Source organism: Micromonospora sp. DT178, from assembly GCF_049841695.1.
Taxonomy (GTDB): Bacteria; Actinomycetota; Actinomycetes; order Mycobacteriales; family Micromonosporaceae; genus Micromonospora.
In genome coordinates, this window is the sequence record NZ_JBNCKV010000003.1 from 175,329 (window position 1) to 232,999 (window position 57,671).

The window sequence follows — 57,671 nt, forward strand, 5'->3', positions numbered from 1 at the left end:
ACCGCGAGGACCGCCTCCTCGACGGTGGTGAACCGCTTGCCGCACTCCGGGCAGGATCGCCGCCGGCGGATCAACTGGCCGTCGTCGGCCTCCCGCGAGTCGACCACCCGGGAGTCGGCGTGTCGGCAGTACGGACACCGCATCGCACCCGACCTCCTTCATCGATCGCGGGCCCGCCGACCGCTTCCCGGGCACGCGTCAGCGCGACGGAGCCATCTGCCGATGGTCTTCGCCGTGTCGACGGTGCCGGAGTGCGGTCGGTAGTCGAACCCAACCTGTAGGCGACTTACGCCCGTGTGACTACTACATCTAGGGGTCGACCGTAGGCCGCTGCGGATCGGAGGTCAAGTTGGCCGGCGTGTCCGGCGCGTCACCCGACTCCCGGGGCGACCGGCACCGCCGCCCGCCGGAGGACCAACCGTCCGACGCCCCCGCGGGTTACCGGTCCGGTCGGGGCGAAACGGCCGACGAACGGACGGAAGTCGAACACCCGTTCGACCCGGCGTACCATTTATCAGAACACGAGTACGAGCGGAGCGGTTTTTCACGCCGACACGCCGAGCAAGGTCGTACAGATGTTTGAAAATGACCGATCTCACCTATACGGTCTTGAACAACCGGGCGCGGAATCCTCCGTCCACCGGTCAGCTCGCACCACCGCACGCACCACGAGCCGCCAAGGCACCCAGCGCCGACCAGGGAGGACGGACGTGACCGAGGATCGGGCCAGCCGGCCGAAGAGCCCGCAGCAGATCACCGAGGCGGGACCGCCGGCCACCCGACGCCGGGGCGCCGCGCGCAGCCGGACCGGGCAGCCCGCCGTGCGCCCGGTCACCCCGGTGGTCAGCGCCTTCCCCGACCCCGCGACGGTGGATCTCACCGCCCGGCAGCGCCGGATCCTGGAGTTCATCCGCACCTGGGTCGAGCGGCACGGCTACCCGCCGAGCGTGCGCGAGATCGGCGAGGCCGTCGGCCTGGTCTCGCCGTCGAGCGTCGCCTACCAGCTCAAGGAGCTGGAGAAGAAGGGCTTCCTGCGCCGCGACCCCAACCGGCCGCGCGCCGTGGACGTCCGGGCCCCCGCCGACGTCGACGAGGAACTGGCCCGCTCGCAGCGCCCCGCCCCGGCCTACGTGCCGATGCTGGGCCGGATCGCGGCCGGTGGCCCGATCCTGGCCGAGCAGGCCGTGGAGGACATCTTCCCCCTCCCCCGCGAGTTGGTGGGTGAGGGCGAGGTCTTCATGCTCCAGGTCAAGGGCGACTCGATGCTGGACGCGGCGATCTGCGACGGCGACTGGGTCGTGGTCCGGCAGCAGCCGACCGCCGAGGCCGGCGACATCGTCGCCGCCATGCTCGACGGCGAGGCGACCGTGAAGACCTACCGCCGCCGCGACGGGCACGTCTGGCTCATGCCGCAGAACCCGGCCTTCGACCCGATCCCCGGCGACGACGCCACCATCATGGGCCGGGTCGTCGCGGTGCTGCGCCGCATCTGATCCGCCGCCGCCCGGGTGGCCGCCCTCGGCGGCCACCCGGGCGCCGTTGCCGCTCAACCGCAGGGCCTGAGCGTCCGTCGCCGTGTCCGGCGGGCCGAGCCCTCAGTAACGGTCGCCCCGGTAGCCCCGGCCGCCACCGGGCACGTGACCGTAGCCGCGACCGTCGTCGGGGCCGTCGTCACGCCGGCGGGCCCGCCGCTGGCCACGGGGGTCCGGTTCGTCGCCCCGCCGCGGCGGCTCCGCCCGGCCACCGCCGTAGACGCCGCCGCCCGGCTGCCCCCCGCCACCGTAGACACCGGCACCGGGGCGACCGCCACCCTGACGTCCGCCGCCACCGCCCTGCCGGCCACCGCCACCGGGCGGCGGCCCGCCCAGGCCGGGCGGTCCGTCCACGGGCGGACGACCGCCGCCGTAGACCCCGCCGCCAGCAGCCGGACGGGCGCCACCGTAGACGCCACCGCCGGCCGGGCGGGCGCCACCGGGGCCCCCGCCGCCGGCCGGCGCGGGACCGCCGCGCCCACCGGCCGGGCCGCCGTAGACACCGGCCGCCGGCGCACCGCCGTAGACGCCGCCCCGACCCCGGTCGCCCGGCGGACGGAAGCCGTCGTCCGCCGGCCCGCGCCGGTCGTCGGCAAGGGCGTCGTCGCGCTCCGGTCCGTCGTCGCCGCGGGGAGGCGCCGGCTTGCGCCGGGACCGGAGGATGCCGAAGACACCCGCCGCCACCATCAGCGCCCCGATCACCCCCACGGCGACGATCAGGTACGTGATGTCGCTCAGGCTCAGGCCGTCGACCCAGGACTGGCCGGCCTTCTTCGGGGCGTCGCCCCCGCCGGCCACCGGCTTCGCGCCCTCCGCGGAGGGCGTGTAACCGAGGATGTCGATCGGGGCGTCCTCGTCGAGCTGGCCGCCGTCGGAGACGGTCAGGAAGGACTTGCCGTCGGGGCTGTAGGTGATCGCCTCACCGAACGGGTCGGCGAGCGCCGTCACCCGGGGCGTGCCGCCGGTCAGGGCCGCCACGACGTTGCCGTCGGTCACGTCGTACTCGAAGGCGTCGGCGTAGGTGCGCACCACCACCCGGGAGCCGTCGGGGGACCGGGCCGCGCCGGTGATCGCCACGCGGCCGGGGGCGCCGAGCCGGTTGTCCGTGTCGGTCTCCGGCAGGCTGATCTCGCCGACCTTCTTCATCGGTACGGCCGGGGTGTCCCCGCTCTTCATCTTCTCGGCGGGGGTGAAGATCTGGGCCTTGCCGGACATCACCTTGGTGATGATCAACGGGTTGCCGTCGTCGCCGATCAGCAGCGCCTCGGCGTCGTGCGGCTTGCCCTCCGGGTAGGAGAGGCGGTGCAGCACCGGCCGCTTCGACCCGTTGACCGGCATGCTCCACAGCGCCACCCGCTCGCGACGCTCCCGGCTGGTGACGTTGTCACCGGTGTCGGCGATCCAGACCGTCGTGCCGTCCGGGGAGAGCGCCAGGTCCTCGGTGTCGAACGGCCCCTCGCCCGAGTAGCGGACCGGCTCCTTCGAGATCCCGCACTTGGTGTCGAGGAAGAAGACCCGCTTGCGGCTCTCCACCTCGGTGCCGTCGTTGATCACGATGTAGCCGCTCTTGGTGGCCACCAGGCCCGACAGCTCACGCAGCCGCTCGTCGGTGACCGTGCACCGCTTCTTGCCGGGGGCGGCCGCGAGCGGGGACGCGGCCGAGGCGGGCGCCGCCGCCAGGGCGACTCCGGTACACGCCACGGTCGCCCCCAGCAAGCCGAGGGCGACCGTGACCGAAGAAACAGCGCGGCGCATTGAATCAGTGTCGCATGCCGGGCGTTTCCGACGCGTGACGCCGGGAGGCCGTCACCGTGCGCCCGCGACCGCCTGGCCCTCGTCCGCCCGGAACGGCACCAACTCGGCGGCGAGCGCCTCGCCGACCCGGACGTGCACCAGGGTGCCCTCCGGCAGGTGGGAGGTGCTCAGCACCTCGCCCTGACGGTGCACCCGGGCCACCAGGTCGCCCCGGTCGTACGGCAGCACCGCGCGGACCTCCACGGCCGGGCGGGGCAGCCGCGACTCGACGGCCTCGCGCAGCCCGTCGATGCCGCGACCCGTGTGCGCGGAGACGAAGACCGCCTCCGGCCAGAGCCGCTTGAGCCGCAGCAGCGTCTCCTCGTCGGCGGCGTCGGTCTTGTTGACCACCAGCAGCTCGGGCAGCCGGTCGGCGCCCACCTCGGCGAGCACCTCGTGGACCGCCCGGACCTGCTCCTCCGGATCCGGGTGGGTGCCGTCGACGACGTGCACCACCAGGTCGGCCTCGGCGACCTCCTCCAGGGTCGAGCGGAACGCCTCGACGATCTGGTGAGGCAGGTGCCGGACGAACCCGACCGTGTCGGAGAGCGTGTAGAGCCGCCCGTCGGCCGTGGTGGCCTTGCGGGTGGTCGGGTCAAGGGTGGCGAAGAGCGCGTTCTCCACCAGCACGCCCGCCCCGGTCAGCCGGTTGAGCAGGCTCGACTTGCCGGCGTTGGTGTAGCCGGCGATGGCCACGGCCGGCACGGCGTTGCGGGAACGCCGGGCACGCTTGGTCTGGCGTACCGTCCTCATGCCCTTGATCTCCCGGCGCAGCCGGGCGATGCGGTGGCGGATCCGGCGCCGGTCGGTCTCCAGCTTCGTCTCACCGGGGCCGCGCAGACCCACGCCGCCGCCGGCACCACCGCCGCGACCGCTACCACCGGTCTGCCGCGAGAGGGTCTCACCCCAACCGCGCAGGCGCGGCAGCAGGTATTCGAGCTGGGCCAGCTCGACCTGCGCCTTGCCCTCCCTGCTCTTGGCGTGCTGAGCGAAGATGTCGAGGATCAGCGCGGTGCGGTCGACCACCTTGACCTTGGTGCGCTGCTCAAGGTTGCGCAGCTGGGACGGCGACAGCTCACCGTCGCAGATCACCGTGTCGGCGCCGGTGGAGAGCACGACCGAGCCGAGGTCGTCGACCTTGCCCCGGCCGACGTAGGTGGCGGGGTCGGGGCGGGTGCGCCGCTGGATCAGCCCCTCGAGCACCTGCGAGCCGGCGGTCTCCGCCAGCGCGGCCAGCTCGGTGAGGGAGTTCTCGGCGTCGCTCTGCGAGCCCTCGGTCCAGACGCCGACGAGGACCACGCGCTCCAGGCGCAGTTGGCGGTACTCGACCTCGGTGATGTCCGCGAGCTCGGTGGAGAGGCCGGGGACCCGCCGCAGCGCCTGCCGCTCCGACAGCTCGAACTCACCGGTGGTGGCGTCGAGCTCGTCGTCCTCGTAGGGAAGAAGGGTCTCCTGGTTGCGCAAGCCGTTCTCCTGTCCGTTCTGTCACGTACCGAGCAATCCTGACATGTGCCAACGCGGAACGCACCCGCTATATGCCCGCTCGAACGGGCCACAAAAGTGGGGGCGGATGCCGGAGGGGCCGGCCGGGGCGAGTAGAAATGCGGGGCGAGCCGTTCAGCGTCGACGGAGGGATCCCGTGGCCATCACCCGACTTCCAAGTGCCGGATTCTCGATCACGATTCGGATCGCCGTGCCGGCGGACGCGTCCTCGATCGGCCGGCTGACCACCTCCGTGGGTGAGGCCGGGGCGATCGTCACCGCGCTCGACGTGGTGGACTCCGACCCGACCCACGTGCTCGTCGACCTGACCTGCGACACCGCCGACGCCAGCCACGCCGACCAGGTGGTCGACGCGTTGACGGCGCTGGACGGCGTGGACGTGCGCAAGGTCTCCGACCGGACCTTCCTCCTGCACCTCGGCGGCAAGATCGAGGTCAGCTCGAAGGTGGCGCTGCGCAACCGCGACGAGCTGTCCCGGGCGTACACCCCGGGGGTGGCGCGGGTCTGCATGGCGATCGCGGAGAACCCGGCCGACGCCCGCCGGCTGACCATCAAGCGCAACACCGTGGCCGTGGTCAGCGACGGCTCCGCCGTGCTGGGCCTGGGCAACCTCGGGCCGGCGGCGTCGCTGCCGGTGATGGAGGGCAAGGCCGCGCTGTTCAAGCGCTTCGGCGGGGTGGACGCCTGGCCGGTGGTGCTCGACACCCAGGACACCGACGAGATCGTGCAGATCGTCAAGGCGATCGCCCCGGCGTACGGCGGAATCAACCTGGAGGACATCGCCGCGCCGCGCTGCTTCGAGATCGAGGCGCGGCTGCGCGAGGCGCTGGACATCCCGGTCTTCCACGACGACCAGCACGGCACCGCGATCTGCGTGCTGGCCGCGCTGACCAACGCGCTGCGCGTCGTGGGCAAGCAGCTCGCGGACGTCCGGGTCGTGGTCTCCGGCGCGGGCGCGGCCGGCACCGCGATCATGAAGCTGCTGCTGCGCCAGGGCGTCGGCGACATCATCGCGTACGACCGGCAGGGCGCTCTGCACCGCGGCCAGAGCGGGCTCAACCCGGCCTGGCAGTGGCTGGCCGAGAACACCAACAAGGAGAACTACTCCGGCGACCTGGCCGGGGCGGTACGCGGCGCGGACGTCTTCATCGGGGTGAGCGCGCCGAACCTGCTCACCGGCGACGACATCGCCACGATGGCCAAGGACTCGATCGTCTTCGCGCTGGCCAACCCGGACCCGGAGGTCGACCCGCGGGAGGCGCGCAAGCACGCCGCCGTGGTCGCCACCGGCCGCTCCGACCAGCCGAACCAGATCAACAACGTGCTCGCCTTCCCGGGCGTCTTCCGGGGCATGCTGGACGCGCACGCCGAGGAGTTCACCGAGGAGATGGCGATCGCGGCGGCCCGGGCCATCGCGGACGTGGTCGGCGAGGACAAGATCAACCCGACGGTGATCGTGCCCAGCGTCTTCGACTCACGGGTCTCCCCGGCGGTCGCCGCGGCGGTCCGCGCCGCCGCCCAGAACCCGGCCCCGGCCCCCGCCGCCGACCCGGGCCCCGCCGACCTCCCCGAGATCGCCGCCGAAGCCAGCGCCACCCCCTGATCCCACCTCACCCCCGCCCCTCCCCGCCGCCCTGGGGAGGGGCGGGGGTGGGAGGTGCGGTCAGGGGGTCGTGAGGGTGGTGGGGTCGAGGGTGCCGGTGGCTACCAGGGTGGCCGGGCCGGCCAGCCAGCAGGAGTCCTCGGTCACCGTGACCGACAGGCGTCCGCCGGGGACGTCCACCGCCAGCACGCCGGTGTCCCGGCCCGCGTCGCGCAGGGCCACCGCGGCCACCGCGCAGGCGCCCGTGCCGCAGGAGAGCGTCTCGGCGGAGCCGCGCTCGTACACCCGCATCAGCACGTGGCCGTCGGTGCCGTCGACGGGCTCGCCCGGCGCCGTGAACTCCACGTTCACCCCGGCCGGGAAGACCACCGGGTCGACGTCGGGGGCCCGGGTGAGGTCGAGCGCGGTCAGCTCCAGCCCGGCCGGCAGCGCGCAGACCAGGTGCGGGTTGCCCACGTCCACGGCCGTGCCGGGCAGGGTCAGCCCGCCGAGGGTGGCGGTCGCCGTGTCGTACAGCCGGGGGCGACGCATCTCGACGGCGATGGCGTCGGCCGTGACCAGCGCGCGCACGACGCCGGCCCGGGTCGCCACCGGCAGCGTCCCTTCCTCCGGCTCGGCCAGCCCGGAGGCGACCAGGTAGCGGACGAAGACTCGGGCGCCGTTGCCGCACATCTCCGCGAACGACCCGTCGGCGTTCCAGTAGTCCATGAACCACTCGGCCTCGCCGGACGTCCCGGCGCCCTCCGGATGGGCGGCCGCCCGGACCACCCGCAGCACGCCGTCGCCGCCGAGGCCGCGTCGCCGGTCGCAGAGGGCCGCGACCAGCCCCGGTGTCAGGTCGAGCCGGTTGTCCGGATCGGGCAGGATGACGAAGTCGTTGCCGGTGCCGTGGCCCTTGGTGAACTGCACGTCCCCATCATCGCGCAGGGGCGGGAACCAGGCGCAGGGCGGCCGGGATCAGGTCCGGCGCCGACGCGTCCAGCCAGTGGATCCGCGGGTCGCGGCGGAACCAGGAGCGCTGCCGCCGGACGAAGCGCCGGGTGGCCCGGACGGTCTCGTCGTGCGCCTCGGCCTCGGTCAGCTCCCCGGCGAGGAAGCGCAGCACCTGCTGGTAGCCGAGCGCGCGACTGGCCGTACGGCCCTCGGGCAGGCCGCGCGCGACCAGGTCCCGGGTCTCGGCGACCAGGCCGTCGGCCCACATCCGGTCCACCCGCAGGGCGATCCGCTCGTCCAGCAGGGCGGTGTCCAGGTCCACCCCGAGCTGCACGGACGGGTAGTACGGGGTGGGGTCGGGCAGCGCGGCGGTGAACGGCGCCCCGGTCAGCTCGATGACCTCCAGGGCGCGCACGATCCGCCGGCCGTTGCCGGGCAGGATCCCCGCCGCGGCGGCCGGGTCGGCCTCGCGCAGCCGGGCGTACAGGGGCGCGGGGCCGACCTCGGCCAGTTCCCGTTCCAGCCGCTCGCGCACCGCCGGGTCGGTGCCGGGGAACTCGAAGCGTTCCAGCACCGCCCGCACGTAGAGGCCGGAGCCGCCGACCAGCAGCGGCACCCGGCCCCGGGCCAGGACGTCGTCGACGGCGGCGCGGGCCAGCCGCTGGTATTCCGCGACGCTCGCCGGCTCGGTGACGTCCCAGATGTCCAGCAGGTGGTGCGGCACCCCCTCGCGCTCGGCCGGGGTGAGCTTGGCGGTGCCCACGTCCATGCCCCGGTAGAGCTGCATCGAGTCGGCGTTGACCACCTCGCCGTCGAGGGCGTGCGCGAGGGCGATGCTCAGCGCCGACTTGCCGGCCGCCGTCGGCCCGACCACGGCGACGACCGTCCCGGCCGGTGGGCGGGTGGTCACGCCGGCGTCCAGGACGACACGAGGTAGGCGACGCCGTAGGGCGCCGAGTGGTGGCGCAGCTCGCCGCGCCAGTCGCCGCCCGTCGCGCGCACCGCGCCGGCCAGCACCTGCCAGGGCGCGCGGCCGGCGGCCTTCAGCTCCGCCGACAGGGCCGGGTCCAGGTCGAGCAGGGCCCCGGCGTCCGCGTCGGCCAGGGCGCGGGCGACCCCGTCGTCGTACGCCTCGGCGCGCGGGTCGTCGTAGCCGGGCGACTTCGGGCCGCGGCAGGCCGACCCGTCCCCCGTCACCAGCAGGGCGGTACGCGGCTCCGTCGCCGCGCCGAGCGCCGCCCCCAGCTCGGCGCACTCGGCCGGGGAGGCGTCGGACGCGACGGAGCGGGCCAGCCGGGGCAGCTCGGTGCGGGAGCGACCGAGCAGCCACGCGCCGACGGTCAGGCTCAGCGGCAGCCGCTCGCCACCGGCGCAGTTCACCTTCCACAACCGCACGTGCCGGTCGAGGCCGTACTGGCGCAGCGAGCCGTGATCGGCCGCGTTGAAGCGGGTGGTCTCCGGCCCGCCGCCGACCAGGACGATCACCTCGGGGCCGGCGGCGAGCAGCCCGGCGACGGCGGCGTCGCAGGCGGCGCGGAGCTCGTCCAGCTCGGGCGCGGCGGCGCCGGCCAGCTCGGGGACGATCAGCGGCGGGTGGGGGCAGACGGCAGCGGCGACCAGGGGCACCCGGCAACGGTATCGGCACGACGGCGCCGCGCGCCCCGCACCCGGGGCTCTCGGCGCGGCCACCGCCCCGTCGGGTCCCTCCCCGGCGGATCGCCACGCGGTCGGGTCGCCTCGGTGGCCGGGGCGCCGCGCCGACGACGACGCCCGCCCGTGCCGACACTCGTACGCCCGGATTCCGACACTCCTCCCAGGGAGCCTGTCCGCGGGCGCTAGGACACCGTATGGTCACGGTCGGCGATAGGCGCTCGACGGGAACGGGGTCGTACCTGTGACAATGCCGGGGGAAACTATGCTGCGCCGTGGCGGCGATCGCGGGACTGCTCCCCGACGCCGGGAGAACGAGGATGGGCACATGAGCGACTGGACTGCCTTCGGACGGGTGGACGCGGACGGCACCGTGTACGTCAAGACCGCCGACGGCGAGCGGGTGGTCGGATCCTGGCAGGCGGGAGCGCCCGAGGAGGGGCTGGCCCACTTCGCCCGCCGCTTCGACGACCTGGTGACCGAGGTCAACCTGACGGAGGCCCGGCTCAACTCGGGCGCCGCCGACGCCGGCCATTCACTGACCACCATCCGGCGGATCCGCGCCTCGCTGGCCGAGGCGCACGTCGTCGGCGACATCGACGCGCTGGCCGCCCGGCTGGACCGGCTCGCCACGGTGGCCGAGGAGAAGGCCGGCGAGGCCAAGGCCGCCCGGGACGCCGCCCGCAGCGAGGCGCTCGCCCGCAAGCAGGCCCTCGTGGAGGAGGCGGAGAAGCTGGCCGCCGAGTCGACCGGCTGGAAGACCGCCGGGGACCGGCTCAAGGAGATCCTCGACGAGTGGAAGACCATCCGCGGGGTCGACAAGAAGGCCGACGGCGAGCTGTGGAAGCGGTTCGCCGCCGCGCGCGACGGCTTCACCCGTCGCCGGGGCGCCCACTTCGCCTCCCTCGACGCGCAGCGCAAGCAGGCGCAGACGGCCAAGGAGGAGCTGGTCGCCGAGGCCGAGAAGCTCAAGGACTCGACCGACTGGGCGGCTACCGCCAACCAGCTCAAGGAACTGATGAACCAGTGGAAGGCCGCTCCCCGGGCCTCCAAGGAGGCCGAGCAGAAGCTCTGGGAACGGTTCCGGGGCGCGCAGGACGAGTTCTTCACCCGGCGCAGCGAGGTCTTCTCCGCCCGCGACAACGAGCAGCGGGGCAACCTGGAACGCAAGCAGGCGCTGCTCGCCGAGGCCGAGGCGCTGGACGTCGACGGCGACCCGAAGGGCGCGCAGGCCAAGCTGCGGGAGATCCAGGCCCAGTGGCACGAGGCCGGCCGGGTGCCCCGCGAGGCGGCGGCCGGGCTGGAGCGCCGGCTGCGCGCCATCGACGAGAAGGTCCGCGAGGTCATGGACTCCGCGTGGCGGCGCACCACCAAGGAGGACAACCCCCTGCTCGCCCAGATGCGCGCGCAGGTCGCCGAGGCCGAGGAGCGGCTGGCCCGGGCCCAGGCGGCCGGCGACGCCCGGCGGGTCAAGGAGGCCGAGCAGGCGCTCGCCTCCAAGCGGCAGTTCCTCCAGCTCGCCGAGCAGGCCGGCTGAGCTGGACCGACCCATCACGACGGCCACCGAGCCACCTCGGGCCGAGCCACCACGGAAGCCCCCGATCCGCCACGGACCGGGGGCTTCCGCCTGTCCGCCCGCAGGCGCCCGCCCGGGGCCGCAATGGTTGACGCATCGAGGCGCGCTGATCAGAATGAGCGGCGGAGCCAGGTCCGGCACCGGCGCGAGGGCGCCGGCGGCGCACACCGCGTCGTCGGGGGACGCCGGTGGTACCGCGAGCGGCCGCATCCCACGTGGCACGTCTCGTCGCGCCCTGTCCGCGTACTCCCTGAGGGAGCGTGACGGCCGTCGCCCGGTTCCCGCCCGCGCCGCCCGAGGCGGCGGCGGGCAGTTCGAAGTGGAGCTCGCATGCACCGACGCAGCGCCCTCGGCGGCGCGATCACCGCGCTCGCCACCGCCGCGGCCGGCGTCCTCGTCGCCGCCGCCGTCAGCACCACCCCGGCCGTCGCCGCCCCCGCCGGCACCGGCACCGGCTACCTGCACACCGACGGCAACAAGATCGTCGACAGCACCGGCGCGACGGTACGCATCACCGGCATCAACTGGTTCGGCATGGAGACCGACAACAAGACCTTCCACGGGCTGTGGTCCACCAACCCGTGGCGGGGGCAGGTCGACAAGATGGCCAGCCTCGGCTACAACACGCTGCGCGTGCCGTACTCGAACGACGCGCTAAAGCCGGGCGCCACGGCCAGTGGCATCAACGACTTCGTCAACCCGGACCTGGTCGGGCTCTCCCCGTTGCAGATCCTCGACAAGGTCATCGACTACGCCGGCGGCAAGGGGATGCGGGTCATCCTGGACCGGCACCGGCCGACCTCGGCCGGCCAGTCCGCGCTCTGGTACACCCCGACGGTCTCCGAGGCGACCTGGATCAACGACTGGAAGATGCTCGCCCAGCGGTACGCGGGCAACACCACCGTGATCGGGGCGGACCTGCACAACGAGCCGCACGCCGAGGGGACGAACCCGGCGGCCACCGGCGCGTGCTGGGGCTGCGGCGATCCGGCGCGGGACTGGCGGCTGGCCGCCGAGCGGGCCGGCAACGCGATCCTGTCGGTGCAGCCGAACTGGCTGATCTTCGTGGAGGGGGTGAGCTGCCCCAGCGGCGGCCTCTCCAACGTCTGGGACAACGATCCGAGCAACGACGAGGACTGCGGCTGGTGGGGCGGCAACCTGACGAAGGCCAAGGACTTCCCGGTCCGGCTCGACGTGCCGCACCGGCTGGTCTACTCGCCGCACGAGTACGCCACCTCGGTCTTCGAGCAGAACTGGTTCAAGTCCCCCGACTTCCCGACGAACCTGCCGGGCATCTGGGACAAGTACTGGGGCTACCTGCACAAGCAGAACATCGCCCCGATCATGATGGGCGAGTTCGGCAGCACCCTGGCCGACCCCCGGGACCGGGTGTGGCTGGAGAAGCTGATGGCCTACACCGGCACCGGGGTCGACGGGATGTCCTTCACCTACTGGTCGTGGAACCCGAACTCCGGTGACACCGGGGGCATCGCGCTCGACGACTGGACGAACATCAACACCACCAAGCAGGCCATCCTCCAGCCGTACCTGATCCCGCCGGTGGGCGGCGGGGGCGGCCCGACCGGCACGCCGACGGCCACGCCGACCTCGTCACCGACCTCGACGCCGCCGCCCAGCGGCGGCTGCACCGCCGCGTACCGGCAGGTCAACGCGTGGCAGGGCGGTTTCCAGGGGGAGCTGACGGTGACGAACACCGGCACCGCGACGGTCAACCCGTGGCAGGCCACCTGGACCTGGCCGGCCGGGGTGAGCCTGGCCAGCGGCTGGAACGCCACGGTGACCCAGTCCGGCACCACGGTGACGGCGGCGGCCCCGACCTGGGCCGGTGCGCTGGCACCCGGCGCCGCGGTGACCGTCGGCTTCACCGCCAACGGCGCGTCCGCCGCGCCGGGCGCGGTGAAGCTCAACGGCGTCGCCTGCTGATCCCACCTCCGCGTCGGCGGCCGTTCCCCTCGGGGACGGCCGCCGCTGCGCGTACGGACGGAGCCAGGCCTTTACATCGATGAGCGTCTGTGTTTACATCAGGAAAGCGCTTACCTGATTGCACGTGAGCGCCAGCACGGGAGCCGCAACTTCGCGTAGCCAGTCCGCATCCGCGGGGCCGCCGACCGCCGTCCCCGCCGACCAGACGCCACCGGGCACGGCGTCGCAGGGTCGGCCCACGGTCCGCGAGCCCGCCACCACCGAAGGGAAGCACCATGCGTACGTCCCGACGTCGCACCATCCTGCTCACCGCCGCCGCCAGCGCCGCGCTGCTCGCCGCGGGGGCGCTGACCGCCGGCACCGCACCCGCCTCGGCCGCCCCCACCGGGCTGGTCGGCTGGGCCACCCAGAACGGCGGCACCACCGGCGGCAGCGGCAACCCCGTCACCGTGACCACCGCCTCCGCCCTGACCAGCGCGGTCGGCTCCAGCAGCGCGGCGGTGATCCGGGTCTCCGGCACCATCTCCTGCTCCGGCATGCTGCGGGTGCGGTCCCACAAGACCATCCTCGGCAACCCCGGCGCGACCATCTCCGGCTGCGGCTTCAACATCAGCGGCGACCGCAACGTCATCATCCGGAACCTGACCTTCCGGAACTGGAACGACGACGCGATCAACGTGCAGGAGTCGGCCACCAACGTCTGGATCGACCACAACAGCTTCACCAACGGCTACGACGGCGCGGTCGACATCAAGCGCGGCTCGGACTTCATCACGGTGTCGTGGAACCGGGTCTACGACCACGACAAGTCGATGCTGCTCGGGCACAGCGACAGCAACGGCAGCCAGGACACCGGCCACCTGCGGGTGACCTACCACCACAACTGGTTCGACGAGAGCACCCAGCGCCACCCCCGGGTCCGCTTCGGCAACCCCGTCCACGTGTTCAACAACTACTACGACAGCAACGGCGGCTACGGCGTGGCGTCCACGGAGAACGCCGGGGTGCTCGTCGAGGGCAACTACTTCGAGAACGTCGACGACCCGTACCACCTCGGTGAGGGCGACTCCGGCCCGGGCACGCTGGTCGCCCGGAACAACCACTTCGTCAACTCCGGCAGCGGCCAGGCCGGCGGCAGCGTCAGGAGCATCCCGTACTCGTACAGCCTGGACGCCGCGAGCAGCGTGAAGTCCATCGTGACCGCCGGCGCGGGCGCCGGTCGGATCCAGGTCTGACCGGCCGAGCGCACCGGCCGGGGCCCGCGCGTGCGGGCCCCGGCCGGTCGCGGGTCAGTGCGCGGCGCAGCCGGTCGTCGGCGCGGGCGCCACGGCCGGCGCGCCGATCGTGGGCAGCCCGAGCAGCACCCCCGGCGTACGCGGGGCGCGCCCCGCCTCGGCCGCGTCGCCGGCCCGGGTGCGCCGGTGCGACAGCGGCTCACCGTCGGCGTTCAGGTGGTGCGGGGCGGCGTAGGTGATGGTGGTGTGCACGATGTCGCCGGGGCGGATCCGCCCGGCCTGGGAGCCCGCCTCGCCGTGCTGGCCGTTCGCGCCGGTGGCGAAGTGGACCAGGCGGCCGTCGCGGGCGCGGCCGGACATCCGGCCCGTGCGCTCGTCCTTGCGCCCCTCGCCGACGGCGACCAGCACCTCGACGGTCTCCCCCACCAACTTCTTGTTCTCCGCCCAGGTGATCTCCTCCACGCAGGCGATCAGCCGCTCGTAGCGCTCCTGCACGACCTGCTTGGGCAGCTGGCCGTCCATCGTGGCGGCCGGCGTGCCGGGGCGCTTTGAGTACTGGAAGGTGAACGCGGAGGAGAACCGGGCCTCGCGGACCACATCGAGGGTGCGCTCGAAGTCGGCGTCGGTCTCGCCGGGGAAGCCGACGATGATGTCGGTGGTGATCGCCGCGTCCGGCATCGCCGCCCGGACCTTTTCGATGATGCCCAGGTAGCGGTCGGCCCGGTACGAGCGGCGCATGGCCCGCAGCACGTCGTCGGAGCCGGACTGGAGCGGCATGTGCAGGGAGTGGCAGACGTTGGGCGTCTCGGCCATCGCGGCGATCACGTCGTCGGTGAAGTCCTTCGGGTGCGGGCTGGTGAACCGCACCCGCTCCAGCCCCTCGATGTCGCCGCAGGCGCGCAGCAGCTTGCCGAAGGCGAGCCGGTCGCCGAACTCGACGCCGTAGGAGTTGACGTTCTGCCCGAGCAGGGTCACCTCCAGCACGCCCTCGTCGACCAGGGCGCGGACCTCGGAGAGGATGTCGCCGGGGCGGCGGTCCTTCTCCTTGCCCCGCAGAGAGGGCACGATGCAGAACGTGCAGGTGTTGTTGCAGCCGACGGAGATCGACACCCAGCCGGCGTACGTGGACTCGCGCCGGGTGGGCAGCGTCGAGGGGAAGACGTCGAGGGACTCGAGGATCTCCACCTCGGCCGCCGCGTTGTGCCGGGCCCGGTCCAGCAGCACCGGCAGCGACCCGATGTTGTGCGTGCCGAACACCACGTCGACCCAGGGCGCCTTGCGGACGATCTCGCCCCGGTCCTTCTGGGCGAGGCAGCCGCCCACGGCGATCTGCATCCCCGGGTGCCTGGCCTTGACGGGGCGCAGGTGACCGAGGTTGCCGTAGAGCCGGTTGTCGGCGTTCTCCCGGACGGCGCAGGTGTTGAACACCACCACGTCCGGGTTCTCGTCGGCTTCGGCGGCGCGCACGTAGCCCGCCTGCTCCAGCAGGCCGGAGATGCGCTCGGAGTCGTGCACGTTCATCTGGCAGCCGTAGGTGCGCACCTGATAGGTGCGCGGGCTGCTCGCCGCTGCGGTAGTCATGACCCGGACAGCGTATCCGGGCCCACCGACCGGACTAAACGAGGAGGAGCCGTGTGCCGGAGCATCAAGACCCTGCGTGAGCCGTACGTCGCCGAGGTGACCCCCGCCGACGTCGACGCCGCGGCGTTGCAGTACGTCCGCAAGATCTCGGGTTTCCGCAAGCCCGCCGCCCACAACGCCGCGGCCTTCGACGCGGCGGTCGCCGCCGTCGCCGCGGCCACCGCGACCCTGCTCGCCGAGCTGGAGGTGCGCGGCGGCCGCTCCGCCAGCCCGGCGGGCTGACCCCGCCGCCGGGCGACGAGGCCTCGTCGCCCGCCGGAGACCCCGGGGCCGGACGCCCCGGCAGGGCCGGCGGGCCGGGTCAGGCGGCGGCGAGCGCCGGAAGCACCGAGTCCGGCGCCCAGCGCGAGCGGTGGCACTGCGACCAGCCGCGACAGCGGGGATCGGCGTCGGTGCACAGCCGCTGGTCGGCGAGCACCTCGCCGTCGTCGGTCTCCCGGACGTCGAAGTGCACCGGCCGGATCGTGCCGTCGGGCGCGACGAGCAGGTGCCGCCCAGCGTCGAGCGTGTCGTCGCGCAGCAGGCAGTTGCGGTCCAGCAGCCGCGCCAGCGCGGCGATGCTGCCGTGTTCGGGCAGCCCTTCGGGCACCCCGTAGCAGTCCACGATCGTGGCGAACTCCCCCGGCGCCTGCCAGACGTCGCAGATCACCGCGTACGTCGGCAGGCGGGTGGGGTCCGCCGCCGCCAGGGGCATCACCACCCGGCCGAGCGCCTCGGCCAGTGCCGGGTAGACCTCCACCGGCCGCACCTGCTCGATTCTCCAGTTCCACAGCTCGGTCATGCCGCCTCCTCGCTGTGCTCGTCCCACCGGCCTCCGGATCGGGCCTTACTGACGATGGTGGGGTGCATATGACCTCAGCCGGGGGCAAGTTACCGGTCTGTGACCATTCCGGGCAAAATTTCCTCGAGCGCCGTTGCTCCGAGTAGCGGAAAGGTGACAGTTTATCGGGTACGGTGGCCCGCTCCGGACGCCACACGCCGGCCGGAGGAGATCCTTCCGGCCCGGCCCTGGCCGCGCCCGGCCCGACGACCGCCCCGCGCCGACGGCACGGGGCAGGCGTCATCCGGTCGCCGAAGCGGCGGCCAGGGCCGGGGCGGGCCGTCCTCAGCGCACGACCACGCGGTGCTCCCCGGGCGGCAGCAGCTCGCCGACCACGGTGGCGCCCGGCAGCTCGCCCGCGACCAGCAGGCCGCCCGAGGTCTGCGCGTCGGCCAGCAGCAGCCGCTCCTCCTCGCGCACACCGCCGAAGTCGGTCCACGGGGTGACCCACTCCAGGTTGCGCCGGCTGCCGCCGCTGACGTGCCCGTCGCGCACCGCCTCCCGGGCGCCGGCCAGGTAGGGCACCCGGGCCGCGTCGATCGCCACCGTCAGGCGGCTCGCCCGGGCCAGCTTGGACGCGTGCCCGAGCAGGCCGAAGCCGGTCACGTCGGTGCCGCAGCGGACGCCGGCCGCCACCGCGGCCCGCGCCGCGTCCCGGTTGAGGGTGGTCATCGCGGCGACCGCCTCGGGGAAGCTCTCGCCGGTGGCCTTGTGCCGGGTGTTGAGCACCCCGACGCCGAGGGGCTTGGTCAGCGACAGCGGCAGTCCCGCCCGGCCCGCGTCCAGGGTGATCAGCTCCTCCGGCCGGACCACCCCGGTGACTGCCAGCCCGTACTTGGGGCCCTCGTCGTCGACGCTGTGCCCGCCGGCGAGGTGGCAGCCGGCGTCGCGGGCCACGTCCTGCCCGCCGCGCAGCACCTCCCGGGCCAGCTCCAGCGGGAGCACGTCGCGCGGCCAGCAGAGCAGGTTGAGCGCGACGAGGGGGGTGCCGCCCATGGCGTACACGTCGGAGAGGGCGTTGGTCGCGGCGATGCGCCCCCAGTCGTACGCGTCGTCGACCACCGGGGTGAAGAAGTCGGCCGTGGTGACCAGGCCGGTGCGCTCGTCGAGCCGGACCACCGCGGCGTCGTCGCCGTGGTCGAGCCCGACGAGCAGCTCGGCGGTGCCGGTGGCCGGGCCGAGCCCGGCGACCATCGTCTCCAACTCCCCCGGGGGGATCTTGCACGCGCAGCCGCCTCCCCGGGCGTACCGGGTGAGCCGTACCGGTTCCGTCATCCCCACATGATCTCCCCGGCCGCCCCGTCCCCGCTACGCGGGCGGGCCGGAGCGCGGTCAAAATCGGACTCTTGACCCCGTTACGAACTGGTGTTATCGCTCCGTGACCAACTGAGTTGCGTACCGCCACATCCCCCCGCCTACAGTTGCCCAACCGGGGGTCACCCGACCCCGCGCGACGACAGGGACGGTGAACGACGTGACGACGGGCGAACCGCTCATCGTGCTGGACTCGGTCAACAAGTGGTTCGGGCCGCTGCACGTGCTGGACGACGTCTCACTGTCGGTCGGGCGCGGCGAGGTGGTCGTGGTGATCGGCCCGTCGGGCTCCGGCAAGTCGACGCTGTGCCGCACCATCAACCGCCTCGAACCGATCAGCTCCGGCACGATCACCTTCGACGGGCAGCCGCTGCCGGCCGAGGGCAAGGCGCTGGCGAAGCTGCGCAGCGAGGTCGGCATGGTGTTCCAGTCGTTCAACCTCTTCGCGCACAAGACGATCCTCGAGAACGTCACCCTCGGGCCGGTCAAGGTCCGCAAGGAGAAGCCGGCGGCGGCGCGCGAGCGCGGACTGGCCCTGCTCGACCGGGTGGGCATCGCCAACCAGGCCGACAAGTTCCCGGCCCAGCTCTCCGGCGGTCAGCAGCAGCGGGTGGCGATCGCCCGGGCGCTGGCCATGCAGCCCAAGGCGATGCTCTTCGACGAGCCGACCAGCGCGCTGGACCCGGAGATGGTCGGCGAGGTGCTGGACGTGATGACGTCGCTGGCCCGCGAGGGCATGACCATGGTCGTGGTGACCCACGAGATGGGCTTCGCCCGGCACGCGGCGAACCGCGTCATCTTCATGGCCGACGGGCAGCTGGTCGAGGACGCCCCGCCGGCCGAGTTCTTCGCCAACCCGCGCAGCGAGCGGGCCAGGGACTTCCTCTCCAAGATCCTCACGCACTAGGCGTCCGTACCTGGAGCGCGCCGTCCCCCGGCGGGTTCCGTCGAAGAAGGAGATCAACATGCGTATCACGCGCGTAGCGGCGCTCGCGGCGGCCGCCACCCTGGCGCTCGGCATGACCGCCTGCGGTGGCGACGACGCCGACGAGGGCACCGGCGCCGGCAGCAAGTCCTTCGCCGCCGGCAGCACGATGGAGCGCCTCAACAAGGCCCAGGCCATCAAGATCGGCACGAAGTTCGACCAGCCCGGCTTCGGCCAGAAGGGCCTGTCCGGCAAGCCGGAGGGCTTCGACGTCGAGGTCGCGAAGATCATCGTCAAGGAGCTGGGCATCCCCGAGGACAAGATCGAGTGGGTCGAGGCCCCCTCGAAGGTCCGCGAGGACGTGATCGTGAACGGCACCGTCGACCTGGTCGCCGCCACCTACACGATCAACCCCAAGCGCAAGGAGCGCATCGCGTTCGCCGGTCCTTACTACGAGGCCGGCCAGAACATCATGGTGAAGAAGGACGAAGCCGCCATCACCGGGCCGGACTCGTTCAAGGACGGCACCAAGAAGGTCTGCTCGGTCACCGGCTCCACGCCGGCCGAGGAGATCAAGAAGTACGTCAAGGACGTCGGCACCCAGCTGGTGCTCTTCGACACCTACGACAAGTGCCGCGACGCCCTCAAGGGCGGCCAGGTCGACGCCGTCACCACGGACAACGTGATCCTGCTCGGCTACATCGCCAAGGACGAGGCGTCGTTCAAGCTGGCCGGCGAGAACTTCACCAAGGAGCCGTACGGCCTCGGGGTGAAGAAGGAGGACACCGACTTCCGCAACTTCGTCAACGACACGCTGGAGAAGGCGTTCGCCGACGGCAGCTGGAAGAAGGCCTGGGACGACACCGCCGGCAAGTTCGGTGCCGAGCTGGGTTCCGCGCCGACCGTCGACCGCTACTGAGCTGATCCGTTGATCTGGAGGGTGGGGAGGAAGACCGGCCCGTGAGTGTGCTCATCGACAAGTTCGACGTCTTCGCGGGTGGTTTCTGGCTCACCCTCCAGATCTGCGTACTCGCCGCGGTCGGCGCCCTGATCCTGGGCGCCGTCCTGGCGGTGCTGCGGATCTCCCCGGTACCGCCGCTGCGGGCGGTCGGCACCGGCTACGTCAACGTCTTCCGCAACATGCCGCTGACCGTGGTGATGTTCTTCGCCGCGTTCGGCCTGCCGGCGCTCGGCTCCAACGCGGACTTCCTGCGCGTCCCCGGCCTCGACGCGGTGTTCAGCCGGCTCGACACCGATCTGCCGTACTTCCGCTTCGCGCTGATCGCGCTGGTGCTCTACACCGCGGCGTTCGTCTGCGAGGCACTGCGCTCCGGCGTGAACGCCGTGCCCGCCGGCCAGGCGGAGGCCGCCCGGTCGCTGGGCCTCACCTTCGGCCAGAACCTGCGGTACGTGGTGCTGCCGCAGTCCTGGAAGGCCTCGGTGGTGCCGCTCGGGTCGGTGATCATCGCGATGATCAAGAACTCGGCGCTGGTCGGCTTCTTCGGCGTGGTCGGCGACCTCTCGCAGACCGCCGACCAGCTCACCTCGGCCGAGGGCTACGCCTTCGTCCCCGTCGCCATCGGCATCTCGATCGGATATCTGATCATGACCGTCCCCCTCGGCGCGCTCCTCGACCGGATCGAGAAGCGGCAGGCGGTGGCCCGATGAGCCAGCAGAGCGTCCTCTACGACGTCCCCGGCCCACGGCAGCGCCGGCTCACGCTGATCGGCAGCGTGGTGGCGACGGTGCTGCTTCTCGCCGCCGCGTACTTCCTGGTCTACCGTCCGCTGGACGCCAAGGGCCAGTTCTCGATGGAGCTCTGGGGGCCGCTGATCGACCCCTCCAACGAGAACTTCTCGCTGGTGTGGAAGCGGATCGGCACCGGCTTCCAGAACACGCTGACCGCCGCCGCCCTGGCGATCGTCTCCTCGCTGGTGGTCGGCACCCTGCTCGCGGTGCTGCGGATCCAGCTCAAGAGCCTGACCCGGCGCCGCTTCACCGGGCTCGCCACGCCGCTGGCGTACCTGCTGCGCGGGCTGAACATGCTGCTGTCGGCGGTCACCCGGGTCTGCGTCGAGGTGTTCCGGGGCCTGCCCGTGGTCATCACGATCTTCTTCGTGGCCCGCGGCTTCCCCGAGTTCGGCGTCTCGTTCGACACGCTGTGGTACCTGGTCATCGGCCTGACCATCTACAACTCCGTGGTGATCGCCGAGATCCTCCGCTCCGGCATGGAGGGCCTGCCCGGCGGGCAGGCCGAGGCGGCTGCCGCGATCGGGCTCTCCCCGGCGCAGACCACCCGGATGATCCTGCTGCCGCAGGCGTTCCGGATCATGCTGCCGGCGCTGATCAGCCAGCTCGTCGTGGTACTCAAGGACACCTCGCTCGGCTTCATCATCAGCTACGAGGAGACCCTGAACATCGGCAAGCAGATCATCGGCGCGCTGGACAACCCGATCCAGGTCTACGTCGTGATCGCGGTGATGTTCATCCTGGTGAACTACTCGCTGTCGAAGCTGGCCCAGTACGTCCAGCGCCGGCTCTCGCGCGGTCGCAAGACCGCCGGCACCCCGGCCCAGAACCCGCCCCCCGCCGCGCTCGCCTCGCAGTCGGAGAGCAACGGCCAGGGCATCTGAGATCTGGCGTACGACGAAGGGCCGGCCCGATGATCGGGCCGGCCCTTCGTGTCGACGCCGTCAGCGGGCGATCTCGGTGACCCGGGACTCGCGGACCACGGTCACCCGGATCTGACCCGGGTAGGTCAGCTCCTCCTCGATCTGCTTGGCCACGTCCCGGGCCAGCACGGCCGCGCCGATGTCGTCCACGTCGTCCGGCTTGACCATCACCCGGATCTCCCGGCCGGCCTGCATGGCGAAGACCTTCTCCACGCCGAGCTTGCCGGCCGCGATCTCCTCGATCCGCTCCAGCCGCTTGACGTACGCCTCCAGGCTCTCCCGCCGGGCGCCCGGCCGACCGCCCGAGCAGGCGTCGGACGCCTGGGTGAGGACGGCCTCGATGGTCTGCGGCGGCACCTCGTTGTGGTGCGCCTCGATGGCGTGGACGACGTCCTCGCTCTCGCCGTACTTGCGGGCCAGGTCGGCGCCGATGATGGCGTGGCTGCCCTCCACCTCGTGGGTGAGCGCCTTGCCGATGTCGTGCAGGAACGCCGAGCGCTTGATGATCGGCACGTCCAGCCGCAACTCGGCGGCCATGATGCCGGCGATGTGCGCGGTCTCCACCAGGTGCTTGAGCACGTTCTGCCCGTACGACGTCCGGTAGCGCAGCCGGCCGAGCAGGGTGACCAACTCCGGGTGGATCTCGGTGATGCCGACCTCGACCAGGGCGTCCTCGGCAGCCCGCTGGCAGAGCTCCTCCACCTCGTGCCGGGCCAGGTCGTAGACCTCCTCGATGCGGTGCGGGTGGATCCGCCCGTCCAGGACCAGCTTCTCCAGCGTCAGCCGGCCGACCTCCCGGCGCACCGGGTCGAAGCAGGAGAGCAGCACCGCCTCGGGGGTGTCGTCGATGATCAGGTTCACGCCGGTGACCGACTCGAAGGCGCGGATGTTGCGGCCCTCCCGGCCGATGATCCGCCCCTTCATCTCGTCGCCGGGCAGGTGCAGGACGCTGACCACGCTCTCCGCCGTCTGCTCGCTGGCGACCCGCTGGATGGCGTCCACGACGATGTGCCGGGCGCGCTGCTCGGCGGTGCCGCGGGCGTCGGACTCGATGTCGCGTACCAGCAGGGCGGCCTCCCGCTTGGCCTGGACCTCGATCGCCTCGATGAGCTCCGCCCGGGCCGCGTCGGCGGTGAGGCCGGCGACCCGCTCCAGCTCGCGGCGCCGGTGCTCCTCCGCCTCGGCCAACTCGGCCTCCCGCTGGGCGAGGGCGGCCTCGCGGGCCGACAGGGCCGCGCTGGCGGCGGTGAGCTGCCGCTCCCGCTCGGCGAGCCGCTCCACCTCCTCGGTGTGCAGCCGCTCGCGCTCGTCCATCCGGGCCGCCCGCCGCTCCACCTCGGCGGCCTGCTCGCGGGTGGTGGCGGCGAGCACCGCGACCTCCCGCTCGCCGCTGCGCCGGGCGGTGGCCCGCAACTGCTCCGCGTCGGCCTCGGCCTGCTTGTGCGCCCGTTCCAGGACGGTGTCGGCCTCCGCCCGGGCGTCGTCGAGCACCCGGCGGGCCTCCGCCCGGGCCGCCTTCGCCTCGGCCTTCGCCGCGGCCGCCTCGGTGCGGGCCGCTGCGGCGGCGGACTTCGCCACGTCGATCGTGCTGTTGGCCTCGTCGGCGGCGGTGCGCAGGGCCGCGAGGGACTGCTCCTGCCGGTCCTTCTCGGCGATGAAGGCGGGATCCTCGGGCGCCGGCGCCGCACCGAACCGGCGCAGCGCCCGTACGCCGAGCAGCACCGCCCCGAGCACGACCACGGTCAGGACCAGCACCACGGCGAGGATCACGACGTCGAACCCGCTCATGCCGGCGCCCCGTCCCGCCCGGTGGCCACGGTGCCCGGCCCGACCGGCCCGCTCATGTCGGGACCCCGGTGGAACTGCGCCGCCTCGCCATGGCCGCCTCCCCTGAACGTCGGGACCGCAGCGACCGTGCCGATGGGCACGCACCCTGCGGCTGTGGACGCCCGACCGGAGCGACTGGCCGTGGGGTAGCTTCCGTCGGCGGTGCCCACGCGGGGGCATCGCCGACGGCCGGGTGCAGTTGTCACGCCAGCGTCGGACCGGCCAGTCCGAAGCTGTCGTCAATGACCGATCGGATCGGCCAAAGTGATGCTGTTCCGTTACGCGATCTATGTTGTGCGCTTAGCCTGCGCTTGGTCGGGCAATGTGAGCCTGTATGGCGAGGCTAGGTCTCCCGGGGGGCTCCGGTCAAGAACTCATGATCAAACCCCCCGAACGGAGAGAAGTTGCCGCGTCACGCAAAGCTGATGCACGCCCGGACACGGGCGGACAAAACGGCAGCGGATCGGCCCTCCCGGCACGTCGGCCCTGCTCAGCGGGGCCTGAGCACGCGCCCGCCGAGGCGCCACCCGACGGCCGCGCGCGCGTATCCGCCGCTGCGCCACCGGCCGGCTGTGACGCAACCGTCTGCGCCGCAACCGTCTGCGCCGCAGCGCTCGCCGGAACCCACGGGTAGCCGCACGAAGGTCAGCAGCGTCTCCTGCCCCACCCACAACGCCCCGGTCAGCGGGCGCCCGCCGCCAGCGCCGCCGCCACCAGTGCGGCGTTGTCGGGCGCGGGCGAGCCGTCGGGCAGCGACAGCGTGTCCTCCAGCCCGACGCGGCTGTGCAGGCCCCGGCGTACCGCCTCGGTCAGCACCGGCCAGGTCGCCGGCCCCTCGGCGTGCAGCAGGACCGGCGGGCTTCCGGCCGCAGGGGACGGCAGCGCCGCCAGCATCGCGGCGGCGTCCGCAAGCGCCACCGCAGGATCCTCGGCCATGCACTCGATCAGGATCCGCCCGGCGGGCATCCGCCACCGCGCGTACGCCCCGACCGCGTCGACCGTCCAGAGCCCCGCCTCGACCATGACGCCCCGCTCGTGCAGGGCCGCCGCCACCGCCTCCGCGCCCGGCTCGTGAGCGTTGACCGAGGCGAAGTCGGGCAGCACGGTCCAGGCCCGGACCGCGGCCACCCGGGCGGCCGGCTGCGGCTCGATCCAGGCCCCGGTGCTCACCCCGACCGGCAGCCCCGGCCGGGCGGCCCGGATCGCGTCCAGCGCGGCGGCGACCACCGACGGGTGCAGGGACTCCCGGCCGGCGGCGTCCCGCGGATGCACGTGCACCGCGCCGACGCCGAGCGCCGCGCAGCGGGCCGCGTCGGCCGCCAGCTCGACAGGGGTGACCGGCAGCGCCGGATGCTCGTCACGCCCTCGGGCCCCGTTGAGGCACGCCTTCAGCATCGAAGTCTCCCTCCGCCCACCGCCGGGCCCGCGGCTTCGTCACCCCACGCCTCCAACACGGAGTCCCACCGAGAGGTTCGCCGCCCTGTCGCGACACGCCCTCTCCGGCCAACCCGACCGACCCGACCGGGCCGCCTCCGGTCCGGCGGCCGGGCTCAGGGGCCCGTCGCGACGTGCCCCCAGTCCGACTGCCGGGCGCGGGGCCCGTCGCGACACGTCTTGAGCAGCGGGCCCTTCCCGGCCCGGTGCTCCCGTTCACCTGAGGGGGCGGCTGTCCCGGTCCAGCTCGCCCTCGGCGTCGGCGAGCGCGTCGGCGTCGATCTGCTCGGCGAACTCGGCCGCCTCGGCGCTCTGCGCGGCGAGCGCGTCCTTCACCGCCCGGATCGCCACGCCCGGCGGATAGCCCTTGCGGGCCAGCATGGCCACCAGCCGCCGGAAGACCGCGTCCGGCTCGCCCCGGGCGGTGCGCAGCTTCCGCTCCACCAGGGCGCGGGCGGTCTCGGCCTCGGTCTCCTCGTCGAGCTCGCCGAGCGCCTCGCTCGCGACCTCGCCGTCCACCCCGCGCTGGCGCAGCTCGTTGGCGAGGGCCCGGCGGGCCAGGCCCCGGCCGGAGTGCCGGCTGGCCACCCAGGCCCGGGCGAACGCGGCGTCGTCGATGATGCCGACCTCGTCGTAGCGGTCGAGCACCTCCGCCGAGACCTCGTCGGAGACGCCCCGCTTCGCCAGCGCCCCGGCCAGCTCGGCCCGGGTGCGGGGCCGGACGGCCAGCTGGCGCAGGCAGATCTCCCGCGCCAGCTCGGCCTCGTCGCGCGGCGGGGCCGGGGGCGCCTCGGGATCGGTGTCGTCGGTACGGCCGCGCCGGGCCCGACGGGGCCGGGGCGCGCTGTCGTCGCCCGCGCGGGCGGGGCTGGCATCCCAGCCCCGCCCGGTGCGGGCGCGTCGTCCTGCCACGGGTCAGGGACCGGTCAGAAGTCGACCGGCGGCAGCTCCGGGCCACCGGCGGCGTCACCCGCGCCGACCCCGACGCCGAGCTTCTCCAGGATCTTCTTCTCGATCTCGGCGGCGACGTCCGGGTTCTCCCGGAGGAACTCGCGGGCCTTCTCCTTGCCCTGGCCCAGCTGGTCGCCGTCGTAGGTGTACCAGGCGCCGGACTTGCGGATGATCGCCTGCTCGACGCCGACGTCGATCAGCGAGCCCTCGCGGGAGATGCCCTTGCCGTACATGATGTCGAACTCGGCCTGCTTGAACGGCGCGGCGACCTTGTTCTTCACGACCTTGACCCGGGTGCGGTTGCCGACCACGTCGGTGCCGTCCTTGAGGCTCTCGATGCGGCGCACGTCGAGCCGGACCGAGGCGTAGAACTTCAGCGCCCGACCACCCGTGGTGGTCTCGGGGCTGCCGAACATCACGCCGATCTTCTCGCGGAGCTGGTTGATGAAGATCGCCGTGGTGCCGGTGTTGTTGAGCACACCGGTGATCTTCCGCAGCGCCTGGCTCATCAGCCGGGCCTGGAGACCCACGTGGCTGTCGCCCATCTCGCCCTCGATCTCGGCGCGCGGCACCAGCGCGGCCACCGAGTCGATGACGATGATGTCGATCGCGCCGGAGCGGACCAGCATGTCCGTGATCTCCAGCGCCTGCTCGCCGGTGTCCGGCTGGGAGACCAGCAGGGCGTCGGTGTCGACACCGAGGGCCTTGGCGTACTCCGGGTCGAGCGCGTGCTCGGCGTCGACGAAGGCGGCGATGCCGCCGGCCCGCTGGGCGTTGGCCACCGCGTGCAGGGCCACCGTGGTCTTACCGCTGGACTCCGGACCGTAGATCTCGACGACCCGGCCCCGGGGCAGACCGCCCACGCCGAGCGCCACGTCGAGCGCGATCGAACCCGTCGGAATCACCGAGGTCTGGACGACCGGCCGCTCTCCCAGCCGCATCACCGAACCCTTGCCGAACTGCTTGTCGATCTGAGCGAGAGCAAGGTCGAGTGCCTTCTCCCGATCGGGCCCTGCGGCCATGTTTGCCACCCCTGCCTTCGCCGGCGTCTTTCCTGAGCTTCGCGTCACGCGGACACGCTAGGCGCTGGGTCCGACAGAAAACCAGCCGACCGGCCGTGAGCTGTGGACGAGCACCCCGCTGTGGACAATAGCCGAACAGGTGTACGAGTCGGCAAGCGACACGCGGAAGCCGCGAAACGGCTGCTCAGCGTAGCCGGGCGGGCACCCGGTCGGGATAGGCGGCGCAGACCGCCCGCCACACCACGTGGGCCTGCTCACCCGACGCCAGGGCCTGCTCGATGGTCCGCCCACCGAGCTGCGAGAGGACCTGGTCGCGGGCGATGCTGCCCGCGTAGCCGGGCCCGAAGGCCTCCTCCAGCCGGGACCAGAAGTCGGTCAGCCGCACGTGATCAGTCCTCCTCGTCCGGTGCCCCCACCGGCACCGGCCGCAACGCTAGCGTCACCAGGGGCACCACCGCGACCGCCGCGAGTCCGGTGAGCACCGGGTAACCGGCCGCCTCCACGACAAACCCGCTGACCGCCCCGGCGGCGGCGCCGGCCAGGCCCATGGTCAGGTCGGAGAGCCCCTGCACGCTCGGCCGGATCCCCACCGGCACCGACTCCGACAGCAGCGTCGAGCCCGCGACCATGGTCCCCGACCAGCCCAGGCCGAGCAGGAACAACCCGACCGAGAGCCAGGCCGTGTGGTGCCCGGCCGTGCCGGCGACCGCGCACGCCGCGAGCAGCAGCCCGACGCCGCCGAGGATCACCGCCCGGCGACCGACCCGGTCGGTGAGCCAGCCCGCCACCGGGGCCAGCGCGTACATGCCGGCGATGTGCAGGCTCAGCACGAGACCGACCACGCGCAGCACGTCGGCGTCGTCGTGCCACTCGTGCAGGCGCACCGGGGTCATCACCATCACCGCGACCATGACCAGGTGGCCGACCGCCACCGCGACGATGCCGAGCCGGGCGGCCGGCCGCGCGCGTACCACCGCCCAGGCGGCCCGCATGCCCGCACCGCGCCGGGCGGTCGGCGCCGGCACGACGACGGGGGTCGCCGGGGTGCCGGTCGCCGCCAGCCGGCGCGCCGTGAGCAGCGGGTCCGGCCGCAGCAGCGCCAGGATCGCCCCGGCGGCCAGCACGAGCGCGACGGCGCTGAACGCGAACGGACCGGCCAGCGTCGGCAGCCCCCAGCCGCTGGTGGTGCGGTCGGCGAGCGAGGCGAAGTTCGGCGCGGCGACCGCGCCGAGGGTGGTGGCCCAGACGATCAACGAGAGCTGGCGGCCCCGGCGCGCCGGGGCGGCCAGGTCCACCGCCGTGTAGCGGGCCTGGAGGTTGGCCGCGCTGCCGCCGCCGAACAGGAGCATGCCGAGGAAGAGCAGCGGGACCCAGCGGGTCACCGCGGCGAGCACCACCAGAGCACCGCCGGCCGCACCGGTCAGGTACGCCACGACCAGGCCGGGCCGTCGGCCACGGACGGTCATGATCCGGGTGATCGGCACGGCGAGCAACGCCCCGCCCACGACGGCGGCGCTGCTGACCAGGCCCGCCACGGCGGTGCCGGCGATGTCGGAGGCGAGCAGCGCCCCGACGGCGACGCCGATGGTCACCCCGATCCCGCCGATGATCTGGGTGACGAAGAGCAGCCGCAGCGTACGCCGCTGGATGGCCGCGACGTCGGGCGCGGCGAGCGGCGCGGCGAGGTCGGTGGCCATGGCGGCTCCTTCGGGGTAAGGGGCGAGATGCCATCTCATCCTTGCGCACCAGCCCCGCCGCCCGGCAGCCGGTTGACGCTACAACCCGAGGCCCCGGCCGATGATCTCCTTCATGATCTCGGTGGTGCCGCCGTAGATCGTCTGCACACGCCCGTCCAGCCACGCCTTCGCCACCGGGTACTCCAGCATGTAGCCGTAGCCGCCGTGCAGCTGCACGCAGCGGTCGGCGACCCTGTTCTGCAGCTCGGTGGTCCACCACTTCGCCTTCGCCGCGTCGGTGACCGAGAGCCGGCCGGCGTTGTGCTCCGCGACGCAGTGGTTGACGAAGGTGCGGGCGATGGTCACCTCGGTGTCCAGCTCGGCCAGCAGGAAGCGGTTGTGCTGGAACGCGCCGATCGGCCGGCCGAACGCCTGCCGGGAGCGGGCGTAGTCGAGGGTGACGGCGAGCAGCCGCTCGGCGGCGGCCACCGCGGCGACCGCGATGCTGAGCCGCTCCCGGGGCAGGTTGGCCATCAGGTGGTAGAAGCCGTGGTTCTCGGTGCCGATCAGGTTCTCCGCCGGCACCCGGCAGTCGTCGAAGAACAGCTCGGCGGTGTCGTTGGCCTTGAGCCCGACCTTGGCCAGCCGCCGGCCCCGGGAGAAGCCGGGGGTGCCGCTCTCCACCGCGATCAGGCTCACCCCGTGCGCGCCCTGGTCCGGCGCGGTACGCACGACCACGACCACCAGGTCGGACATCTCCCCGTTGGTGATGAAGGTCTTCTGGCCGTTGAGCACCCAGCTGTCGCCGTCGCGGACCGCGCTCGTGCGGATCCCGGCCAGGTCGGAGCCGGCCCCCGGCTCGCTCATCGCGATCGCGGTGACCAGGTCGCCGGAGCAGAACCCGGGCAGCCAGCGCTTGCGCTGCTCGTCGGTGGTCAGCTCGGTCAGGTACGGCGCCACCACGTCGTTGTGCAGGCCGAAGCCGAGCCCCGTGCAGCCGGCGGCAACGATCTCCTCGTCCAGCACGGCGTTGAACCGGAAGTCCCGCTGACCGCCGCCGCCGTGCTCCGCGTCGACGTCCATGCCCAGCAGGCCGGCCGCCCCGGCCCGGCGCCACACCTCACGGTCGACGATGCCGTCGGCCTCCCAGCGCTCGTGGTGGGGCACCGCCTCGCGGGTCAGGAACTCGCGGCACAGCTCGCGGAACTCCTCGTGGTCGCGCTCGTAGAGATGCTGCTCCATGGCGGCAAGTGTGGCACCGCTCACCCGCCCTGCCCAGGGCCGGGCGGCCTGCCGCTGGGCCGGGGCGCGGGCTTCGGCGGGCGACGACGCGACCGGGGTGGGCCAGGCCGCTTCCTGTGGAGCTGATGTCACGAACGCATCAGGTGTCACCGGACGCCCTGATGTCGCAGACGACTCAGCTCGAAAGGGCCGGCGCGGCAACCCGGCCCGGGCCGGCGGCCTCCGCATCGCCCGAGGTCCACGCCGCCCGAAGCCTGCTGCGTGGTCAGGGCTCCGCTACCGGCCGGCGAGGGCGCGGGCGGCGACGGTGAGGTCGGCGACCAGCCCCTCGTACGCCTTGTCCTGGTCGTCCGCGCGCAGCACGGCGGACGGGTGGATGGTGGCCAGCAGCCGCGCCGGCGGGGCGTCGGCGACGGCGCCCTCGGCGTCCACGGGCACCCGCCGGAAGTCCTCCGGGTGCTGGGCCGAATCCGGCCAGGGCAGCAGCTCGCCGCGCTGACGGGTGACCCGGAACGTCGGGCCGAGCAGGGCCTTGGCGGCGGTGGCGCCGAGCACCACCACGATCTCCGGGCGCAGCCGGGCGAACTCGGCCACCAGCCAGGGCCGGCAGGCGGTGATGTGCACCCGGTCCGGGGTCTGGTGGATGCGCCGCTTGCCGCGCTGCTCGAAGCGGAAGTGCTTCACCGCGTTGGTGAGGTAGATATGGCCCGGGTCGAGTCGCGCGTCGTCGACCGCCCTGCGCAGCAGCCGGCCGGCCGGGCCGACGAACGGCAGGCCCTTCTGGTCCTCCATGTCGCCGGGCTGCTCGCCGACGAAGACCACCCGCGCGCCGGCGTCGCCGCGGCCGAAGACCGTCTGCGACGCGTCCCGGTAGAGCTCGCAGCCCCGGCAGCCGGCGGCGGCGGCGCGCAGGTCGTCGAGGGTGTCGGCCCGCGGCGGGATGAACTTCTGCGCGCCCGGCGCGGTCTCGGTCTGCTCGGCCATGGCGACTGTTCTACCCGGTGCGGGAGGAAACAGGCGCGGGGACCCGCCGCTCACGCCGTGAAGCCGGCGACCGGGGCGGGCCGGACCGCCCGGGCCACCGCCTCGGCCAGGTCCGGGATCTCCGCCTCGTCGAGCGAGCTGACGGTGATCCGCAGCGCTGGCGGGCCGGCGATCCGGTGCAGCGCGCCGGGCGCGACCGCCCAGCCGGCGTCGCGCAGCGCGGTCAGCACGCTGGTCTCGTCGTCGACCGGCAGCCAGACGTTGATGCCGCTGCGGCCGTGGGCGACCAGGCCGTGGTCGGCGAGCGCGTCGATCAGCGCCGTGCGCCGCCGCTCGTAGCTGCCGGCGGCCCGCTCCACCAGCCCGGCCACGGCGGGGTCGCGCCAGAGCGCCAGGACCAGCCGTTGCAGCACCGTGGAGACCCAGCCGGCGCCGACCCGGGCCCGACCGGCCACCCGGGCCACCGTGGTCTCGTCGCCGACCAGCACGGCCAGCCGCAGGTCGGGGCCGAACGGCTTGCTCACCGAGCGGACGAAGGCCCACGTCGGGGTCGCCCCGACGAGCGGGTGCAGCGGTACGCGGGCCAACTCGGCGGCGTGGTCGTCTTCGATCAGCAGCAGGTCGGACCGCCCGGCGAGCAGGGCGCGCAGCTCGCCGGCCCGTTCGGCGGAGACCGCCGCGCCGGTGGGGTTCTGGGCCCGGCTCGTCACGATCAGCGCCCGGGCGCCGGCGGCGAGCGCGGCGGCGACCCCGCCGACGAGCGGACCGTCGTCGTCGACCGGCACGCCGATCGGCCGCAGCCCGAGCGCGGCGACCAGGTCGAGCAGGTTGGCCCAGCCCGGGTCCTCGACCGCGACCGCGTCCCCGGGGCGCAGGTGCGCGCCGAGCAGTCGCTCGATGCCGTCCAGCGCGCCGCCGGTGACGGTCAGCTCCGCCGCCGGCACGCCGTCGGCGGCCAGCCGCTCGCGAGCCGCCTCGGCCAGCTCGGGCAGCACCCCGGCCGCCGGATAGCCGACCGGCTCGCCCGCGGCGGCGGCCAGGCCGGCGAGGTGCGCCCCGAGGGGCGGCAGCAGCCGCACGTCCGGCTCGCCCCGGGAGAGGTCGCGCAGGCCGGGGGCGGTCGGCGGGCGCAGCGCGGAGCGGCGGGAGGCCACCGGCGGTCGGGGCCGGACCCGGGTGCCGTGCCGGCCGGCGGTGACCACCAGGCCCCGCTGGCGCAGCTCCTGGTAGGCGCGGGCGGCGGTGGCCGGGCTCACCGCGAGCAGGGCGGCGAGCTCCCGCACCGGGGGCAGCGCGTCGCCCGGGGCGAGGGCGGCGGAGCGGATGCCCGATTCGATGCTGGCCGAAATCTCGGCGGCCGTCGTACCGACGACCTGATAGCGTGCTGACACAAATCAGGGATTGTACTAGAACAAAGGTCGAGCCATGTACGCACCCACCGACCGGACCACCGCCAGCCGCTCCCGGGAGCGGATGAGCTACGACGAGGCCGCCGCGCACGCCGTCCTCGACGAGGCGTACGACTGCGCGCTCGGGTTCACCGTCGACGGCGAGCCCCGGGTGCTGCCCACCCTGCACGTGCGCGTCGGCGACATCCTCTACCTGCACGGCTCCACCGGCAGCCGGCCGTTGCTCGCCGCCCGGGGCGACGGGCTGCCGGTCTGCGTCGCGGTCACCCTGCTCGACGGCCTCGTCTATGGCCGCTCGCAGTTCCACCACAGCGCCAACTACCGCTCGGTGGTCGCGCACGGCACCGCCCGCCTGGTCACCGACGAGCGGGAGAAGCTGCGGATGCTGACCGCCCTGGTGGAGAAGGCCGGCGCCGGGCGCAGCGCCGACAGCCGCCCCCCGTCGCGCCGGGAGCTGGCCGAGACGGCCGTGCTGGCCCTGCCGCTGCGGGAGGTGTCGGTGCGCGCCCGCACCGGCGGCGTACGCGACGAGGAGACCGACCTCGCCCTGCCGCACTGGGCCGGCGTGGTGCCGCTGCGGCTGACCGCCGGGCTGCCCGAACCCGACGCCGGGGTGACCGTGCCGGTGCCGGCGTACCTGCGGCCGGAGACGTCGCCGTGGCTCGACCCGGCGGTGCTGCGCGGGGAGCACGTGCTGCTGGAACCGCTCGACCTCGCGCACGCCGACGAGCTGCACGCCGCGACCGCCGACCCGGAGGTCTGGCGGCACCTCGGCAGCCCGCAGCCGGTCGACCCCGCCGGCACCGCCGAGGAGATCGCCGTCGCGCTGGCCGCGCACCGGCGGGGCGAGCGGGTGCCGTGGGCGCAGCGCTGCGCCGTCACCGGCGCGGTGGTCGGCACCACCTCCTTCTACGAGGTGGACCCGGAGCGCCGGGCGGTGGCGATCGGGTACACCTACCTGGGCCGGCCCTGGTGGCGTACCGCGATCAACACCGAGGCGAAGCTGCTGCTGCTGACCCGCGCCTTCGAGGAACTGGGCGCGGAGCGGGTGGTCTGGCACACCGACATCCGCAACGAGCGCTCGCAGCGGGCGATCGAGCGCCTCGGCGCGTCCCGCGAGGGGGTGCTGCGGCGGCACCGGATCCGTCCGGACGGCTCCTGGCGGGACACCGTGCAGTATTCGATGATCGTCGACGAGTGGCCGAAAGCACAGGTCACGCTCCGGGAAAGGCTTCGCCGGGCGGCACCCGTGGCCCCATGATGGCGGGCGTGCTGGGCATCACCGACATCTGGACGTACGTGCTGGGCACCGTGGCGATCGTTCTGCTGCCCGGTCCCAACTCCCTCTTCGTGCTCTCCACCGCCGCGCAGCGGGGCGTGGCGGCCGGCTACCGGGCGGCCGGCGGGGTCTTCGTCGGCGACGGGATGCTGATGTTCCTCTCCGCCGCCGGCGTGGCGTCGCTGGTCCAGGCGTACCCGCCGCTCTTCCTCGTGATCAAGTACGCCGGCGCCGCGTACCTCGGCTATGTGGGGTTGACGATGCTGCGCGGCGCGTGGCGACGCTGGCGGACCCGCAACGACCCGGCCGCCCCGCGGCTCATCGACGCCGCGGAGCCGGCGGCGATGCGCAGCCCGTTCCGCAAGGCGCTGGTGATCAGCCTGCTCAACCCGAAGGCGATCCTCTTCTTCGTCTCGTTCTTCATCCAGTTCGTGGACCCGGGCTACGCCTGGCCGGCGCTGTCGTTCCTGCTGCTCGGGCTCATCGCCCAGGTCACCAGCGTGCTCTACCTGACCGCGCTGATCTTCACGGGCACGTTCCTGGCGGCGCAGTTCCGTCGGCGCCACCGCCTGGCCGCCGGCGCCACCACGGGCGTCGCCGCGCTCTTCCTCGGCTTCAGCCTCAAGCTGGCCACCGCCACCGCCTGACCCCGGTCGGTCACGTGCCGTCGCCGCCGCCGGAGCCGCCGCCGATGCCGCCCCCGCCGGCGGTGCCGCCCAGCCCGAAGCCGGGGTGGATCGGCTCGTCCGGCGGGCGGCTGACGTGCGCCGACCCCGAGAGGGTCGCGGACCAGTCGGCGTGCGCGGCGGCCGCGGCGTGCCGGTTGATCGCCGTACGCAGCCAGGCGTCCACGGTCGCGATCCAGTCCCGCTTGTCGGCGCCGACGTGCCAGACCCGGAACCGGCTGATGCTCTGGTGGGTGATCCCGGCCAGGGCCAGCCGCCGGTCCAGCCAGAGGATCACCTCCAGGCCGGCCGGCTCGGCGATGAAGATCAGCTCCAGCTCGGTGATCGGCCCGGCGTAGAGCGGCGCCACCCAGTAGCCGAGCCGCTGGTGCAGCGGCAGGGTCTGCGCCACCCCCGGCAGCCGCGCGTCGACCAGGCCGGCCTGGCGCATGCTGAAGCCGAGCGTGTCGAGGGCCGCCAGGATGTGCGCCTGGGTGGGCAGCGGATGCACGAAGACCGGCACCATCGCGCCCTGGTCGAGGCGGGGCTCGACCGCCACCTCCGTACGCAGCCCCATCCGCAGGCTGAGCAGGGGCGCCCCGCCGAACACGGTCACCGGGGTCTCCCACGGCAGCGGGAACTCGAACGGGATCGACCGGCCCCGCCCGGCCCGCAGCACGAAACCGCCGGTCACCGTCGCCTGGTGGAACTGCACCAGACGACGGGGCGCCTCCGGGTCGTCCGGCTCGGCCGTGGTGACCAGGCCGAGCCGGACGTGCAGGACGGGTACGTCGGTGGAGCCGGCGACGACGGTGACCCGCCCCGGCAGCCGCAGCCCGGGACGGGTGCTCGCGTTGGACAGGGCCGTGCGCACCGACAGGCCGGTCCAGCCGGACTCGGGCGACACCCCCGTCAACCGCACGGCACTCCCCCGTCCGCCACCGGACCAGCCCGGCCACCCCCACGGTCGCGGACCTCGCGCGGGCCCCCTCCATGGTCGCGGACCCTCGCGCGTGGCCCTCTATATGGTCGCGGACCTCGCGCGTGGCCGCCCCGACTTCGGCGAACAGCGGCCACCTATCCGATTTCATCTCATGCGTCGACCGCGCGGCACCGGGTCGGTCTCGTCGTCGAACTCGCCGATGACCTCCTCCAGCAGGTCCTCCAGCGCGACGAACCCGATCGGCCGGGTCGGCCCGCCGCCGTTGCGCACCAGCGCGAGCTGGGACTGCCGGGCCCGCATCTCCGCCACCGCCTCGGTCACCGAGGCCGAGGCCGGCAGGGTGAAGGCGTTGGTCATCAGGTCGCCGGCGGTGACCGTACGGCCCGTGGTGGTGGCCCGCACCGCCTCCCGGACGTGGACCAGGCCGCAGACGTCACCGCTGGCGTCCAGCACGGCCAGCCGCGACCGGCCGCTGTCCCGGCTGACCTGCTCGATGCGGTCGGCCCCGTCGTCGCGGCGCACCGTCACCATCTGGTGGAACGGCTCCATCACCTGGGCCACCGTGGTGCCCTGCAACTCCAGCATGCTGGTCAGCATCTGGTGCTGCTCCGCGCCGAGCAGCCCGTGCTCGCGGGACTGCTCCAGCAGCATGCGCAGCTCGTCCGGGCCGTGCACCTGGGCGAGCTGGTCCTGCGGGTTGACCTTGACCAGCCGCAGCATCGCGTTGGCCAGCGCGTTCATCACCGACAGCACCGGCCGGGCGACCCGAGCGAAGGCGCGGAACGGCAGCGCCAGCAGCACCGCCGAGCGCTCCGCGTCGGTGATCGCCCAGGACTTCGGCGCCATCTCCCCGACCACCAGGTGCAGGAAGGTGACGACGCTCAGTGCGAAGATCAGCGCGACGACGTGGCTGGCGGCGTCCGGCAGCCCGACCGCGTGCAGCAGCGGGCTCAGCAGGTGCTCGATCGCCGGTTCGGCGAGCGCGCCGAGACCCAGGGTGCACAGCGTGATGCCGAGCTGCGCGCCGGCGAGCATCAGCGACAGCTCGCGTACGCCGTCCAGCGCGGCCCGGGCGGCCCGGCCGCCACCGGCGGCGGCGTGCTCCAGCCGGTAGCGCTTGCTGGCCACCAGGGCGAACTCGGCGGCCACGAAGAACCCGTTCAACGCCAGCAGGATCACCGACGTGAAGAGCGCGATGCCGGGGCTCATGCGGACACCTCCCCCGGCTCGGCCATCCGCAGCCGGACGGAGTCGGCCACGTGCCGGTCGACGGCCAGCACCTCGACCAGGGCGCGCGGCTCGTCCGCGCCGTCCTCGCCGTCGGCCGGCAGGCTGATCTCCAGCCGATCACCGACCTCGGGGACCCGCCCCAGCTCCCGCATGACCAGGCCGGAGAGCGTGTCGTACTCCGGGGCCTCGGGCAGCGCGATGCCGGTGCTGTCGGCGACCTCGTCGATGCGCCAGCGGGCCGGCACCACCCAGGAGCCGTCCTCCTGCCGGGCCGGGGCCCGCTCCGGCGGGTCGTCCTCGTCCCGGATCGGGCCGACGAGTTCCTCGGCGATGTCCTCCAGCGTGATCACGCCGGCGAAGCCGCCGTACTCGTCGACCACGCAGGCGAGCTGCCGGTGCCCGGAGCGCAGCCGGTCCAGCACCGTCGGCAGCGGCAGCGTCTCCGGCACCAGCAGCGGGGGGCCGGCGACCGCGCTGACCGGGGTGGTCGCGCGCCGCTCCGGGGGTACGCCGAGCACGTCGGCGATGCCGACCACGCCGACGAGGTCGTCGACGCCCTCGGTGCCGCGTACGGGGAAGCGGGACTTGCCGGTGTCCAGCAGCTCCACGACCCGGCTGAGCGGCTCGTGCGCGCGTACGGTGTGCACGTCGACGCGCGGCACCATGGCCTCGCCGGCGGTCAGCTCGCGGAAGTCGAGCCCCCGGTCGAGCAGCGTGGACATCTCGGCGGTCAGATGCCCCTCCTGCCGGGACTCGGCGATGATCTGCTCCAGGTCCTCCGGGGTGGCGCCGCTGGGCAGCTCCTCGATCGGCTCGATGCCGACGCGGCGGAGCAGCCGGACCGCGGCCCGGTCGAAGAGCTTGATCAGCGGACCGGCGACCTTGAGGTAGATCAGGGTGGAGCGGCTCAGGGCCTTCGCGAGGGACTCGGCCCGCGCGAGGGCGAGGTTCTTGGGGGCCAGCTCGCCGAGGACCATCTGCACCACGGTGGCGAGGACCAGGGCCAGGGCGACCGAGAGCGGCAGGCTGACGGCCGTGGAGACGCCGGCCACCCCGAGCAGCTCGGCCAGCCCGGCGCCGAGGAACGGCTCGGCGACGTAACCGACGAGCAGGGCGGTGACGGTGATGCCGAGCTGCGCGCCGGAGAGCATGAACGACAGCCGTCCGGTCACCTCCAGCGCTCGGACGGCGGCCTTGTCGCCGTCGTCGGCGAGCTGCTTGAGCCGGTTTCGGTCCACGGCGACGTAGCCGAACTCCTGGGCCACGAAGTAACCCGTGGCGACGGTGAGAACGATGATGAGGAGAAGACCAACGACGATCAACACGGGTCGCTCAGGGCTCCCGGGGACGTCGGGGTCGGGATACGCCGGGCACGACCCGGCTGGCTACTGCTGCCCTCCTGGGCAGAAGAGTCGATCATGCGGCCCATTTTATCGGGATCGGCTGGATATCCGCTGAAGGTGTGCCGAAGGCCCCCCGACGTCCGCGCCGCCGCAGCCGGTGGGGGGCGCCTCGGCCGCCGTGCCGGGAGGGCCGTCAGCGGCCGGCGAGTTCGTCGGCGTCGAGCAGGGCCGGATCGACCCGGCCGGCGCGGTACGCGGCCCGGCCGATCATCTGCGCCGCCACCGGGGCGGTGGCCAGTTGGAAGATCCCGACCACCGCCACCATGCCGAGGTCGGCCGGGGCACGCAGGCGCAGCCCCAGGCCCAGCAGCAGGAGCAGCACCCCGAGCACCTGCGGCTTGGTCGCGGCGTGCATCCGGTCAAGCGTGCCCGGAAAGCGCAGCACGCCGATCCCGGCGGCGAGGCTCAGCAGGGCGCCGGCCACCAGGCAGCCGCCGCCCAACCAGTCGGCCAGGTCGCCCCACATCAGGCCTCACCGTCCTCGCGGACGGCGAAGCGGACCAGCGACACCGAGCCCACGAAGCCGAGCATGGAAAGCGCCACCAGCACCGGCAGGGTGGTGGCGTGGCGGTTCACCGCGGCCTCCGCGCCGACCGCGCCCACCATGGTGGCGAGCAGCATGTCGGCCGCGACCACCCGGTCGATCAGCGACGGCCCCCGGTAGAGCCGGATCAGGGCCAGCAGGGCGGTCACCGAGAACAGGGTGGTGAGGGTGACGGCGAGGAACGTGGTCACGGGTCAGGGTCTCCTCTCGACGGGATCGGCGTTCACCTCGCGGACCTCGGCGGCGGAGCCGACCGCGTGGACGAGCCGGCGCTCGACGGCGAGGATCCGCCGCCGGCTGCCGCGGAGGTCCTGCGGGCCGTGGGTGTCGAACACGTGCACGTAGAGGACCCCGACGTCCCGGTCCACCTCGACGATCAGCGTGCCCGGCACCAGCGAGATCGCCTCGGCGGTGAGCGCCAGGTTCAGGTCGGTACGCACCCGCAGGCGGACCGCGATGATCGCCCCCCGGGGCCGGTTGCCGGGCTGCACCGCGACCCGGGCGACGTGCACGCTGGCGCTGACCAGCTCGCCGACGAAGCGCACCGCGAAGACGAACAGCGGCCCGGGGCGCAGCCGGCCGCCGAAGCTCACGGGCGGCAGCGGGAAGAACAGCAGCACGGCACCGGCCACCAGCGCCCCGCCCGCGAGGTTGCCCCACGAGAAGTCCCCCCAGAGCAGGCTCCAGACCAGCACCAGCCAGCCGAAGGCGATCAGCTGGTCGCGCCGCCGCCCCCGCCCGCGTGGCGGCGCCCCGGAGGCCCGGGTCACGGGGCACCGACCGGCAGCACGGAACGGATGTACGGGGTGCGCTCGCGCAGGTCGGCCGCCGCGTCGGCGGTGACGTCGAACAGCGGCCCGGCGACGACGGTCAGCGCCAGCCCCAGCCCGACCAGCGCGATCGTCGCGCCGACCATCAGCGCGGGCAGGCGGACGACCGGCTCGGTGGTGGCCAGCCGGGGGGCGCGCCAGAAGGCGATGTTCCACACCCGCGAGGCCACGTAGAGGGTGAGCAGGCTCGTGACCGTCCCCGCCGCGACCAGCACGCCGGGCAGCGGCTCGCCCGCCGCGACGCCGGCCTGGAGCAGGCCGAGCTTGCCGAGGAACCCGGAGAAGGGCGGCACTCCGGCGAGGTTCATGGCGGGAACGAAGAAGAGGACGCCGAGCAGCGGGGCCGCCCGGGCCAGCCCGCCGATGCGGCGCAGGTCGGTGCTGCCGGCCCGCTCCTCGACCAGCCCGGCGACCAGGAACAGCGTGGTCTGGATGGTGATGTGGTGCACCACGTAGAAGATCGCGCCGGAGAGCCCGGCCACGGTGCTCAGCCCCACTCCGAAGATCATGTAGCCGATGTGGCTGACCAGGGTGAACGAGAAGAGCCGCTTCATGTCGGACTGGGCCACCGCGCCGAGGATGCCGACCACCATGGTCAGCCCGGCGACCACCATCAGCAGCCCGGAGAGGTGGCCGCCGGGGAAGAGCAGCGTCTCGGTGCGGATGATCGCGTACACGCCGACCTTGGTGAGCAGGCCGGCGAAGACGGCCGTGACGGGGGCCGGCGCCGTCGGGTAGCTGTCCGGCAACCAGGCCGAGAGCGGGAAGACCGCCGCCTTGACCCCGAAGGCGAGCAGCAGCATCAGCTGGAGGGTCAGCCGTACGCCGTCGGGCAGCGCGTCCAGCCGGTGCGCCAGCTGGGCCATGTTCAGGGTGCCGGTGGCCGCGTACACCAGGCCCACCGAGGCGAGGAAGATCATCGAGGAGAGGATGCTGACCACCACGTACGTCGAGCCGGTGCGGATCCGGGTCTCGGTGCCACCGAGGGTGATCAGCACGAAGCTCGCGGCCAGCAGGATCTCGAAGCCGACGAAGAGGTTGAACAGGTCGCCGGCGAGGAACGCGTTGGTCACGCCGGCGGTCAGCACCAGGTAGGTGGGGTGGTAGATGGTCACCGGGACGGTCTCGCCGAAGTCCCCCTGCCCCTGGCCGACGGAGTAGAGCAGCACGCACAGGGTCACCGCCGAGGAGACCACCAGCATCAGCGCGGCGAGCTGGTCCGCGACCAGCACGATGCCCACCGGCGCCGGCCACCCGCCGACCTGGACCACCACCGGCCCGTGCCGGTACGCCTGCACCAGCAGCACCGCCGCCACCGCCAGCGTGGCGGTCAGACACGCCACGCTGACGGCCCGTTGCAGCCCGGGCCACCGGGCCAGCAGCAGGGTAAGCGCCGCGCCCAGCAGCGGCACCACCACGGGCAGCGGCACGAGCCAGCTCATCGGGCGCCCCACCCCGCGTACTCGGTCATCCGGGGCCGTCCCCGCGCCGCAGCCGGCCTGGCGGCTCCGGGTCGACCTGCTCGGGGTCGGCGTCCGGGCCCTCGCCCCCGAGGTCGGCGGCGGCCAGCTCCCTGCGCTCGGCCGCCTGCCTGACCTGCCGGTCCTCGATGTCGTCGGGGACCTCGTCGTCGCCCGTGAGGTACCAGCTGCGGTAGCTCACCGCCAGCAGGAACGCGGTCAGCCCGAAGGTGATCACGATGGCGGTGAGGATCATGGCCTGCGGCAGCGCGTCGCTCAACGTGCCGGCCGGCGCCGTGCCGACCACCGGCGCGGCCCCCGCGCGACCGCCCAGCAGGATGAGCGCGTTGACCCCGTTGCCGAGCAGGATGACGCCGAGCAGGATCCGGGTCAGGCTGCGTTCCAGCAGCAGGGTGACCCCGCAGCCGACCAGCACCCCGGCGGCGACGACCAGCACCAGGCTCGGTTCCGCGACGCCCGTCCTCACGTCCGCTCCCCCTGCCGGTCGACCCGCAGCCCGCCCCCGGACTCGCCGGCCGCCTCGATGTGCCGGTCCACCTCGGCGCCGAGGCTGCGCAGGATGTCCAGCACCAGCCCGACCACGACCAGGTAGACGCCGACGTCGAAGAAGAGGGACGTGACCAGGTAGAAGTCCCCGATCAGCGGCAGCCACAGGTTGATCCGGGCGCTCTCGAGCACCGAACCGCCCGCGAACAGGGCGACGGCGCCGGTGCCGATCGAGACGAAGAGACCGGCGCCGAGCACCGTGCCCGCGCCGACCGGGGCCGCCTCGGCCAGCTCGTAGCGGCCGCCCGCCAGGTACCGCACGGTCAGCGCCAGGCTCGCGACCAGGCCGCCGGCGAAGCCGCCGCCCGGCGCGTTGTGGCCGGCGAAGAGCAGGAACAGGGAGAAGACCACCACCGTGTGGAAGACCAGCCGGGTCACCACCTCCAGCACGATCGAGCGCTGCCGCTCGTGCAGGGTCGCCCCGCCGCGCAGCCAGACCCGGTGCCCCGGCCGCTGCACCCGGCTCGGCGGCTCCGGGCGGCGGGGGCGGGGCCCGGTCCGGGAGCGCTGGAAGACCAGGCTGGCGACGCCGGTCGCGGCCACCACCAGCACCGACAGCTCGCCCATCGTGTCCCAGGCGCGGATGTCGACCAGGGTCACGTTGACCACGTTGCGGCCGTACCCCTGGGTGACGGCGAGGTCGGGGAACGCGTCGGAGATGGTGGGCGCCCGCCTGGCCGAGGCGGCGGTCAGGGCCAGCCCGCCGACCACCACGCCGACGGCCAGCCCGATCGTGCGACGCGCCCACTTCAGGCGTCGCGGGCGGGCCGAGAACCGCTCCGGCAGCCGGCGCAGCACCAGCACGAACACCGCGATGGTGGCGGTCTCGACGAGGAACTGGGTCAGCGCCAGGTCCGGGGCGCCGTAGACCACGAAGAGCATCGCCGTGCCGTAGCCCGTCATGCCCACCAGCAGCATCGCCGTCAGCCGCCGGCGGGCGCCCACCGCCAGCACCGCCGCGACGGTCACCACCGCCACCACCACGACCTGCAACGGGCTGTCCCAGAGGGCGATCCGGTCCCGCCACGGACGGGTGGCCAGCATCGCCCCGCCGGGCACCAGGACGAGCACGATCAGGATGACGGCGAGGTACTGCGGCAGCGAGCCCCGCTGGGTGGCGCCGGTGACCCTGATGGCCAGTCGGTCGAAGCGGCGGATGAACCACTCGTACCCCTGGTTGCCGCTGACCGGGACGTGCAGCCGGGCCAGCGCCGGGGCGAGCGGGCCGCGCAGCGCGAACAGCACCGCGCCGCCGGCCACGGCCAGCGCGGAGAGGCCGAGCGCGGGGCTGAGGCCGTGCCAGAGCGCCAGGTCCTTGCCGACGACGCCGAACGACTCGGCGTACGGGCGGAGCAGGCCGTCGAGGATCCCGGCGGCCGGGCCGGCGGCCAGCCCGACGGCGGCCAGCAGGGCCGGCGGGGCGAGCATCGACGCGGGGACCCGCCCGAGCACGGCCGGCTCCACGCCCGGCCGGGTGGCGAACGCGCCCCAGACGAAGCGGGCGCTGTAGGCGACGGTGAGCGCGGTGCCGACCACCAGCACCGCGACGACGGCGGGCCGGTCGGTGAAGGCGGCCAGCACGGCCTCCTTGGCGACGAAGCCGACCAGCGGCGGCAGCCCGGCCATCGACGCGGCGGCGAGCACCGTCACGGTGACGAGCAGCGGCGCGCGGCGCCCCAGCCCGGACAGCTCGCGCAGGTCGCGGGTGCCGACGCCGTGGTCGATGATGCCGACGACGAGGAAGAGCGGCGCCTTGAACAGGGCGTGGGCCAGCAGCATCGCCACCCCGGCCAGCGCGGTGTCCGGGGTGCCCGCCCCGACGGCCACCGCGAGCAGGCCGAGCTGGCTGACCGTGCCGTACGCCAACAGCAGCTTCAGGTCGGTCTGCCGCAGCGCCGCCCAGCCGCCGGTCAGCATGGTGGCCAGGCCGGCGACCACGACCACCGGCCGCCACGGCCCGACGCCCGCCAGCACCGGGGCGAGCAGCCCGATCAGGTAGACGCCCGCCTTCACCATCGCGGCGGCGTGCAGGTACGCGCTCACCGGCGTGGGCGCCGCCATCGCCACCGGCAGCCACGAGCTGAACGGCAGCACCGCCGACTTGGACAGTGCCCCGGCGAGGATCAGCACGACCGCCGCGACGAGGTACGCCCCGCCCGGCAGCGGGGCGGCGGCGATCTCCGACCAGCGGTAGGTGCCGGCGTGCTCGCCGAGCATGATGAACCCCACCAGCATCGCCAGCCCGCCGAGCGTGGTCACGGTCAGCGCCTGCGCCGCCGCCCAGCGGCTGGAGCGCCGCTCGGTGCTGTGCCCGATCAGCAGGTACGAGAAGATCGTGGTGAGTTCCCAGCAGACGTAGAGCAGCAGCAGGTCGTCGGCGAGGACCAGGCCGAGCATCGCCCCCGCGAAGGCCACCAGCACGGCCGCGAACCGGGCCACGCCGGCGGACTCCCGGCCGAAGTAGTGGGCGCTGTAGACCAGGACCAGCGCGCCGACGCCACCGACGAGCAGGGTCATCAGCCAGGACAGGGTGGTCAGCCGCAGCGCCAGGTCGACGCCGAGTTGACCGATCCACGGGTACGTCTCGACCACCGCGCCGCCGTCGTGGACGGCGGGCGTGCGGGCCAGCGCCCAGCCGAACGCCGCCGCCGGCGCCAGCGCCAGCGGGTAGCAGGCGCGGGGACCCCACCACCGGACGAGCAGCGGCGCGACGAGGGCCGCCACGAAGTGGAGGATCAGCAGTACGAGCACCCGCGCTCCCGGTCGAGGTGGCTGCGGCGCGCGCCGGAGGCGGAACGGCACCTAGGTGCGATCACACGCCAGTTCGTCGCCCGGCGGGCGGTTTTGCGCGAATTCGTCGCGTTGCCGCCCGCGGCCGGTCAGCCGACGGCGACGTCGGCGGTGGGGGCGACGGGCGCCCGGACGGGGCGCTCGCCACGGGGCTCCACCAGCAGTTCGGGACGGCCGAGCTGGACCACGACCTTGTTGACCACCCGCTGGGCGGCGGCGAGGGAGCGCACCGGCAGCAACCGGCCCCGGCTCTCCCGGCGCAGCACGAAATAGTGCACGGCGGCGCGGACCTGCCCCCGGTCGGCCGCGCTGGCCTGGGCGGTGGAGACGACCAGCTCCCGCAGCGCGGCGGCGAGCCGCTCGGCCAGCTCCAGTTCCGGGCCGGACAGCCCGGTGCGGACGGCGGCGAGGTGACTGTCGACCTTGCGGATGAGCACGTCGGTGCCGGGCTCGAAGCTCCGCTGCTCGACGGTCAATCCGATCTCCTCCACCCCGGGCCGACGCTCCGGGTGAAGTTACTTTATGTTGTGGGGCACAAGCAAGCAGTTAAGTAAGACTTAACGGATTCAACGCGCAAACATCGCGTATGAGCCGGAGCGGGGCAATGGCCCTCAGCGCAGGGCCTGGATGTCACACCGCCGGGGCAGGATGGATGGCGTGACGGATGCGATGGCGGGGTTCGGCGCGGCCACCCGGGAGTGGTTCGGCGCCGCCTTCGCCGCGCCCACCGCCGCCCAGACCGGCGCCTGGAATTCAGTTTCCGCCGGGCGCAGCGCGCTGGTGGTGGCCCCCACCGGCTCGGGCAAGACGCTGGCCGCGTTCCTCTGGTCGCTCGACCGGCTCGCCCGCGAGCCCGCACCGGCCGACCCCCGGCAGCGGTGCCGGGTGCTCTACGTCAGCCCGCTCAAGGCGCTCGCGGTCGACGTCGAGCGCAACCTGCGCACCCCCCTCACGGGCATCCGGCAGGCCGCCACCCGGCTCGGCGTCGCCCCGCCGGAGATCACCGTGGGGATGCGCACCGGCGACACCCCCGCCGACGAGCGGCGGGCCTTCGCCCGCACCCCGCCGGACATCCTCATCACCACACCCGAGTCGCTGTTCCTGCTGCTCACCTCCGCCGCCCGCGACTCCCTGCGCGGTGTCGAGACGGTGATCGTCGACGAGGTGCACGCGGTCGCCGGCACCAAACGCGGCGCCCACCTCGCGCTCTCCCTGGAACGCCTCGACGAGCTGCTGCCGGCCCCCGCACAGCGGATCGGCCTCTCCGCCACCGTCCGGCCCGTCGACGCGTGCGCCCGTTTCCTCGGCGGCGCCCGCCCCGTCGACGTGGTCGCGCCCCCCACCGCCAAGACGATCGAGGTCAGCGTCCAGGTGCCGGTGGAGGACATGACCCGCCTCGACGAGCAGGAGCCGCCGGAGGACGACCTCGGCGGCCTCGGCGCACGCCGGGCGTCCATCTGGCCGGCGGTGGAGGAACGCGTCTTCTCCCTGGTCAGGGCGCACCGCTCGACCATCGTCTTCACCAACTCCCGGCGTTCCGCCGAGCGCCTCTGCGCCCGGCTCAACGAGCTGGCCGGCGAGGAACTGGCCGGCGGGTCCACGCCGGCGGCGGGCGGCGCGCAGGAGTGGGGCGGCCCCGAAGGGCCGGTGCGCGTCGGCCGTACGCCGGCGGAGCTGATGGCGCAGGCCGGGGCGGCGGCCGGCGCGCCGGCGGTGATCGCCCGCGCCCACCACGGCAGCGTCTCCCGGGAGGAGCGCAAGCACATCGAGGAGGCGCTCAAGTCCGGCCAGCTGCCCGCCGTGGTGGCGACGTCCAGCCTGGAGCTGGGCATCGACATGGGCGCCGTCGACCTGGTGGTGCAGATCGAGGCGCCGCCCAGCGTGGCCGCCGGCCTGCAACGGGTGGGTCGGGCCGGGCACCAGGTCGGCGCGGTCTCCCGCGGAGTGGTCTTCCCGAAGCACCGGGGTGACCTGCTGTCCTGCACCGTGGTGGCCGAGCGGATGGCCGACGGCGCCATCGAGGAGCTGCACCACCCGCGCAACCCGCTCGACGTGCTGGCCCAGCAGATCGTCGCCATGGTGGCGCTGGAGCCGTGGCGCGTCGGTGACCTGGCCGTGCTGGTACGCCGAGCGGCGCCCTTCGCCGAGCTGCCCGACTCGGCCCTGCACGCCGTGCTCGACATGCTCTCCGGCCGCTACCCGTCCACCGCGTTCGCCGAGCTGCGGCCCCGGCTGGTCTGGGACCGCGCCACCGACACGCTCACCGGCCGGCCCGGCGCGCAGCGGCTCGCGGTGACCAGCGGCGGCACGATCCCCGACCGGGGCCTGTTCGGGGTCTTCCTGGCGGGGGCCGAGCGGGCCGCCCGGGTCGGCGAGCTGGACGAGGAGATGGTCTACGAGTCCCGGGTCGGCGACGTCTTCCTGCTCGGCTCGTCGTCCTGGCGGATCGAGGAGATCACCCCCGACCGGGTGCTGGTCTCCCCGGCCCCGGGGCAGGCGGCGAAGATGCCGTTCTGGAAGGGCGACCAGCTCGGCCGGCCCGTCGAGCTGGGCCGGGCCATCGGCGCCCGGGTGCGGGCCCTGCTGCGGCAGGACGACGAGACGGCGGTCGCCGCGCTGCGGGCCGGCGGCCTGGACGACTGGGCCGCCGGCAACCTGATGGCCTACCTGCGCGAGCAGCGCGCCGCCACCCGGTCCCTGCCCGACGACCGCACGGTGGTGGTCGAGCGGTTCCGCGACGAGCTGGGCGACTGGCGGCTGGCCGTGCACAGCGTGCTCGGCGCCCGCGTCAACGGGCCGTGGGCGCTGGCCATCGGCCGCCGGCTCGCCGAGCGCTACGGCGTGGACGCCCAGGTGATGCCGTCCGACGACGGCATCGTGGTCCGCCTGCCGGACACGGCGGAGGAGCCACCCGGCGCCGACGTGGTGGTCTTCGAGCCGGAGGAGATCGCCCAGCTCGTCGAGGAGTCGGTGGGCACGTCCGCGCTCTTCGCGTCCCGGTTCCGCGAGTGCGCCGCCCGGTCGCTGCTGCTGCCCCGGCGCGACCCACGCCGCCGCCAGCCGCTGTGGCAGCAGCGGCAACGCGCCGCCCAGCTGCTCGACGTCGCCCGCGAGTACGCCGACTTCCCGGTCACCCTGGAGGCCGCCCGGGAGTGCCTCCAGGACGTCTTCGACCAGCCCGCGCTGGCCCAGCTGATGCGCGACCTGGCCAACCGCAAGGTGCGCCTGGTCGAGGTGGAGACCGCCCAGCCGTCGCCGTTCGCCCGGTCGCTGCTCTTCGGCTACGTCGGTGCCTTCCTCTACGAGGGCGACGCGCCGCTGGCCGAGCGCCGGGCCGCCGCGCTGGCGCTGGACTCGACCCTGCTCGGCGAGCTGCTCGGCCGGGTCGACCTGCGGGAGCTGCTCGACCCGACGGTGCTGGCCGAGACCGAGCGGCAGCTGCGCTGGCTGACCGAGCAGCGCCGCCCGCGCGACGCGGAGGACGTGGTCGAGCTGCTCCGCGTGCTCGGCGACCTCTCCGAGGCGGAGCTGGCCGAGCGGGGCGCCTCCCCCGGCTGGCTGACCGAGCTGGCGGCGGCCCGCCGGGTGCTGCGGGTCCGCGTGGCCGGCGAGGAGCGCTGGGTGGGCGTCGAGGACGCGGCCCGGCTGCGCGACGCCCTCGGCGTGGCCCTGCCGGTCGGGGTGGCCGAGGCGTACCTCGCCCCGGTGGCCGATCCGCTCGGCGACCTGGTCGCCCGCTACGCGCGTACGCACGGGCCGTTCGCCGCCGCCACCTGCGCGGCCCGCTTCGGGCTCGGCGTCTTCGCGGTCGAGCAGACGCTGCGCCGGCTCGCCGCCACCGGTCGGGTGGTCGCCGGCGAGTTCACCCCCGACACGGTCGGCAGCCAGTGGTGCGACGCGGAGGTGCTGCGGCTGCTGCGCCGCCGGTCCCTGGCCGCGCTGCGCCGGGAGATCGAGCCGGTGCCGCCCCGCGCGCTGGCCGCGTTCCTGCCCCGCTGGCAGCAGGTCGGCTCGTCCGCGCGGGGGATGGAGGCGCTGGCCGCCGCCGTGGAGCAGTTGCAGGGGGCGGCGGTGCCGGCGTCGGCGCTGGAACGGCTGGTGCTGCCGGGCCGGGTCGCCGACTACTCCCCCGCCCAGCTCGACGAGCTCTGCGCCAGCGGCGAGGTGCTCTGGGCCGGCTCCGGGGCCATCTCCGGCGGGGACGGCTGGGTCACCCTCGCCTACGCGGACGTCGCGCCGCTGCTGCTCGCCCCGCCCGACGAGGCGCTCACCCGCACCCCGCTGCACGACGCGGTCCTCGATGCGCTCGGCGACGGGCAGGCGCTGTTCTTCCGGTCGCTGTCCGACCGGGTCGGCTCGACCGACGACGCCGCGCTGAGCGCCGTCGTCTGGGACCTGGTGTGGGCCGGCCACCTCACTAACGACACCCTGGCGCCGTTGCGCGCGGCGCTCGGCGGCGGCGGGGCGCACCGGTCCCGTGCCACCGCGCCGCGCACCCGTTACCGGCGCCCCGGGCGGGTGGCCCTGCCGACGCGCGGCGGCCCGCCGACCGTCGCCGGCCGCTGGTCCCGCCTGCCGGAACGCGACACCGACCCGACCCGCCGCGCCGCGGCCCTGGCCGACGTGCTGCTCGAACGGCACGGCGTGGTGACCCGGGGCGCGGTGCTGGCCGAGCAGGTGGCCGGCGGCTTCGCCGCGGTCTATCCGGTGCTCTCCGCGCTGGAGGAGCGCGGCGCGGCCCGGCGGGGCTACTTCGTCGAAGGGCTGGGCGCGGCGCAGTTCGCGGTGCCGGGGGCGGTGGACCGGATCCGGGCGCTGGCCGAGCCGACCGACGGCGGGCGGGGGCGTGGCGGGCCCACCCTGGTGCTCGCCGCGACGGATCCGGCCAACCCGTACGGTGCGGCGCTGTCCTGGCCGGAGCGGGTGGTCGACTCGGGCGACGGGGCGACCCCGGCGACCGGGCACCGGGCGGGGCGCAAGGCCGGCGCCGTGGTGGTGCTGGTCGCCGGCGAGCTGGTGCTCTACGTGGAGCGCGGCGGGCGGACGATCCTCTCCTTCACCGACGACGCCGACATGCTGACGGCGGCCGGGAAGGCGCTCGCCGACGCGGTCCACTCCGGCGCGTTGGGCGCGATGTCGGTGGAGCGGGCCGACGGCGAGGCGGTGCGCTCCTCGCCGCTGCGCGACGCCCTCACCGCCGCCGGTTTCCGGGCCACCCCGCGCGGCCTGCGGCTGCGCGGCTGACCCGCACGTCAGCGCAGGCTCGTGAGGACCTTCTCATACCTGGCGCGATCGGCGGCGGGGGTCTTCGCCTCCAGGTAGTTGAGCACCACCGTGCCGCGCCGGAACGACTGCCCGCCCCACGTCTCGGCGATGTCGCCGGCGCTGGTCTCGTCGGGGAAGACGTACACGGTGACGGCGTCGGTCGCGACCAGCTCGGAGCAGCCCAGGCCGAGCCCGTCCGGGCCGCACTCGACCGACCGGTCCCGGGGGTTCGGCACCTTCAGCCCGGCGGCCTTGAACGCGTCGACGACCTGCCGCGCGCCGGGCGTCCCGGTCGGCCGGACCGGCAGCTTCACCGGCGGCGGGCTCGCGGGACGGCGCTGGGTCGGCCCGCCGGCGCTCGGACCCGCCGGTCCCGGAGCCGTCGACTTCGCGGTGGGCGGGGCGGCCGGCGTCGCCGAGGCTTCCGCCGCGCCGGTCGGGCCCGAGGAAGGCACGTCGGCCGGGGTCGACGCCGTGGCGGCCGGGGGCGCGGCGCGCCGGTCCTCCGCGTCGTCGCCGCAGGCGGCGGTGAGGGCGGCGGCGATCACGAGCACCGCGACGGCGGGCAGGCTCCGGTTGGTCACCCCTGGCAGTCTGCCCAACCGGATCCCGTCCCGGCAGTGGCCGGTCGGTCAGTGCCGCTGTCCCATTTCTGCCAGCCCGCCCCGGTCGACCGGGGCGGGCGGCCGACGCCGGTACGATCCCGACCGGTCGACGAGGGGAGCCGAGGATGACCGGGACGAACGGGGCGGACGGGGTGACCGTCCGGCCGGCGCGGGCCGGGGACCGCCCGGCCGTCGACGCGCTGCACGAACGCGAGTGGGGTGGGCCGTACGTCGTCGCCCACGACACCCGGTACGACCTGCGTACCCTGCCCACGCTGGTCGCGACCGACGGGGCCGGGGCGGTCGTCGGGGCGCTCGCCCACCACGACGACGCCGACGGGCTGGAGGTGGTCAGCGTGGTGGCCGCGACGCCCGGCGGGGGCGTCGGCACGGCGCTGCTGGCGGCGGCCGGGGAGGTGGCCCGGGCCGGGGGCCGGGCCCGGCTCTGGCTCGTCACCACGAACGACAACCTGCGGGCGCTGCGGTTCTACCAGCGGCGCGGGCTGCGGCTGGTGCGCGTGGACCGGGGCACGGTGGACCGGGCCCGCCGGCTCAAGCCGAGCATCCCGCTGGTCGGCGAGGACGGCATCCCGCTGCACGACGAGCTGGTCCTGGAGCTGCCGCTCACCGCCGACGCGGCGGCCCTGGCGCGGCCCCGCACCGCGGACGGACGGGTCCCCGCCGGCCGCCCGGTCGACGGTCGACAGGTCGTCGCCGGCGCGGCCCGCGCCCCGTGGATCTCGCTGACCACCGACTACGGCCTCGCCGACGGATTCGTCGCCGCCTGCCACGGGGTGATCGCGCGGCTGGCGCCGGAGGCCCGGGTCGTCGACGTGACGCACCTCGTCCCGCCGGCCGACGTACGCCGGGGCGCGGCGGTGCTCGCGCAGGCCGTGCCGCACCTGCCGGAGGGGGTGCACGTGGCCGTCGTCGACCCGGGCGTGGGCACGACCCGGCGGGGCGTCGCGCTGGCCACGCCCCGCGGGCTGCTGGTGGGGCCGGACAACGGCCTGCTGGTGGAGGCCGCCGAGGCGCTGGGCGGGGTGACCGCGGCCGTCGAGCTGACCGATCCGGAGTGGCTCGCGCCCGAGGTGTCCCGCACGTTCCACGGCCGGGACGTCTTCGCGCCGGTCGCCGCGCGGCTGGCGCTCGGCGCACCGCTGGCCGGGGTCGGTCCGGCGGTCGACCCGGTGTCCCTGGTCCGGCTGCCGGCGCCGGTCCTCCGGCAGGAGGCGGACGGGTTCACGGCCGAGGTGTTGACCGTCGACCACTTCGGCAACGTCCAGTTGGCCGCGCCGGCCGACCTGCTGGCGCCGCTGCCGGCCCGGGTCCGGGTGCGGCCGGGCACGGGTGGCGAGCCCGGCCGGGAGGCCGTGCACGGGCGTACCTTCGGCGACGCCCGGCCGGGCGGGCTGGTGGTGCACGCCGACTCCGCGGGCCGGGTCGCCGTGGCGGTCAACGGCGGCCGGGCGGTGGACCTGCTGGCGGTGGCGCCGGGCGACCTGCTGCGCGTCGCGGCCGACTGAGCGACGGGCGGGGCGACGGGCCGCCGCCGGGCCGGGCCGGAGCCCACCCCGCCCGGCCCGGCGGGCGTACGCGGGCGGTGGTCAGCAGAGCGGCACCGTGCCGCCGTAGACCGCCGAGACGTACGCGTGGCTGACGTACTGGCCGCCGGCGAGGCGGTTCCACCGGTTGGTGGTCCGGTACGGGCCGACGACGGTCTGCCCGGTCACGTAGCACTCGATCGGCACGTTGGCGTACCTCGCGGCCAGGCCGCGCACCGCGTACCCCGTGCCGGCGCCGGCGCGGATGTTGAGCGGGCCGTCGCCGACCACGCCGCGCGGGCCACTGCCGGTCCACAGGTACGCCACGTCCACCCAGGCGTTGGTGGTGAGCTGCAACCCGTCCCAGAAGGTGCCGTCGGCGAGGTCGACGCCGGCCGGGTTCAACACCACCCGCCCGAACTGGTCCCGCCCGCCGTTGTAGCCGTACTGGTAGGCCGCCTGCGCCTGCGGCCGGCCCTGCGGAAGGTCCTTCCAGTTCTCCCGGACGGCGCTGAGGTTCCAGTAGTCGTCCCGGGTGTTCCACGGGCCGACGTCCCAGACCGGGGCGTACTCGCAGCGGCTGCCCGTGGTGGTGCAGACCCGGACGGTGTAGTCGCCGGTGTTCGCCGGGGCCAGGCCGCGCCGGGAGGGCAGCGCGACGAAGTGGTCCCCGGCCACGATCGTGTGCCCGTTGGCGGTCACCTCGCCGACCAGCCCGATCCGGGTCGCGTACACCCGGTAGGTGAGGCCGGGCGTGGCGGCGGCGACGGCGGCGACGGTGTCGGCGGTGAGGCGCACGGCACGCACCTCCGCGGTGGCGCCCGGCCGGCTCGCGGTGAGCACCACCCGGGTCTGCACGCGGGTGACCGGCCGGTCGAAGACCGCCCCGCCGGTGGCCTCGCGCCATTCGGTCCAGCCCGCCGCCCGCCAGCCCCGCACCTGGGCCTCGGCGGTGCCGCCGGCGGCGGTGCGGGCGTCGACGGCGGCGCGCACCCGGGTGGCGGGCCGGGCCAGGGTGCGCGGCGGCGCGAGGAAGATCCCCTCGGCGACCGCGCTGCGGGGCGCCCGGGCCGGCGCGGGGCGGGGGTCGGCCAGGCGGAGCCCGGCGCGGGTGTGCCGGACGTTGACGTCGTCGGCGTCGACCCGGGAGAGGTCGGTGCTCCACCGTTCGCCGTCGGCGGCGGCGGCGAGCGCGGGGCCCGGGGTGGGTACGAGAGCGAGGGCGAGGATGACGGTCAGGGCGGCGGTACGGGCGCGACGGTAGGGCAGAATCATGGGCATTCTCCTCAGAACTCCCTGATCGTGCCCTTGTCGGTAGATCGACAGGAACCTCCATACAAATAGCGACACATGCGAATTCGGCTCGGACGAGGAAGGATGGACGGGTGCCCGAAGGCGACACCGTCTGGAACACCGCCCGCGTGCTGCACCGCGCCCTGGCCGGCGCCCGCCTGACCGGCAGCGACTTCCGGGTGCCGCAGCTCGCCGCGACCGACCTCGCCGGCTGGACGGTGCGGGAGTCGGCCAGCCGGGGCAAGCACCTGCTGCTGCGCCTCACCGCCCCACCGCACGCCACGCCACCGCCCGACGCCCCGACCGCACCGGAGGGCGGTGCGGTCCCGGCGCGGGGCGGTGCGGTCCCGGCGCGGGGCGGCGGTGCGGCTCCGGCGCAGGGCGACGCGGCACCGGGCGACGCGGCGCAGGGCGACGCGGCGCAGGGCGACACGGCACCGGGCGACGACGGCGGGGCGCGCTGGACGCTGCACTCGCACCTGCGGATGGACGGCGCCTGGCGGGCGTACGCGCCGAGGGAACGGTGGACGGCCCGGCCGGCACACCTGATCCGGGTCGTGCTGCGCAGCGCGCGGGCGGTCGCCGTCGGCTACCACCTGCACGAGCTGGCGCTGGTGCCGACCGCCGAGGAGGAGTCGCTCGTCGGGCACCTCGGCCCCGACCTGCTCGGCGCGGACTGGGACCCGGCGGAGGCGGTACGCCGGCTGGCCGCCCACCCGGACGTCACCATCTCCGAGGCGCTGCTGGACCAGCGCAACCTGGCCGGCGTCGGCAACCTCTACAAGTGCGAGGTGCTCTTCCTGCGCGGCGTCTCGCCGTGGGCCCCGGTGCGGGCGGTGCCGGACCTCGCCGGCACCGTCGCCCTGGCGCAGAAGCTGCTCGCGGCGAACCGGGGCCGCTGGACGCAGAGCACCACCGGATCGCTGCACCGGGGGCAGACCAGCTACGTCTACGGCCGGCGCGCCCAGCCCTGCCGTCGGTGCGGCACCGCGATCCGCAAGGAGGAACTGGGTGAGCGGGTCACCTACTGGTGCCCGGTCTGCCAGCCGGAGCCGCCCGCCGACTGACGCGGCCGGGCCGGCACGCGGCCACCGGCCGGCGTGTCGGGCCTGACACTCCGTCGGCGCGGCCGCGAGTCGCATCTCTGCCACAGATACGGACGATTGGGTACTTCCTAACGTCGCCGTCGAGGTCGCATGCTGCGGTTGACTCCTCACGCATCGTCAGTGACGCGCGACCGCGTCCGCCACGCCGCCGTGGTGGCCGCCGCGCCCGGACACCGGGGAGAGCCATGGAGCTGTTCCGCAGACTCCGGATCCCGTGGGCGGAGCGGGCGCCGGCCCGCGCCGACGGCGACGCCGACGGGACCGGGGCGGGTCCCGTCCCGGCGGCCCGACGCGCCGCGGAGCCGGTCGTCGCGCCGGCCAGCCTCGATCCGGCCGCCGTTCCGCGCTACTTCGGTCCGGTGCCGAACCACGCCCGCAGCCCGCTGCCGGTCGTCGACGCCGACGGTCGCGTGGTGCCCGGCACCGGCATCCGCAAGTTCGTCGACGCGCTGCCCCGCCCCGGCGCGCTCGGCCGCACCGAGCTGGGCGCCCATTTGCCGGTGGCGGTGCCGGACACCGTCAGCCACCCGGGCTGCGACTACTACGAGATCGGCCTGGAGCAGTACGCGCAGCGGCTGCACCGGGACCTGCCGGCGACCCGGCTGCGCGGCTACCGGCAGCTCAACCTCGGCACGGACGCCCACGGGCACAACACGGTCGTGCCGGCGGGGCGCCCCTGGCACCTCGGCCCGCTCATCCTGGCCCGGCGCGGCCGGCCGGTCCGGGTCAAGTTCATCAACCAGCTCCCCACCGGCCGCTCCGGCGAGCTCTTCCTGCCGGTCGACCCGACCGTCGACGGCGCCGGGGCCGGCCCGCTCGACGGCCCGGCGCCCTACCCGCAGAACCGGGCGGTGCTGCGGCTGGCGGGCGCGCACACCGCCTGGACCAGCGCCGGCAACCCGTGGCAGTGGGTCACGCCGGCCGGCGAGATCACCCCCTACCCGACGGGGCCGGGCCTGACCCACGTGCCCGACATGCCGCCGCCCGGCGCCGGCGCCACCACGCTCTACTACCCGAACGAGCAGAGCGGGCGGCTGTGCTGGTTCCACGACAACACCGTCGGCCTGGCCCGGCTCACCGTCTACTCCGGGCAGCTCGCGCTCTACCTGCTCACCGACCCGGCCGAGGAGCGGCTCGTCGCCGACGAGGTGCTCCCCGCCGACCAGCTGCCCCTGGTGATCGAGGACAAGACCTTCGTGCCGGAGGACACCCAGCTCGCCGGGGAGGACCCGACGTGGGACCGGGACCGCTGGGGCTCCCGGGGCAGCCTCTGGCATCCGCACGTCTACCAGCCCCGGCAGAACCCGCACCGGGCCGACGGGACGAACCCGACCGGCCGGTGGGACTACGGTCCGTGGTCGCGTACGGGCGACGACGCCGGGCAGCGGGAGCACGGCGGTACGCCGCACCGGGCGGAGCCCGTGCCGAACCCGCACCACGACCCCGTCGCCGAACCCGACGAGCCGCCGCTCGCGCCCGGCGTCCCGCACCCCTCGGCGGTGCCGGACGCGTTCGGCGACACCGTGCTGGTCAACGCGACCGCGTACCCGTACCTGGAGGTCGAGCCGAGGACGTACCGGTTCCGGATCCTCAACGCCTGCCTGGACCGCGGCCTGAACCTCCAGCTCTACCGGGCCCGCTCCGACGGCCCGATGTGGGACCCGGACGGCGCTCTGGCCGATGCCGACGCCGGTGAGGTGCCGATGGTGGAGGCGGTACGCGCACCGCACCGGCCGGCCGGCTGGCCGACGGACGGGCGCGACGGCGGGGTCCCGGACCCACGCGCCGCCGGCCCGGAGTTCATCCAGGTCGGCAACGAATGCGGCCTGCTGCCCGCACCGGTGGTGGTGCCGAACCAGCCGGTCGGCTACCGGTACGACCGGCGCGACCCGACCGTGCTCAACGTCGACGCGCACGCGCTGCTGCTCGCCCCCGGGGAGGCCGCCGACGTGCTGGTGGACTTCTCCACCGTCCCGCCCGGCGGGACGCTGATCCTCTACAACGACTGCCCGGCCCCGCTGCCCGGCTTCGACCCGCGCGCCGACCACCACACCGGCGCCCCGGACCGCAGCGCCGAGGGCGGGGCGCCACCGACCCGCCCCGGGTACGGGCCGAACACCCGCACCCTGCTCCAGTTCCGGGTCGCCGGCACCCCGGCGGCCCCGTACGACCTGGCGCGGCTGCGCGAGCGGTTGCCCGGCGCGTACGCGGCCAGCCAGCGCCCGCCGATCGTGCCGCAGCCGGCGTACGACGCGGCGTTCGGCACCCGGACCGCGCGCGACACGGTGGTCCCGGTGCACGCCGCGACGGTCAGCTTCGTCCCGGCCGGCGCCGCCGCCCCGGTGCTCCTGCCGCTGGAGGTCAAGGCGGTGCAGCAGGTCTTCGAGCCGGACCACGGCCGGCTCGTCGGCCGCCTCGGCGTCGGGCACCCGCACGCCGGGCCGCTCTCCCCCACCGTCCTGCCGCTCGGGCCGACCGACCCGGCCACCGAGGTGCTGCACGTCAGCGACCCGGCCGTCGCGGTGGGCGGGCCCGCCGACGGCACCCAGCTCTGGCGCATCCGCGGCAACAGCCGGCAGACCCAGCCGGTGCGGTTCACCGGCTGCGACGTGCAGCTGGTCGGCCGGGTCGGCTGGGACGGCGCCACCCGGCCGCCGCACCCGGCGGAGCGGGGCTGGAAGCAGGTCGTCCGGGTCAACCCGCGCGAGGACGTGATCGTCGCGCTCCGGCCGGTCGCGCCGCCCCTGCCGTTCAAGATCGGCGACAGCGTACGGCTGCTCGACCCGGTCCGGCCGGCGGGCACCCGGACCGGCTCGACCCCGGTCAGCCCGGTGGACGGCCGGCCCGCGGTGGTGGTGAACCAGCTCGTCAACCTCGGTTGGGAGTACCACTGGCACAGCCAGCTCGGCGGCCACCGGGACCAGGGCATGACCCGGCCGCTGGTGCTGCGGGTGTCGCCCCGGGCACCGACCGGACTGACCGCGACGCCCGCCCCCGGCTCGGCCACCGCGCTGCCCGCGATCGCGCTGACCTGGACGGGCAACGGCAGTCGCCCGCCGGCCACCAGCCACCTGCTCCAGCGGGCCACCGACGCCGCCTTCACGGAGGGGCTCACGGCGATCACCGTGGCGGCCACGGCGACCCGCCACACCGACGCCACGGTCACCCCCGGGGTGACCTACCACTACCGGATCCGGGCGGAGAACGCGGTGAGCTGCTCCACGTGGTCAAACAGCGTGCCGGCCGCGGTGCACCTCGCCGCGCCGGCCGGGCTGACCGCCGCGATCCCGCCGGCCGCGCCGCTGCGGATCGCGCTGCGCTGGGCCAACCGTTCCTTCGCCACCGGGATCGACGTGCAGCGGGCCACCAACCCGACGTTCAGCAGCGGGCCGGGCACCACCGCGATCGGGGTCGGCGACAACCATCTCGACGCCGCCGTCGCGCCGGACACCACGTACTACTACCGGGTGCGGACCACCTATCTCGGCGCCGCGTCGGCCTGGTCGACGGTGGCCCGGGCGACCACCCCGCCGGCGCCGGGCCCGCCCACGGGGGTGACCGCCACCGCGACGGCTCCCGGGCCGGACACGGCGACGGTGATCCTCGCCTGGGCGGCGAGCACCCCGGCCGCACCGGGCGCGGGGTTCATCGTGCAACGGGCGCTGGACCCGGCGTTCGGCCGGGAGGTGGCGACCTTCACCGTCACCGGCCGGGGCTTCACCAACAGCGGACTGGCGCGCGGCGTCACCTACCACTACCGGATCCGGTCGTTCAACGTCGTCGGCAGCTCCCCGTTCACCGGCCCGATCCCGATAACCACGCCCCCGTGACCGATCCGCGCCGGTCATGCAGTGGTGGCGGGTGCGGAACGCCCGAACGGGTGCCGGGCCGGCACCACAACTGCATGATCGACCGGATCGTGCGGCGGGGCGGCGTCAGGGGGTGCGCAGGTGCGCGCCGACGCCGCGCAGCTCGGTCAGGGCCGTGGCGACGCCGTGCAGCAGATCGGTCGCCTCGGTGAGCCGGGAGGCGGCCGGGTGGGCGGCGTCGGGGTGGGCGTCCCCGGCCACGTAACCGGCGGCGGCCACGACGAGCCGCTCGTACGCGGCGACGCCCTGCTCCAACTGCGCGGTCAGGGCCCGGTGCGCCTCGGCCAGCGGCGGCCGGGCCTCGGCCGGGGCGAGCCGCAGCGTGCGCTCGACGCTGGCCACCCGGTCGGCGAGGTCCCGCAGCGACCGGTCGGCCTCGGCGGCCTCGAGCACGGCCGGCGAGGCGAGCCCCGTGAGCCGGCCGGTCATCCCGGCGAGGGTCAGGGCGGCCCGGTCCAGCCGGGCCCACGGCTCGGCGGCGCTGGTGCCGCGCAGCGCCACCCGGGAGCGCACCCGGCGGACCTCGGCCAGCACGCCGGGGCCGACGGGGAGCCGCTCCACGGCGGCGACCAGCTTGGCGCGGGACCGCGC

Annotated in this window: 47 protein-coding genes and 1 pseudogene (2 of these 48 cut by a window edge); 17 read left to right on the top strand and 31 right to left on the bottom strand. The window is 74.5% G+C overall.

Translation table 11 applies throughout. The features are described from left to right. A protein-coding gene (gene nrdR, locus ACLQ22_RS07415; RefSeq protein ID WP_121395973.1) for a transcriptional regulator NrdR crosses the window boundary here: on the bottom strand, positions 1–143 show its beginning. 358 nt of this gene lie to the left of the window's left edge; 143 of the gene's 501 nt are visible here — the first part of the coding sequence; its start codon is at positions 141–143; its stop codon lies beyond the left edge, outside the window. A 567-nt stretch (positions 144–710) separates the two neighbouring features. Between nrdR and lexA the strand changes: the two genes are divergently transcribed. Next, the gene (gene lexA / locus ACLQ22_RS07420) at positions 711–1,493 is read left to right on the top strand and encodes a transcriptional repressor LexA (RefSeq protein WP_121395974.1); all 783 of its coding nucleotides are present in this window, start codon (positions 711–713) and stop codon (positions 1,491–1,493) included. Positions 1,494–1,595: 102 nt separating this feature from the next. On the opposite strand, the gene ACLQ22_RS07425 is transcribed toward lexA, so the two are convergent. Both ACLQ22_RS07425 and hflX read right to left on the bottom strand, forming a co-directional pair. Beyond that, on the bottom strand, positions 1,596–3,287 hold the full coding sequence (locus ACLQ22_RS07425) for a hypothetical protein (protein ID WP_425691599.1): 1,692 nt from the start codon (positions 3,285–3,287) through the stop codon (positions 1,596–1,598). Positions 3,288–3,338: 51 nt separating this feature from the next. Then, complete coding sequence (hflX, locus tag ACLQ22_RS07430) at positions 3,339–4,790, bottom strand: GTPase HflX (protein WP_425691600.1); 1,452 nt, start codon at positions 4,788–4,790, stop codon at positions 3,339–3,341. 175 nt (positions 4,791–4,965) lie between these two features. Between hflX and ACLQ22_RS07435 the strand changes: the two genes are divergently transcribed. Then, positions 4,966–6,432 carry an NAD-dependent malic enzyme gene (locus ACLQ22_RS07435; RefSeq protein WP_366638559.1) on the top strand — a complete coding sequence of 489 codons (1,467 nt, stop codon included), beginning with the start codon at positions 4,966–4,968 and terminating at the stop codon, positions 6,430–6,432. A gap of 60 nt (positions 6,433–6,492) precedes the next feature. Here ACLQ22_RS07435 and dapF read toward each other — a convergent pair whose 3' ends face one another. From dapF to ACLQ22_RS07450, 3 genes are read right to left on the bottom strand one after another with little or no spacing between them, the layout of a single operon-like run. Beyond that, positions 6,493–7,341, bottom strand: a complete 849-nt coding sequence (gene dapF / locus ACLQ22_RS07440) for a diaminopimelate epimerase (protein ID WP_425691601.1) — start codon at positions 7,339–7,341, stop codon at positions 6,493–6,495. A 7-nt stretch (positions 7,342–7,348) separates the two neighbouring features. Next, on the bottom strand, positions 7,349–8,287 hold the full coding sequence (gene miaA, locus ACLQ22_RS07445; protein ID WP_425691789.1) for a tRNA (adenosine(37)-N6)-dimethylallyltransferase MiaA: 939 nt from the start codon (positions 8,285–8,287) through the stop codon (positions 7,349–7,351). After that, complete coding sequence (locus ACLQ22_RS07450; protein WP_425691602.1) at positions 8,272–8,991, bottom strand: hypothetical protein; 720 nt, start codon at positions 8,989–8,991, stop codon at positions 8,272–8,274. Before ACLQ22_RS07450 ends, miaA begins: the two co-directional genes overlap by 16 nt. Positions 8,992–9,343: 352 nt before the next feature. Here ACLQ22_RS07450 and ACLQ22_RS07455 point away from each other — a divergent pair, with 352 nt between their 5' ends. The 3 genes from ACLQ22_RS07455 (at position 9,344) to ACLQ22_RS07465 (ending at position 13,770) form a co-directional block, all read left to right on the top strand. After that, positions 9,344–10,552: a DUF349 domain-containing protein gene (locus ACLQ22_RS07455; RefSeq protein ID WP_425691603.1), complete on the top strand. Its 1,209-nt coding sequence runs from the start codon at positions 9,344–9,346 to the stop codon at positions 10,550–10,552. 369 nt (positions 10,553–10,921) lie between these two features. Further along, on the top strand, positions 10,922–12,535 hold the full coding sequence (locus tag ACLQ22_RS07460; protein WP_425691604.1) for a cellulase family glycosylhydrolase: 1,614 nt from the start codon (positions 10,922–10,924) through the stop codon (positions 12,533–12,535). Between the two features lie 275 nt (positions 12,536–12,810). Further along, positions 12,811–13,770 (top strand): pectate lyase family protein, encoded by a 960-nt coding sequence (locus tag ACLQ22_RS07465; protein WP_425691605.1) that lies wholly within the window; start codon positions 12,811–12,813, stop codon positions 13,768–13,770. A 54-nt stretch (positions 13,771–13,824) separates the two neighbouring features. On the opposite strand, the gene miaB is transcribed toward ACLQ22_RS07465, so the two are convergent. Further along, complete coding sequence (miaB, locus tag ACLQ22_RS07470; RefSeq protein ID WP_425691606.1) at positions 13,825–15,351, bottom strand: tRNA (N6-isopentenyl adenosine(37)-C2)-methylthiotransferase MiaB; 1,527 nt, start codon at positions 15,349–15,351, stop codon at positions 13,825–13,827. Positions 15,352–15,402: 51 nt separating this feature from the next. On the opposite strand from miaB, the gene ACLQ22_RS07475 reads away from it, so the two are divergent. Continuing rightward, on the top strand, positions 15,403–15,633 hold the full coding sequence (locus ACLQ22_RS07475; protein WP_366638546.1) for a DUF2277 family protein: 231 nt from the start codon (positions 15,403–15,405) through the stop codon (positions 15,631–15,633). A 79-nt stretch (positions 15,634–15,712) separates the two neighbouring features. Here ACLQ22_RS07475 and ACLQ22_RS07480 read toward each other — a convergent pair whose 3' ends face one another. Beyond that, the gene (locus ACLQ22_RS07480) at positions 15,713–16,192 is read right to left on the bottom strand and encodes a hypothetical protein (protein ID WP_366638545.1); all 480 of its coding nucleotides are present in this window, start codon (positions 16,190–16,192) and stop codon (positions 15,713–15,715) included. Between the two features lie 324 nt (positions 16,193–16,516). Further along, positions 16,517–17,512, bottom strand: coding sequence for a selenide, water dikinase SelD (gene selD, locus ACLQ22_RS07485; protein ID WP_425691607.1), 996 nt, complete (start codon positions 17,510–17,512; stop codon positions 16,517–16,519). A gap of 184 nt (positions 17,513–17,696) precedes the next feature. Here selD and ACLQ22_RS07490 point away from each other — a divergent pair, with 184 nt between their 5' ends. From ACLQ22_RS07490 to ACLQ22_RS07505, 4 genes are read left to right on the top strand one after another with little or no spacing between them, the layout of a single operon-like run. Further along, positions 17,697–18,452 carry an amino acid ABC transporter ATP-binding protein gene (locus tag ACLQ22_RS07490; RefSeq protein ID WP_121395986.1) on the top strand — a complete coding sequence of 252 codons (756 nt, stop codon included), beginning with the start codon at positions 17,697–17,699 and terminating at the stop codon, positions 18,450–18,452. A 58-nt stretch (positions 18,453–18,510) separates the two neighbouring features. Next, the gene (locus ACLQ22_RS07495) at positions 18,511–19,389 is read left to right on the top strand and encodes a glutamate ABC transporter substrate-binding protein (RefSeq protein WP_425691608.1); all 879 of its coding nucleotides are present in this window, start codon (positions 18,511–18,513) and stop codon (positions 19,387–19,389) included. A 41-nt stretch (positions 19,390–19,430) separates the two neighbouring features. After that, positions 19,431–20,138 carry an amino acid ABC transporter permease gene (locus ACLQ22_RS07500; RefSeq protein ID WP_358091683.1) on the top strand — a complete coding sequence of 236 codons (708 nt, stop codon included), beginning with the start codon at positions 19,431–19,433 and terminating at the stop codon, positions 20,136–20,138. After that, a complete protein-coding gene (locus tag ACLQ22_RS07505; RefSeq protein WP_425691609.1) occupies positions 20,135–21,103 on the top strand; it encodes an amino acid ABC transporter permease in 969 nt (322 codons plus the stop codon). Before ACLQ22_RS07500 ends, ACLQ22_RS07505 begins: the two co-directional genes overlap by 4 nt. Before the next feature lie 60 nt (positions 21,104–21,163). Here ACLQ22_RS07505 and rny read toward each other — a convergent pair whose 3' ends face one another. From rny to ACLQ22_RS07550, 9 genes are all read right to left on the bottom strand, one after another. Continuing rightward, complete coding sequence (gene rny, locus ACLQ22_RS07510) at positions 21,164–22,930, bottom strand: ribonuclease Y (protein ID WP_121395990.1); 1,767 nt, start codon at positions 22,928–22,930, stop codon at positions 21,164–21,166. 720 nt (positions 22,931–23,650) lie between these two features. Then, on the bottom strand, positions 23,651–24,364 hold the full coding sequence (locus ACLQ22_RS07515) for a 3-keto-5-aminohexanoate cleavage protein (RefSeq protein WP_425691610.1): 714 nt from the start codon (positions 24,362–24,364) through the stop codon (positions 23,651–23,653). A gap of 255 nt (positions 24,365–24,619) precedes the next feature. Further along, positions 24,620–25,315 carry a regulatory protein RecX gene (locus ACLQ22_RS07520; protein ID WP_425691611.1) on the bottom strand — a complete coding sequence of 232 codons (696 nt, stop codon included), beginning with the start codon at positions 25,313–25,315 and terminating at the stop codon, positions 24,620–24,622. 14 nt (positions 25,316–25,329) lie between these two features. After that, a complete protein-coding gene (gene recA / locus ACLQ22_RS07525) occupies positions 25,330–26,376 on the bottom strand; it encodes a recombinase RecA (protein ID WP_089001435.1) in 1,047 nt (348 codons plus the stop codon). 184 nt (positions 26,377–26,560) lie between these two features. Then, a complete protein-coding gene (locus ACLQ22_RS07530; RefSeq protein ID WP_357087184.1) occupies positions 26,561–26,761 on the bottom strand; it encodes a DUF3046 domain-containing protein in 201 nt (66 codons plus the stop codon). 4 nt (positions 26,762–26,765) lie between these two features. Beyond that, positions 26,766–28,073 (bottom strand): MFS transporter, encoded by a 1,308-nt coding sequence (locus tag ACLQ22_RS07535; RefSeq protein ID WP_425691612.1) that lies wholly within the window; start codon positions 28,071–28,073, stop codon positions 26,766–26,768. 78 nt (positions 28,074–28,151) lie between these two features. Then, entirely contained in the window at positions 28,152–29,294 is a 1,143-nt protein-coding gene (locus ACLQ22_RS07540; protein ID WP_425691613.1) for an acyl-CoA dehydrogenase family protein, read from the bottom strand. A gap of 276 nt (positions 29,295–29,570) precedes the next feature. Beyond that, on the bottom strand, positions 29,571–30,311 hold the full coding sequence (locus tag ACLQ22_RS07545; RefSeq protein ID WP_425691790.1) for a UdgX family uracil-DNA binding protein: 741 nt from the start codon (positions 30,309–30,311) through the stop codon (positions 29,571–29,573). A gap of 17 nt (positions 30,312–30,328) precedes the next feature. After that, on the bottom strand, positions 30,329–31,669 hold the full coding sequence (locus tag ACLQ22_RS07550; RefSeq protein ID WP_425691614.1) for an aminotransferase class I/II-fold pyridoxal phosphate-dependent enzyme: 1,341 nt from the start codon (positions 31,667–31,669) through the stop codon (positions 30,329–30,331). A gap of 34 nt (positions 31,670–31,703) precedes the next feature. Here ACLQ22_RS07550 and ACLQ22_RS07555 point away from each other — a divergent pair, with 34 nt between their 5' ends. Next, the gene (locus ACLQ22_RS07555) at positions 31,704–32,948 is read left to right on the top strand and encodes a bifunctional pyridoxamine 5'-phosphate oxidase family protein/GNAT family N-acetyltransferase (protein WP_425691615.1); all 1,245 of its coding nucleotides are present in this window, start codon (positions 31,704–31,706) and stop codon (positions 32,946–32,948) included. Further along, entirely contained in the window at positions 32,945–33,613 is a 669-nt protein-coding gene (gene leuE / locus ACLQ22_RS07560; RefSeq protein ID WP_425691616.1) for a leucine efflux protein LeuE, read from the top strand. Before ACLQ22_RS07555 ends, leuE begins: the two co-directional genes overlap by 4 nt. Before the next feature lie 10 nt (positions 33,614–33,623). Here the strand turns inward: leuE and ACLQ22_RS07565 are convergent, their stop codons facing one another. The 10 genes from ACLQ22_RS07565 to ACLQ22_RS07610 all read right to left on the bottom strand — a co-directional run bounded on the left by ACLQ22_RS07565 (position 33,624) and on the right by ACLQ22_RS07610 (position 43,874). After that, entirely contained in the window at positions 33,624–34,553 is a 930-nt protein-coding gene (locus ACLQ22_RS07565; protein ID WP_425691617.1) for a sporulation protein, read from the bottom strand. A 165-nt stretch (positions 34,554–34,718) separates the two neighbouring features. Continuing rightward, on the bottom strand, positions 34,719–35,783 hold the full coding sequence (locus tag ACLQ22_RS07570) for a hemolysin family protein (RefSeq protein ID WP_425691618.1): 1,065 nt from the start codon (positions 35,781–35,783) through the stop codon (positions 34,719–34,721). Beyond that, the gene (locus ACLQ22_RS07575; protein ID WP_425691619.1) at positions 35,780–37,129 is read right to left on the bottom strand and encodes a hemolysin family protein; all 1,350 of its coding nucleotides are present in this window, start codon (positions 37,127–37,129) and stop codon (positions 35,780–35,782) included. The genes ACLQ22_RS07570 and ACLQ22_RS07575 overlap by 4 nt, the downstream gene beginning before the upstream one ends. 211 nt (positions 37,130–37,340) lie before the next feature. Then, positions 37,341–37,673, bottom strand: a complete 333-nt coding sequence (gene mnhG / locus ACLQ22_RS07580) for a monovalent cation/H(+) antiporter subunit G (RefSeq protein WP_425691620.1) — start codon at positions 37,671–37,673, stop codon at positions 37,341–37,343. Next, positions 37,673–37,942, bottom strand: a complete 270-nt coding sequence (locus tag ACLQ22_RS07585) for a monovalent cation/H+ antiporter complex subunit F (protein WP_091620573.1) — start codon at positions 37,940–37,942, stop codon at positions 37,673–37,675. The genes mnhG and ACLQ22_RS07585 overlap by 1 nt, the downstream gene beginning before the upstream one ends. 3 nt (positions 37,943–37,945) lie before the next feature. Continuing rightward, positions 37,946–38,521 (bottom strand): Na+/H+ antiporter subunit E, encoded by a 576-nt coding sequence (locus ACLQ22_RS07590; protein ID WP_425691621.1) that lies wholly within the window; start codon positions 38,519–38,521, stop codon positions 37,946–37,948. Continuing rightward, the gene (locus ACLQ22_RS07595; RefSeq protein WP_425691622.1) at positions 38,518–40,023 is read right to left on the bottom strand and encodes a Na+/H+ antiporter subunit D; all 1,506 of its coding nucleotides are present in this window, start codon (positions 40,021–40,023) and stop codon (positions 38,518–38,520) included. The genes ACLQ22_RS07590 and ACLQ22_RS07595 overlap by 4 nt, the downstream gene beginning before the upstream one ends. 25 nt (positions 40,024–40,048) lie before the next feature. Further along, a complete protein-coding gene (locus ACLQ22_RS07600) occupies positions 40,049–40,528 on the bottom strand; it encodes a Na(+)/H(+) antiporter subunit C (protein ID WP_425691623.1) in 480 nt (159 codons plus the stop codon). Further along, entirely contained in the window at positions 40,525–43,359 is a 2,835-nt protein-coding gene (locus ACLQ22_RS07605; RefSeq protein ID WP_425691624.1) for a Na+/H+ antiporter subunit A, read from the bottom strand. The genes ACLQ22_RS07600 and ACLQ22_RS07605 overlap by 4 nt, the downstream gene beginning before the upstream one ends. 128 nt (positions 43,360–43,487) lie before the next feature. Next, positions 43,488–43,874: a hypothetical protein gene (locus tag ACLQ22_RS07610; protein WP_425691625.1), complete on the bottom strand. Its 387-nt coding sequence runs from the start codon at positions 43,872–43,874 to the stop codon at positions 43,488–43,490. A gap of 151 nt (positions 43,875–44,025) precedes the next feature. Here ACLQ22_RS07610 and ACLQ22_RS07615 point away from each other — a divergent pair, with 151 nt between their 5' ends. Continuing rightward, positions 44,026–48,642, top strand: a complete 4,617-nt coding sequence (locus ACLQ22_RS07615) for an ATP-dependent helicase (RefSeq protein WP_425691626.1) — start codon at positions 44,026–44,028, stop codon at positions 48,640–48,642. Positions 48,643–48,650: 8 nt separating this feature from the next. On the opposite strand, the gene ACLQ22_RS07620 is transcribed toward ACLQ22_RS07615, so the two are convergent. Further along, the gene (locus ACLQ22_RS07620; RefSeq protein ID WP_425691627.1) at positions 48,651–49,247 is read right to left on the bottom strand and encodes a hypothetical protein; all 597 of its coding nucleotides are present in this window, start codon (positions 49,245–49,247) and stop codon (positions 48,651–48,653) included. Positions 49,248–49,393: 146 nt separating this feature from the next. On the opposite strand from ACLQ22_RS07620, the pseudogene ACLQ22_RS07625 reads away from it, so the two are divergent. Together ACLQ22_RS07625 and ACLQ22_RS07630 are read left to right on the top strand one after the other, a co-directional pair. Next, positions 49,394–49,759 (top strand): annotated as a pseudogene (locus ACLQ22_RS07625) (GNAT family N-acetyltransferase); the annotation flags it as partial. Between the two features lie 246 nt (positions 49,760–50,005). Further along, the gene (locus ACLQ22_RS07630) at positions 50,006–50,794 is read left to right on the top strand and encodes an SAM hydrolase/SAM-dependent halogenase family protein (protein WP_425691791.1); all 789 of its coding nucleotides are present in this window, start codon (positions 50,006–50,008) and stop codon (positions 50,792–50,794) included. An 81-nt stretch (positions 50,795–50,875) separates the two neighbouring features. On the opposite strand, the gene ACLQ22_RS07635 is transcribed toward ACLQ22_RS07630, so the two are convergent. Then, positions 50,876–52,087: a hypothetical protein gene (locus tag ACLQ22_RS07635; RefSeq protein ID WP_425691628.1), complete on the bottom strand. Its 1,212-nt coding sequence runs from the start codon at positions 52,085–52,087 to the stop codon at positions 50,876–50,878. A gap of 110 nt (positions 52,088–52,197) precedes the next feature. Here ACLQ22_RS07635 and ACLQ22_RS07640 point away from each other — a divergent pair, with 110 nt between their 5' ends. Beyond that, complete coding sequence (locus tag ACLQ22_RS07640) at positions 52,198–53,172, top strand: zinc finger domain-containing protein (RefSeq protein WP_425691629.1); 975 nt, start codon at positions 52,198–52,200, stop codon at positions 53,170–53,172. 224 nt (positions 53,173–53,396) lie between these two features. After that, positions 53,397–57,041 carry a hypothetical protein gene (locus ACLQ22_RS07645; RefSeq protein WP_425691630.1) on the top strand — a complete coding sequence of 1,215 codons (3,645 nt, stop codon included), beginning with the start codon at positions 53,397–53,399 and terminating at the stop codon, positions 57,039–57,041. Between the two features lie 105 nt (positions 57,042–57,146). On the opposite strand, the gene pspM is transcribed toward ACLQ22_RS07645, so the two are convergent. After that, positions 57,147–57,671, bottom strand: partial view of a phage shock envelope stress response protein PspM gene (gene pspM / locus ACLQ22_RS07650; protein ID WP_425691631.1) — the 3' portion only. It continues 255 nt past the right edge of the window; the window shows 525 of its 780 coding nt (coding positions 256–780); its start codon lies off the right edge, out of view; its stop codon occupies positions 57,147–57,149.

What these genes read in the sequence shown, in the direction of transcription:
- leuE (WP_425691616.1), top strand. Translation starts at nt 32,945, where the DNA reads ATGATGGCGGGCGTGCTGGGCATCACCGACATCTGGACGTACGTGCTG.
- recA (WP_089001435.1), bottom strand. Translation starts at nt 26,376, where the DNA reads ATGGCCGCAGGGCCCGATCGGGAGAAGGCACTCGACCTTGCTCTCGCT.
- ACLQ22_RS07460 (WP_425691604.1), top strand. Translation starts at nt 10,922, where the DNA reads ATGCACCGACGCAGCGCCCTCGGCGGCGCGATCACCGCGCTCGCCACC.
- ACLQ22_RS07535 (WP_425691612.1), bottom strand. Translation starts at nt 28,073, where the DNA reads ATGGCCACCGACCTCGCCGCGCCGCTCGCCGCGCCCGACGTCGCGGCC.
- miaB (WP_425691606.1), bottom strand. Translation starts at nt 15,351, where the DNA reads ATGACTACCGCAGCGGCGAGCAGCCCGCGCACCTATCAGGTGCGCACC.
- ACLQ22_RS07540 (WP_425691613.1), bottom strand. Translation starts at nt 29,294, where the DNA reads ATGGAGCAGCATCTCTACGAGCGCGACCACGAGGAGTTCCGCGAGCTG.
- ACLQ22_RS07555 (WP_425691615.1), top strand. Translation starts at nt 31,704, where the DNA reads ATGTACGCACCCACCGACCGGACCACCGCCAGCCGCTCCCGGGAGCGG.
- ACLQ22_RS07505 (WP_425691609.1), top strand. Translation starts at nt 20,135, where the DNA reads ATGAGCCAGCAGAGCGTCCTCTACGACGTCCCCGGCCCACGGCAGCGC.
- ACLQ22_RS07465 (WP_425691605.1), top strand. Translation starts at nt 12,811, where the DNA reads ATGCGTACGTCCCGACGTCGCACCATCCTGCTCACCGCCGCCGCCAGC.
- ACLQ22_RS07595 (WP_425691622.1), bottom strand. Translation starts at nt 40,023, where the DNA reads ATGAGCTGGCTCGTGCCGCTGCCCGTGGTGGTGCCGCTGCTGGGCGCG.
- ACLQ22_RS07570 (WP_425691618.1), bottom strand. Translation starts at nt 35,783, where the DNA reads ATGAGCCCCGGCATCGCGCTCTTCACGTCGGTGATCCTGCTGGCGTTG.
- mnhG (WP_425691620.1), bottom strand. Translation starts at nt 37,673, where the DNA reads ATGTGGGGCGACCTGGCCGACTGGTTGGGCGGCGGCTGCCTGGTGGCC.
- ACLQ22_RS07425 (WP_425691599.1), bottom strand. Translation starts at nt 3,287, where the DNA reads ATGCGCCGCGCTGTTTCTTCGGTCACGGTCGCCCTCGGCTTGCTGGGG.
- ACLQ22_RS07480 (WP_366638545.1), bottom strand. Translation starts at nt 16,192, where the DNA reads ATGACCGAGCTGTGGAACTGGAGAATCGAGCAGGTGCGGCCGGTGGAG.
- ACLQ22_RS07635 (WP_425691628.1), bottom strand. Translation starts at nt 52,087, where the DNA reads ATGATTCTGCCCTACCGTCGCGCCCGTACCGCCGCCCTGACCGTCATC.
- ACLQ22_RS07495 (WP_425691608.1), top strand. Translation starts at nt 18,511, where the DNA reads ATGCGTATCACGCGCGTAGCGGCGCTCGCGGCGGCCGCCACCCTGGCG.
- rny (WP_121395990.1), bottom strand. Translation starts at nt 22,930, where the DNA reads ATGAGCGGGTTCGACGTCGTGATCCTCGCCGTGGTGCTGGTCCTGACC.
- ACLQ22_RS07515 (WP_425691610.1), bottom strand. Translation starts at nt 24,364, where the DNA reads ATGCTGAAGGCGTGCCTCAACGGGGCCCGAGGGCGTGACGAGCATCCG.
- ACLQ22_RS07615 (WP_425691626.1), top strand. Translation starts at nt 44,026, where the DNA reads ATGTCACACCGCCGGGGCAGGATGGATGGCGTGACGGATGCGATGGCG.
- ACLQ22_RS07455 (WP_425691603.1), top strand. Translation starts at nt 9,344, where the DNA reads ATGAGCGACTGGACTGCCTTCGGACGGGTGGACGCGGACGGCACCGTG.
- ACLQ22_RS07645 (WP_425691630.1), top strand. Translation starts at nt 53,397, where the DNA reads ATGGAGCTGTTCCGCAGACTCCGGATCCCGTGGGCGGAGCGGGCGCCG.